This is a genomic window from Klebsiella sp. 54 (assembly GCF_018223875.1).
Taxonomy (GTDB): domain Bacteria; phylum Pseudomonadota; class Gammaproteobacteria; order Enterobacterales; family Enterobacteriaceae; genus Klebsiella; species Klebsiella quasipneumoniae.
Genome location: NZ_JAGRRA010000002.1, coordinates 56388 through 112588 on the forward strand (window position 1 = coordinate 56388; position 56201 = coordinate 112588).

The following is a 56201-nucleotide window of genomic DNA, read 5'->3' on the forward strand; positions in this document are numbered from 1 at the left end:
ACCGACCGAAAGCCAGTAATTTCCCGTTCCGGCATAGACCACAGACCCCATGATCAGGAAAATCCAGTAGTTAAAAATATCGATATTCACCGTTTTGGTTAATTTCAACAGAAGCATAGCCAAGTTGATGACGATAAAGCCCACCACGACGGGCAGCATCAGCGGCGAACCCCAGCCAATGGTCGATGCGGTAGGCCAACCGGTATCAACGACCGTTAACTGCAGGCCGATACGCTCAACCATCGCCTGCGATGCGGGGCCCAGATTTGTCAGCAGCAGGCCAATCACCAGCCCCACCCCTTCAAAACCAATGCCTACCAGCATTCCTGCTTTAAATGCCGTACCGATTTTAACGCCAAAGCAAAGCGCGATAATAAAGAATATTACTGGCATCATTACTGATGCCCCCAGACTAATAATGCTGTTGATAATATCCATAATGATTCCTTAAAAGGCGGGCGAATTGGGCACGAGTTAACCCGTGCCCATTGGGCCCTGTTAATACCTTTAATGGTTCTTTTAGTATTTAACTGAGTTTCTTTAAAAGGATCTCAGCGAAGAGTTTGGGCGAATTACTGAATGCGTCAATGGTACTCCCGGCAATATGCGGCGTAATGGTCACGTTATTCAGTGTATAGAATGCACTGTCGTCAGGGAGTGGCTCGTCATCAAAGGTATCAAGCGCGGCGCCCATGATTTGCCCGGATCTGAGCGCATCAATCATCTCTTTTTCATTGATTAACCCGGAGCGTGCCGTGTTAACAATGATGGCACTGCGCTTCATTAGCGCGAAATGGTGTGCGTTAATCAGATTTTCGGTTTCCGGCGTCAGGCGAGCATGTAACGAGATAACGTCGGCGCGTTGTACCAGTTCGTCCAGAGAATCGACTTTCTCATAACGTTCATGGTCTGCAACGTACTTATCGTAAAAGATAATCTCCGTGCCAAAGCCACTGAGAAATCCCGCGACCAGTTGGGCAATATGACCGAGGCCAACCAGCCCCACGACTTTTCCGCCAAGCTCCGGGATCGCCTGATGGTTCGGACTGTCTTTACGCCAGTATTTGTCACGCAGGGCATCGTGTGAACGGGCGATATTGCGCATTTCCGCCAGGATCATGCCGACCGTGAATTCGGCGACGCTGCGAGCGTTACGCCCCGGTGTGTTTATCACCTCAACGCCCCGGGCGTTCGCCACCTGAAGATTCACGTTTTCCACGCCACCGCGGAGCACGCCTACATATTTCAGCTTTGGTAGTTTATCGAACACCGCAGTATTGACGGGGGCAAACTGAGTGATCAGGATGTCAATATCATCCGTTCCCTGAAGCAGCGCTTCCGGTAAGGCCACCGCTTCTGCTCCTTCCTGTTCAACCCGCAGATTATCTTCCTGAAGTTTCTCAACGGAGTCATGTGACCACTCGCGTATTTCTACTTCAATTCCCTTATCCCTGAGCGCTTTCAGTCCTGATTCCATCATCGCTGCATTGATAAACAGATCGGCAATTGCCAGACATTTCATAATGATTCTCCCTAGATTAACGCATCAACATACCGCCGGTAACGTCCAGAGTTGCTCCCGTCATATAGCTGGTCTTAGGAGAAACCATGAAGACTCCGATGTCGGCAATTTCTTGCGGCTGGGCCACGCGGCCCACCGGAATACGACTGACGTAATAGTCAGGGTTTTGCTCAATGTTCTTACGGATCATCGCAGTATCCATGATCCCGACGGCGATATTGTTCACATTGATTTTTTGTTTGGCGACTTCCCGCGCCAGAGAGATAGCAAAGGCGACCAGGCCGGCCTTACTTGCCGCGTAGTGCGCATGTCCCGTCGTGGAGCCGTGGAACGCGGCCTGCGAGGTAATATTCAGAATGCTGCCCATCTGGTCATGCTGCAGGCAGTGATTTACAAACAGCTGGCTGAGATGGAAGATGGCTTTCAGATTGACATTCATCACCAGATCCCAGTCCTGCGGGCTGATCTCGGTGACGTAGCCGCTCAGCCAGATCCCGGCGTTATTCACCAGAATGTCGGCTTTGCCCAGTCTGTCGATACAGGTGGCAAACAGATTTTCCCGGCTCTGCTCGTCAGAGAGATCGGTTTTGACCGCGATGATCTCTACGTTCGCGCTGGCCTTCACCGTTTCGATCAGCCGTTCGGGATGCTCTTCCTCACGCATATAGGTAAAGCAGATATTGACGCCTTCTTTGGCGAGAGAAAGAACAAACTCTTTCCCCAGGCCGGTTGCGCCGCCTGTCACGATGGCCGTACGATTCGTTAAATTCAGATCCATTTTTTCCTCACTTAGTGCGCGATGTAGTTGCTGCAGCTTTTCCACGGCGACTGCATTTCTGATAACAGGTTTTTATAAAGCTGGTATTTGGTCTGGTAGACCCGGTGGTTTTCCGGATTAGGGGAGACGGTGCGTGAGACATGGACCATGTCGTTTGAGGCCGCAAATACCTCCGCAAACCAGCCCACCATGACGGCGGCGGTCATCGCGGTACCCAGGGTCCCGTGCTCTTTGACGTCAACGATTTCCAGCGTGGCCTGGAATATATCGGCGAATATCTGCAGCCAGACCGGGGAGTTCGTGACGCCGCCAGCAATACGAATAGTGCGGCTTAACTTCGGGTTAATATTGCGTAAACGCTCGGTGTGGTAGAGATGGCTGAAGGCCACGCCCTCATATATCGCCCGCAGAAAATGGGCTTTTTTATGAAAGCTATTTACACCGATAAAGCCGGCCGAGGCGTCGGGAATGGTGTTAGAGCCAAACACGAACGGAAAGAACAGCAGGTGACTTTCATCCGGCGTCGTTGATGAAACCAGCTTATTGCACAGGTCATAGACCGACGATCCTTGTTCGGCGGAGGTTTTCCGATCGCTCTCCATAAAGTTGTTAATAAACCACTCCAGGTTGCTCGCGGAGGTGGGGCTGGCCTCGGTGATGAGCCATTTACCTTCAATGGGATAAATGGAGGTCATAAACAGATCTTTATCAATAACCGGGTGGTCGGTAACGTATTCGTTTATGCTCCAGGTGCCGGTGACGATCGCCATCTTATCGAGACTGTTAATCCCCGAGGCAATGGAAGAGGCCGAGATATCAAACACCCCGCCAGAAACCGGCGTACCTGCGCATAAACCGGTCAGACGGGCCACGTCGTCAGTGATTTTTCCGCAGCATTCTGTTGAGCGTTTGATGGGGGGCAATTTGTCCCGCAGTTCATCAAGTCCCCACCATGCCAGTAGTTCATCGTCATACTGGCAGTCACGTACGTTGATCAGGTTGGTCCCTGAGATATCGGTCAGCTCAAGAAAAGCCTCTCCGGTCAGGTAAAAACGGATCAGGTCCTTGACCATAAAAATATAACGCGCTTTTTGCAGCGTCTCGGGCTCGAACTCCTTCAGCCATGCCAGCAGGGCGACAGGTTGTCCGGCCCAGATGGACTGCATTGTTTTTGGCAAAATGTCGGTAAGGAATTCTGGCGAGCGTTGCCATCTCTCAACGTACTCTTTTGCCCGGCTATCGGTGGATATAATGCCGTTACGCACCGGGTGACCTTCTTCGTCGACCAGATACAGACCGTTACCATGACCGGTGACGGCCACTCCTTTTATCTGGCTGGCGTCGATACCTGATTGCGCAATCGCTTTTTTAATCACTTCGACATTAGCGGCCCACAGCTCATCGATACTGCGCTCTGTGTGGAATTCCCGGGGTGTCAGCATCTGCGTGGATTTTGAGGCGATGGCGAGCACCTGTCCTTTACGGTCATAGATGGCTGCCTTGGTGACGGTTCCACCATTGTCGATGCCCATGACGTATTCATCTTTCATTCGCGTGGACTCCTTATTGGTTACCATAAGCCGGGCTCGCTGGTGGTTATCCCTTTAAATCCGGCATGGAATATTTTATCTACAAGGTATTTGCGCTTAACAAAGCCTCCGGCGATGAATACCACATCAAAGCCTTTCAAATTTCGGCTAATCAACTCCAGACACTGGCAGGCATATTCAGCAGGTAAGATTTCAATTGCGTCCGGTGGACTGTGTTTAACAATATCGAGCGACTGATCAAGCGATCGCGAATCGATAAGTAAAACCCGATATACGGTCAGCAATCCCTCCTTTTTGGCGTAGCGTAGCGCGGAGAGATTGGAAGAAATAACACCATCAACCTTGTAATAATTTTTCAGCAGATTGATCCCCGCCTGATCCGGTTTAAAGCCGCCCAGTAATTCAAGGTGAACGAGGACCTTCTTACCGCTTTGATGGCATTTGCCAATCAGCGACTGCAGATTGCCGATATTCGCTTCGGATAGCAGTACATATTCTGACTGGCAGGATAATGCTTTCTCAAAGTATTTATACTTCCTGATGGAAGGGATGATGGTGTTATTTGAAATCATATTAATTTCCGATGTTATTTAGCCATGTAGAGGCTGTATGCATCTTCCGCTGTTGCGTTTTCATGGATGATGGCATTCAGGCCTGCTACCACTTTCGCCGGCTGCGGATCCTGGGTAATGTTTCGTCCTACAGCCACGCCTTTCGCACCCATCTGCATACAGTGCTGAACAAATTTGAAGTAACCGTCGATGCCGGTTTTTGGCCCTCCTAAGGCAAGCACCGGCACGCCAGCAGCTTCAACGATCAGTCGGTCCTCTGGTGAACCGGTAAAACGCGTTTTGATGACGTCCGCGCCCAGCTCCACCGCTGCGCGGGCCGATGCAGCGATGATGGCCGGATTGTTAGAATCATCGCTGGTGACGGGATAACCATACGGGAGCGATTCGACAATCAGCGGTACGTTCCAGCGATCCGCTGCCTGCGCGAGTTGCATCGCCATAATGTGGGTTTTTTCTTCATTGAAGGCGCCGGGGAAGGTCATGCAGACCACGCCCTCGGCAGCGACTTTAAGCGCATCTTCGACGGAAAAAACGGGGGTAGTATCGGGAACGGTATTGTCAAAGATACTGACCGTGCTGTCGACGCGTAAGACAACGGGAACGCTGTTTAATGCTTCCCGATAATTCTTCAACATGCCGTACGTGACGAGCGCACAATCCAGGCCGTGTTCCACCAGAGCAGGGAGCTGATTTATCGTATTATCAATACCATTTGTTTTCGTGGAAAAATAGTAGCCATCCAGCGCTAAGGTCACGGATTTACCATCTTTTGCGAATATTCTTGCGAGACGACGTTCTTTAGACATTTATTTACTCCTGAGATAAAAAAACAAAAAAAAGCCCTCAGAGACTCGCGTCTCTGAGGGCTTTCTGTTCACATACCCTTTTGATAATGGTTCGGGATTCCAAAGCATTATCAATGCAATTTTTTAGCAAAGTGAGAAAGGTTTAACTTTTTTAAATTAAATCTGTTCTCTTGCGTGATTAAATAACTAACACACGCGATAACTTATTGTCCAGTTGGTATCGTTGAAATGAGAGATTCATCACATCAATATGTTGTATTCCATGAGAAGTGCCGGGTTAAATACAGAAACAGAACCTTTAAAAACCAGGCAATAATGCATCCGGTCAAGGGTGAGAACGCCAGGCGTTTATTTCATCCGCATGAAGATCGCATCCATGCATGCCTATGCCTGCAGGTCGTCATCTACAACGCGCATTTATTCCTGTCCGGATGGCGTACAAAAACGCTATAGCAATGTTGTCGGCATGGCGATCTGTCCCTACTGATTTCATCCTGCCGCCCGGGCAAATTACTCATCCGCTTTGTGCGCCCAGGCAGGCATCGCCGTCAGATAACGTTTTGCCCGTTTCCGTGATTCCGCTACGCCCACCTTTTGCCAGGAGTCGAGAAAAGCCGCCAGACCGGATACGGCCTCTTCCCAGGATTTCAGATTACCGTCGCTGTCGCTGCAATACGCGCAATATTTATCGCTGGCCCCTTGCGCATCAGGTGCGGACATCGGCATTCCGCAGGCCTGGCAAAAACTTTCGTGCTGTGTCATAGATCGCCCCTCCTGTCGTTTGGTTGTCTACTAAACATACAGAATTTACGCATGGCGCTTAGCGTTTCAGATCAATAGATCCTGCCGTAACCGTTGTTGGGGATCTTCTGCCGGGGAGTGCGGGAGGGATAACGGGAACTTACTCCGTATCGCTCAGCTATCGCCTCCCTTATTTTTTATTGATGCAACGGTTGGTCGCAGGCCGCGAGTATGGATTCATGCATCGCTTCGGAAAGTGTCGGATGCGCAAAGATCATCGACAGGAGACTTTCGTCTGTGGCCTCCAGGTGACGGGCGATGCCAAAGCCCTGGATCTGTTCCGTGACCTGTGCGCCAACCATATGCGCGCCCAGCAACTCGCCGGTTTCAGCATCGAAAATCGTCTTCACAAAACCCTCTGTCTCGCCGCTGGCCAGCGCCTTACCATTGCTCTGATAAGAGAACTTACCGATCCTGACGGGCCGTCCCCTGGCCAGAGCCGTCGATTCCGTCAGGCCCAGACTGGCAACCTGAGGCCGGGCATAAGTGCAACCGGGCACATAGTCGCGATCAAGCGGATGGGCGCCTTCGATACCGGCCAGTGTCTCAACGCAGATCACGCCTTCGTGGCTGGCCTTGTGCGCCAGACACGGCGGGCCGGCTACATCGCCGATGGCATAAAGCCCGAATACGTTAGTGCGACAAGCCGCGTCCGTCTTGATAAAACCGCGGTCTAACTCAACGCCCAGCGTTTCCAGCCCCAGATCTTCAATATTCGGCTGTACGCCGACCGCCAGCAGCACACGTTCGACATCCTGGGAATATTCGCCGCCGGTGTTTTTCAGTGTGCAGCGCACCCCGGTATCGGTGAGCTGTACTTGCGTCACCAGGGTCTGGGTATGGACCTGAATACCGCGTTTTTCGAATGACTTACGCACTGCTGCAGACACCTCGGCATCTTCCACTGGCAAAATCTGCGAAGCTAGCTCGACCAGCGTCACTTTACAGCCCAGATCGTTATAAAGGCTGGCGAACTCGACGCCAATCGCCCCTGAACCGATGATTAAGAGCGATTTGGGTAATAGCTTAGGCCGCAGCGCCTCGAAATAGGTCCAGATATATTCGCCATCTGGCGTGATGGCTGGTAATGCGCGTGGCCGGGCGCCGGTTGCCAGGATCACGTGATCGGCCCGGTAATCGCGCGCTTCACCGCGTGCATCCTCGACCGTGATTTGCCCCTTGCCGCGCAGCCGCGCTGTGCCATCAATGACCTGCACGCCATTTTTCTTCAACAGGTACGCAACCCCTGCGGTGAGCTGTTGCGATACGGTACGGCTAAACTGCACCAGTTTTTGCAGATCGACGTTCACCTCGCCCACGCTGATGCCCAGCTGACTGGCATGGGTGATAGTGTGCGCAACCTCAGCGCCATGCAGCAGCGCCTTGGTTGGAATGCATCCCCAGTTCAGGCAGATGCCGCCCAGATGCTGTTTTTCCACTAATGCGGTACGAAACCCTAGCTGACCGGCACGGATGGCGGCAACGTATCCCCCAGGACCACCGCCGATGATCAGCACATCGTATTTATCGTGCATAGCTCGTCTCTTGGATAAACATCAAGGTCGGGGTTTCAATCAGTCGCTTGAGTTCCCGGAGAAAAGCCGCACCTGCCGCGCCATCGATGACCCGGTGATCGCAGGATAGCGATACCGTCATTTGGTGGCGCGCGACGATTTGCCCGTCGCGTACTACCGCCCGGAGCTCGCCGGCGCCAATGGCGAGGATTGCGCTTTGCGGTGGATTGATGATGGCGTCAAACTGCCGGACGCCGAGCATTCCCAGATTTGACACGCTAAAGGTCCCGCCCTGGAACTCTTCCGGCTTCAGCGTGCCCGCTTTGGCTCTGGTCACCAGCGAGTGAATTTCGTTCGATATGTCGCTAATCGATTTCCGGTTCGCCGAGCGAACAATAGGGGTAATTAGCCCGGCAGGCAGCGCAACGGCCACCGAAATGTCGGCATCCGCAAAGCGGCGGATACTTTGTGTCGCTTCATCAAACTGGATGTTGACGTCAGGCACGGCCACCAGAGCCAGGGCGCAGGCCTTCACCAACAGGTCATTAACCGAAATCTTGACGCCGGGTACTTCGCGGTTAATGTCCTGACGTAACGCTAACAGTCGTTCCAGATCGAGATCGACGTTCAAACGGAAATGGGGAGACTGTTGCTTGGACGTTTGCAGGCGAGAAGCGATAGCCCGCCGCATACCGGACATCGGGATGCTCTCAAAGGGTGCCGGGGCACTCTCCTGCACAGGGCTGGTCTGCGGTTGCTCGTCGAGTAACAACGCCGCGGCCAGCACATCATCGCGACTCACCCGACCGCGTGAACCGCTGCTTCGGCAGTCATGTAAGTTGATACCCAGTTTGCCGGCCAGACGGCGCGCCAGCGGGGTAGCCGATACCTGGCTATCATCGGCATGCGAGCGGGGCGCTTTGCTGCGACGAACGGGGGGCGTCGGAGAGGCCAGACGACCGCCGGCGGCAATGATCGCGCTTTCCAGATCAGAAACAGAGATACGCTCCCCGCGCCCGCTGCCGCGGACTTTTTTCAGGTCGACACCCCAGCGGGCAGACAGTCTTAACGCATGGGGCGTGGCATTAACCTGAGTCACATCGGTCACGCCTTGCAGACTGACGGGGATATCGGTCTGCCCAACAGGGGGCTCGGGGCTGTTGGATGGCGGGGAAACAATGGAAGCTGGCTTAGCGCCTGCCTGTGCCGCTACGCCCGGCGCGGCAGACTCCGGGCCAGGGGTTGCGGGTTTCGCCGAAGCCAGGCTGGCAGCAAATTCGTCCAGTTCAGCATCGCTGACCGACGCGTCAGCCGCCAGGGCCAGCACGGCGCCTACCTGAAGCGTCTCACCCTCGCGGGCGATTATCCGACGTAACGTACCGGCAAAGGGTGCCTCCAGCACATTAACGATTTTACTGGTTTCAATCTCACAGATTTCCTGCCCTGGGGTGAAGCTGTCACCCTCCTGGATTGCCCACCGAGCGAGCAAGCCTTCCTCCATGGAAAGCCCCCACTTTGGCATTTCAAGCGTCTTGATTTCGCTCATCGGTTAATCCTCCAGCACTTGACGAACGGCGGCTTCGATACGTTCTACGCCAGGGATCCAGAGTTTTTCGAGAGCAGGGGAGAACGGGACCGGCGTGTGTGGCGGCGTCACCAGCAGAACGGGCGCTTTGAGGAAATGGAATGCCTGGGACGCAATCAGCGCCGCGACATCATGAGCAAAACCGAAGCGTGCCGCGGATTCGTCGACAATCACGACCCGCCCTGTGGAAGCCACCGATTCCAGAATCCCTTCCTCATCCAGCGGCGAAATGGTTCGCGGGTCGACTACCTCGACCGAGATCCCCTCTTTGGCCAGATTGTCCGCCACCTGGTTGGCTTTATGCACCATTGCCGACAGCGCAATGATGGTGACGTCCTCTCCTTCGCGGGTATAGTTGGCTACACCTAGCGGGATGGTATAGCTCTCGTCCGGTACCTCGCCCTTGAGGTCGTACAGCATTTTATGCTCGCAGAATACCACCGGGTCGTCGTCGCGAATGGACTGGATTAACAGACCCTTGACGTCATAAGGCGTCGAGGGCACCACCACCTTCAGCCCTGGCGTGGTGGCAAAGATATTATAGGGTGACTGTGAATGCTGGGCCGCGGCGGAAAACCCCGCGCCGATCATACCTCGCATCACCAGCGGGGCCCTGGCTTTGCCACCAAACATGTAGCGGAACTTAGCCGCCTGGTTGTACAGCGCATCGTGACTCACGCCAAAAAAATCCATGAACATCAATTCCGCGACCGGCCGCAGACCCGTCGCTGCGGCGCCGGCCGCCATACCGATAATGGCCGACTCGGTAATGGGCGTGTCGATCACCCGATCGGAGCCGAACTGCGTCCACAGCCCTTTAGTGACCCCAAGCACACCGCCAAAGGCTTCTATCTTCGCCTCTTCGGGCGCATTTCCGCCATGACCGCCACGTAAGTCTTCACCGATGAGCACCACGCGTTCATCGCGTTTCATTTCCTGGGCCAGGGCTTCCTTGACCGCTTCACGATAAGTTTTAATCGCCATAGTTATCACCCTCAGTATGAGACGTACACGTCTGTCAGCAGGTCTTCCGGAGCCGGATAGGCAGCGGCGCGGGCCTTCAATACCGCATCGTTGACCAGGGCTTCTACTTCCTCGTCAATCGCCGTTAGTTCTTCCTGGGTGATATGCTGCTTGACCTTAGCGGTAAAAATCTCCAGCGGATCATGTTGTTCACGCAGGCGTTGCACTTCACCTTCCGCGCGGTATAGCGCGGGATCGCCCTCAAAATGACCATGCCAGCGGAAGGCTTTGGCCTCAATGACGCTTGGGCCACCGCCTTCTCGCGCACGCTTGACCGCCTCTGAGGTTGCCTCATAAACGGCAAAGAAATCGGTGCCATCGACGGTCACTGCCGGCAGGCCGAAGCCAGCGGCGCGTCGGGCGATATCACGCCCACCCACGGCGTAGTCGTGACCGGTCCCTTCGCCGTAACCGTTGTTCTCGAAAATAAAGACGGCTGGAAGCTGGAGCACGACGGCCATATTGATGGCTTCAAAGACCAGGCCCTGATTAGAACCCCCATCGCCCGTAAAAGAGACACCGACGTTGCCGGTTTTTAGCGTCTTTGCCGTTAGCGCGGCGCCGATGGCCAGGGGAGGGGCTCCCCCAACGATAGCGTTCGCTCCCAGCATTCCTTTCGACAGATCGGCAATGTGCATCGACCCGCCCTTACCGCGACATAACCCGCTGTCCTTACCGAATATTTCGGCCATCATGCCGTGAATGTCACAACCTTTAGCAATACAGTGGCCATGTCCACGGTGTGTTGAACCAATGAAATCTGCGCTCGTTAAATTTTCGCAGACCCCCACCGCGATGGCTTCCTCGCCGGTGTAAAGGTGAATGAAGCCCGGAATATCACCGCTGGTATTTTCCTGATGCAACCGCTCTTCAAAGGTCCTGATCTCCCGCATCTTGCGGTAAGCCTGCAATAACGCCTGTTTGCTGAGCATCGTTTAATTCTCCTCAATAAAGGTCACCCAGGCGGGGCCAACAGACAGGGCGGATAACCCTGGCCACACCCATGCAATGAATCTACGAGCGGTTAAAGGGAGTGCGAAGCCACCTTCATGGGGGGGGAGGTGGGGGTTTTCATGCTTGAGGTCAAACTTTCTAAATTTTGTGTAGTAATAAAGTTTGGCTGTCCCATGCCATTCCGGGGGCTGGCGTACAATTGAAAAAAAACAAAGCGAGTAGATAACCACGGATGAAGCCATCGGATTTAGAAAGTCGCCAATCACCCTCACTGGTCTCCGGGCCATTGCGGCTGACGCGAGGCTTGCCGCTAATCCTGACCAAATTCGTCCCGCCTCGCTCCTCGATACAATTGCTGGAGCGCCCCCGGCTGCTTCAGCTTCTCAGTCCCGTTCAGCAGTGCCGGCTGGGCGTCGTCTGCGCCGGCGCTGGATTTGGCAAAACCACGCTGTTGGCGCAATGGCATCAGCAGATGGTCGCCCAGGGCGAACGTATCGCCTGGCTGAGCCTCGATGAGGATGATGATGACGTATGGCAGTTTATTCCTTATCTGCTGCAAGCATTGCGTCCACTCTATGCTGACTGGGACGCCGATTTCTGGCGTGACATGGAAGAACAGAAGCTCTCCAGCTCCGAGCAACTGCTGGCCGGGCTCATTAACCAGCTACACTACTGCCCGCATGACGTGTACCTGATTATCGACGACTTCCACGTGATTAACGATCGTGGGGTCTATGAAGCGCTGGGGTATTTAATCAAGCATGCGCCTGCCGCCTTGCATCTGATCATTGGCAGCCGTTTCCACCCGAATCTTGCGCTGAGCCAGCTGCAGGCCCAGGACCAACTGGTGGAGATCTATGATCGAGACCTGCAATTCACGCTCGAAGAAACAAAACACTATTTTAGCCGCACGGTTGCGCTACCCCTCAGCAACCACCATGCACAGCGGCTACAGTCCGTGACAGAGGGCTGGATTGCAGGGATGAAGATCGCTTCATTGTCGGCAGAATTACAAAATAATCCCGAGCATCTGTTGCGCAATATGCATGGAGGAACACGATCCATTGCCCGCTATCTGAAAGAGGTGGTACTGGATCCGCTGCCGGAAGAGGTTCTCGATTTCCTGGTGAAAACGTCCTTCCTCAGTCGGTTAAATGCCGAACTATGCAATGCAGTGACTGGACGAGATGACAGTCAAGCAATGCTGGCATGGATTGAGCGACACAACCTTTTTTTGTCAGCCCTTGACGAACAAGGCTACTGGTTCCGCTACCATCCTCTGTTGCAGGAAAATCTTCGGACTATGCTGCAGCAGAACAACGCTATTGATCGCAAACAGCTACATGAATTAGCCAGTCATTGGTTCGTCGAACAGAAGCTGTGGTCTGAGGCGGTACGCCATGCGCTCAGCGCAGGCAAGCCGGTGCATAGCCCCGTGCAGGATGGCGCAAGCGCTCAGTCACTGGCGGAAGAAGGGGATATCGATACCCTGATCTCATGGATGCATCATTTACCGCCCAGCACCGATCCTTCGCGCATTGACCTGCAAATTAACCTGGCCTGGGCACTGGCGCATTATTTCCACTTTGATGAGTCGAGGCAGCTGCTTGATAACCTCGATCAGATGGTACTTCATCATCGTGAGGATTTAACCCGCAGCACCTGGTGTAAATTGCGCGTTGTGCGGGCAATTTGCGAAGCCTTTGCGGAAAACATCCCGGAGAGTCTGGCTATTGTTCAGCCGTTGCTGGCCGAAGTGCCCTGCGGTGACACCTGGGTTGATGGTCTGATATGCAATATTCTCAGCTATTGCCATGTTGTTAACCAGCGCTATCACGACGCGCTGGAGGTTCAACAGCATATGCCCTCTCCGGAAAGTCCTTTAGATAATCTGTTTGTCTCGGTTTATCGCGCGTTTATCATTGCCCAATGCCATCTTTGTCAGGGCGATCTGGGAAAAGCCGGGTGGTATGCAGAGAAAACGTTGCGTCAGGCTGAATGTTATACCGGTACCCAGTCGACCAGTGGCGCGACGCTGGCGCCGCTGCTGGCGGAGATAGCCTATGAATGTCAGAGGGGTGACTCGCCCGATCATCTGTTAGCCGACCGGCTCGAATTCATCGACCGATTCAGTCCACCCGACGCGCTGAGTCGTTGCTATACCTATCTCGCGCGTCAGGCTCTGGATGGCGATATGCCGTATGAGGCCGAGCGATTGCTGGAGCATGCGCAGCGTCTTGCGGTGTCTCGCGGCTGGCAACGGCTCCAGGCCATGATGTTAGCCGAGCAGGTGAGGGTGCGACTGCAGCGCGGCAATTTCACAGGCGCAGAGCAACTGCAGCGACAGCTTGAACAAATGTCCGCCAGCTTCAGAATGGATGCCGAACATCCCTGCCAACGCGCTATCGTTATGTCTGCATCCCTTAGCCGCAGCCGGCTTCTTCTCGCCAGAGGCCTGGCGCCGCAAGCCTGTATTCTCCTGGCTGAGATGGTCTCCGATCAGGAAAGCCGGGGGGACAGGTTAACCGCAGCGCGTCTGCGTACGCTCTGGTCATTGGCCTTGTGGCACAGCGGCAAAACTGCGGCAGCGCGCACGACATTTCAGCCAGTCGTGCAGCTGGCTGAACAACAGCATCTCAAAGGCCCCTTTCTTGACGCTGGCGATACATTGCAACCTTTGCTTATCGGTATGAACGATTCCTCTTCGGCTTGCACAGTGGAAAGGGGAGTGCAGGGACCCTGGGCAGACAAGCGCGCGCCTGCAGACAGAACACCGTTTAATAGTGGAAGCCCCGATATTCATGGGGAGCTCAGCGAGCGAGAGTTGCAGATATTACAGCTGATCGCTGAAGGTCAGATGAACAAAGAAATCGCTCGCTCCCTCGCTATTTCTGCCGAGACGGTCAAATGGCACATCAAAAACATCTACGCGAAGCTTAAAGTGAATAGCCGCACTCAAGCGATGAGCCGGGCGCTGGAGATGAAATTACTGGATTAACGGTTTGAACAGGGGGGGCTGGGCGCAGAATATTATTCAAACGAGCCACTTTCTTAACGGGCTATGAGCCATGGATAAGTGAGGTACTTGTAAGTCCATGGGGAGCTCTCTGAACAGTGATGGCAGTTTTGATGCCCAGGCTCAGCGATATGAACATTGGTTTTAAGGAGGCGACGCCAGGGGAAAGTCATCCCAGAGAGGCTTTAGGGGAGTGTTTTCTGTAACGTTTTGATTGAAGTGGTGCCGATAATAGGAGTCGAACCTACGACCTTCGCATTACGAATGCGCTGCTCTACCAACTGAGCTATATCGGCCCTGCAAGAGGTGTTCACGAGCGTGAATCACGAGGCAAAAGGTTAGAACTTAGCGGGCGATGCGTCAATAGTCAGTGGAATCAACTGCCTATTTTTGCATCGCCCGTTCTCATTTACGCACGAATGGTATCGTCGCCGAAACCAATCCACTTATAGGTGGTTAACGCTTCCAGTCCCATCGGGCCGCGGGCGTGCAGCTTCTGAGTGCTGACCGCCACCTCCGCGCCGAGGCCGAACTGGCCGCCGTCGGTGAAGCGCGTGGAGGCGTTCACATAGACCGCGGAAGAGTCCACTTCATTGATAAAGCGGTTGGCGTTACGCAGGGTGCGGGTCAGGATGGCGTCGGAGTGCTGGGTGCCATGTTCGCGGATATGGGCGATAGCCTCATCCATATCAGCCACCACTTTGACGTTCAGATCCAGCGACAGATACTCGTCGTCATACTGCTCCGCCTTCACCGGCTCGACCTTCGCCGGGCCGTTCTGCAGCGCGGGCAGGGCGGAAGGGGCGGCATGCAGGGTGACACCGCTCTCGGCCATCTGCTTGCTCAACGCCGGCAGGAAGGTGTCGGCGATGTTGCGGTGCACCAGCAGCGTTTCCACGGTATTGCAGGTGCTCGGCCGCTGGGTTTTGGCGTTGACGATGATCTTCAGCGCGGGGGCGATCTCGGCGGTTTCATCAACGAAGATATGGCATACGCCAATCCCGCCGGTGATCACCGGGATCGTGGATTGCTCGCGGCACAGCTTGTGCAGGCCCGCGCCGCCGCGGGGGATCAGCATATCGATGTATTTATCCATCTTCAGCATTTCGCCCACCAGCGCGCGATCCGGGCTCTCAATGGCCTGTACCGCGGCGGCCGGCAGGCCGCACTCCTGCAGCGCCTGCTGGATCACCTTCACCGTGGCGGCGTTGGTGCGCCAGGTCTCTTTCCCGCCGCGCAGGATCGCCGCGTTGCCGGTTTTCAGGCACAGGGAGGCGACGTCGACCGTCACGTTGGGACGCGCTTCATAAATCACGCCGATCACCCCCAGCGGGACGCGGCGACGCTCAATACGCAGACCGCTGTCCAGCAGCCCGCCGTCGATCACCTGGCCGACCGGGTCGGCCAGATTGCACACCTGGCGCACATCGCTGGCGATGCCGCTCAGACGCGCCGGGGTCAGCGCGAGGCGATCGAGCATCGCTTCACTCAGGCCATTGGCGCGAGCTTCGGCTAAATCTTCCGCGTTGGCGCGCAGAATATCGTCGGTCTGCGCTTCCAGATAATCGGCGATCTTTTCCAGTACCTGATTCTTTTCCCGGCTGGAGAGTAACGCCAGCTGCCAAGAGGCCGCTTTGGCGGCAATGCCCATTTGTTCCAGCATTTTCAGCTCCTTAACGGATGATCATATCATCGCGGTGGACGGCCACCGGGCCGTATTCGTAGCCCAGAATGGCATCGATTTGCTGCGAGTGCTGGCCGGCGATAAGGCGCAGCGCATCGCTGTTGTAGCGGCTGACGCCGTGAGCGATGTCGCGTCCTTCGCTATTGCGGATGCGGATCACTTCGCCGCGGGAGAAGTTGCCGCTGACGATTTTGATGCCTTTTGGCAACAGCGAGCTGCCTCTTTCGAGGATCGCCTGAGTCGCGCCCGCATCGACGGTGAGTTCACCGGCCGGCGGCGCGCCGAAGATCCAGCGTTTACGGTTCTCCAGCGGAGATTCCTGGGCGTGGAAGCAGGTGCCTACCGGCAGGCCTTCCATCGCGTGGCCGATGACGTCCGGGCGGTTGCCGGCGGCGATGATGGTATCAATCCCCGCGCGGCAGGCGACGTCCGCGGCCTGCAGCTTGGTGCCCATGCCGCCGGTGCCGAGTCCGGAGACGCTGTCGCCGGCGATGGCGCGCAGCGCGTCGTCGATGCCGTAGACGTCTTTAATCAGCTCCGCCTGCGGGTTGCTGCGCGGGTCGGCGGTGAACAGGCCAGGCTGGTCGGTTAACAGCAGCAGCTTATCCGCCCCGGCGAGGATCGCGGCCAGCGCGGAGAGATTGTCGTTATCGCCCACTTTGATTTCAGCAGTGGCGACGGCGTCGTTTTCGTTAATGACCGGGACGATGCTGTTATCCAGCAGGGCGCGCAGGGTGTCGCGGGCGTTGAGGAACCGTTCTCTGTCTTCCATGTCGGCGCGGGTCAGCAGCATCTGGCCAACGTGAATGCCATAGATAGAAAACAGCTGTTCCCACAGCTGGATAAGACGGCTTTGTCCCACCGCCGCCAGCAGCTGCTTGGAGGCGATGGTGGCGGGCAGTTCCGGGTAACCAAGGTGCTCGCGCCCGGCGGCAATGGCCCCGGAGGTCACGATGACAATACGGTGTCCCATGGCGTGCAGCTGTGCGCACTGGCGCACGAGCTCGACGATATGGGCGCGGTTCAGGCGACGGGACCCGCCTGTTAAAACACTGGTGCCCAGTTTTACCACCAGCGTCTGGCTTTCACTCATGATTCTCTGCCGTTCAAAAGGAATATCGATATCGAGCTGATGTTGTAGCAGGAGTCGGCCCGCTTGCCAACACCCGGGGCGGCGGGCGCGCCATTTTATTGCGCGGGATCGGGCATTCTGGAGAGGGAATGTGACAAAAATATGTCAGATACATTTAAATACCCTTTTTTATAAAAAGTTCCATCTTGTCATAAATATTTAATATCCCGGCGTTAAAAAACCTCCAGTTTTTGATGGGCGAGCGCCCGCAATTGAATAGCGCGTATAAATAAATCACCAGGACTGAATAATGAAAAAGAGTACTCTGGCATTAATGATGATGGGCTTTGTGGCTTCAACAGCGACGCAGGCAGCGGAAGTTTATAATAAGAACGCGAACAAGCTGGATGTGTACGGCAAGATCAAAGCCATGCACTACTTCAGCGATTATGACAGCAAAGATGGCGATCAGACTTACGTGCGTTTCGGTATTAAAGGCGAAACGCAGATTAACGAAGACCTGACCGGCTATGGCCGTTGGGAATCTGAATTCTCGGGTAACAAAACCGAGAGCGACTCCAGCCAGAAGACTCGTCTGGCGTTCGCTGGGGTGAAGCTGAAGAACTACGGTTCTTTCGACTACGGCCGTAACCTTGGCGCCCTGTACGACGTGGAAGCCTGGACCGATATGTTCCCGGAATTCGGCGGCGATTCCTCTGCCCAGACCGATAACTTTATGACCAAGCGCGCCAGCGGCCTGGCGACCTACCGCAACACCGACTTCTTCGGTCTGGTGGATGGCCTGGATCTGACCCTGCAGTACCAGGGTAAAAACGAAGGCCGTGAAGCGAAGAAACAGAACGGCGACGGCGTCGGCACCTCGTTAAGCTATGACTTCGGCGGCAGCGACTTCGCCGTCAGCGCAGCCTACACCAGCTCCGACCGTACCAACGATCAGAACCTGCTGGCCCGCGGCCAGGGTTCGAAAGCGGAAGCCTGGGCGACCGGCCTGAAATATGACGCCAACAATATCTACCTGGCGACCATGTACTCTGAAACCCGCAAAATGACCCCGATCAGCGGCGGCTTTGCCAACAAAGCGCAGAACTTTGAAGCGGTGGCCCAGTATCAGTTTGACTTCGGTCTGCGTCCGTCCCTCGGCTATGTGCTGTCGAAAGGGAAGGATATCGAAGGGGTGGGGAGCGAAGATCTGGTTAACTACATTGACGTGGGCCTGACCTACTACTTCAACAAAAACATGAACGCCTTCGTGGATTACAAAATCAACCAGCTGAAAAGCGATAACAAACTCGGCATCAACGATGACGACATCGTCGCGCTGGGCATGACCTACCAGTTCTGATCAACTTCAGAACCACCCGCCGCAGCCCAGGCTGCGGCTTTTTTTTTTAGCGGCGATTCTTCGCCAGATGCAGGGTGTCGCTGTTCATGGTGATCTGCGCGTTATACTCCTTCGGCAGACGACGCGCCTGATAGAACGCGGATTCCCAGTAAGGGTTGTCCAGCGAAGAGCGCATCACGCCCTGGCTGCTCGAGGCGTGAAGGAAATTATGATCGGTATCGTAAAAGCCAACGTGCATCCCGGCCCGGGTGCGGAAGAACACCAGATCGCCGGGACGTAAATCCCGCTTATTGACCCGCACGCCCATGTGCAGCAGCTCGCGGGTGGTGATCCGCTCCATCGGCAGGTTAAAGCGATCCTTCAGCGTGCGCCAGACGAAACCCGAGCAGTCGACGCCGCTTTGTTCAGTACCGCCCCATTCATAGGGGGTTCCCTGCCAGGTGTGCATCTGATCATGCAGGGCCGCCACCACCGGGATCAGATCGTCCGATCCGCTATCAATGGTCATATCCGCATGAGATTTTGTGTTCTTTGCCTGTTTCGGTGAGGAGGAGCATCCTGCCAACAGCAAAAAAGGAATTAACAAGAGAGCATGCTTCAGTTTTGGCTTCATATCGTTATTTTCGAAGTAGCAAGCAGACTGCTTTGTTTTATAGCCGATTAAAAAGAACGGCTAAATAAGCTGATGCCGCCTTTACGTTTATTTACGATTAAAAATAAACAACGATGGGATGGATCAGCCATAAAGGGCAGTTGTCACTCCGCAACAGTCTGTGCCAGGATTCTGTCATCAACATCTCACGAGGCATTCCATGACGCATAACGCCATCGCCACCGAGACTTTACCCGGCGCCGCTTTCGACGCGGGGTGGATGACGTCTGCGCCTCATCATTGCTTCGCCACGCTCTGCCCACCGCCTCCCCCTCCAGACCGGGTTGTTTTCGGCGCTTAACGCCGTCTTTCCAGGCGCTTACCTGCCGGTATGACGCTTGATACCTTGTGTTTGACGTTCGGGAGCATGCTATGCACGTTCGCTATTCTCTGCTCGCCTCGCAGGCGACAACGGCCACCTTTGTGCTGCTGTGGGGCAGCGCGGCCATTTTCACCCGCTGGGGACTGGACAATGCCTCGCCGATGGCGCTGCTGGTCTTTCGTTTTCTGATTGCCCTGGTCGCGCTGGCGCCGCTGGCCATCGTCCGTCGGCGCTGGCTGCCCGCGCCGGGCACCCGCCTGCAGACCGCGGCCACCGGCCTGATGCTGATTGGTGGCTATTCGGTCTGTTACTTCGAGGCGATGGCCAACGGCGTGACGCCGGGACTTATCGCCACCATGATGGGGATCCAGCCCATCCTCACGCTTTGCGTGGTGGAGCGCCGCCTGCAGGGGCGGCGGCTGCTGGGGCTGCTGCTTGCCCTGGCGGGGCTGGTGCTGCTGGTATGGCGCAGCCTGGCGGCGTCGCCAATGGCGATGGCGGGGATCCTGTTTGCGCTGGCGGCTTTGCTGCTGATGACTTTTGGCGCGCTGTGGCAAAAGCGCAGCCGTCAGTCGCCGGCGGATGTCCTGCCGCTGCAGTACGCCGTTAGTCTGGGGCTGTGCCTGTTGATCGCCCCGGTCAGCGGCTTCCGGTTTACCGTTAACGTCGGGTTGATTATTCCGGTGTTGTTTCTCGGGCTGCTGATTTCGGTGGTCGCCCAGCTGCTGCTGTATCGTCTGCTGAGCGCGGGAAATATCGTCAATGTCACCAGCCTCTTTTATCTGGTGCCGGCGATCACGGCGCTGCTGGATTATCTGCTGCTGGGCAACCGGCTGCCGGCGGCGGCGATGATCGGTATGGTGGCGATCGTCGGCGGGATCGTGCTGGTGTTCCGCACCGGTAGGGGCCGCGCCGGCTGATGGCGAGCCGGGCGCTGCGGCGTCCGGTTCATTTTCCTGTCATCTTTTTTACGCATGCTCCCGGCAGCTTATTTTGACCAGTAAGGGAAAGTACCATGGGCAACACGCTGACGATTTTTGATCTCGATAACACCCTGATACAGGGCGATAGCAGTACGGTCTGGAGCCAGTTTATGGTTCGTGAAGGGCTGGCGACGCAGAAGGGGTATCTTGCCCGCGAGGCGCGGCTGATGGCGGATTATGACCGGGGAGAGATGAATATCGCCGATTATGTGGCCCTGATCCAGGCGCCGCTGGCCGGAATACCGAAATCGGACGTTGATGCGCTGGTGGCCCGCTGCGTGCGCGAGGCGATCCTGCCCCGGGTCTATCCGCAGGCGTGGGAGCTCATTCGTCGTCTGCGGGCCGAGGGGGAGCAGATGCTGATTATCTCCGCCTCGGTTAGCCTGCTGGTGCAGGCGGTGGCCGCCGCGCTGGAGATCGATCAGGCGCTGGGCATTGACGTGGCGATGGTCGACGGCGGCTACAGCGGTGAAATCGACGGGATCCCCAGCTATCAGCAGGGGAAGGTGGCGCGTCTGGCGCAGTGGCGCGAGGCGCATCCGCAGTATGACGGCGAGGTGACGTTCTATACCGATTCCATTAACGATCTGCCGCTGTGCCTGCATGCGGATCGCGTGCGGCTGGTCAATCCCTGTCCGCAGCTGCAGGCGGCCGGTGCCGGATACGGCTGGCCGGTGCTGAGCTGGCGGCTGGAATAGCGGAGCGGATAAATGTTTCTTCGGGTTCAGTCGTTCCAGGCCGGATAAGCTCTGTAGGCCGGGTAAGGCGTAGCCGCCACCCGGCATAAAAGCAGCTCCGTACCCGCTGTCATCGCCCGGTGGCGCTGCGCTTACCGGGCCTACGATGTGTCAGCCAGTGAGAGGACCCCGCAGGCCGGGTAAGGCGTAGCCGCCACCCGGCATAAAAGCAGCTCCGTACCCGCTGTCATCGCCCGGCGGCGCTGCGCTTGCGCGGGCCTACGGGGTGTGAACCTGTGAGAGGATCCTGTAGGCCGGGTAAGGCGCAGCCGCCACCCGGCACAAAGGTGCGCTAGCGTTCGTCCTGATACAGCGGCACCACGGCGCCGCCGATATAGCGACGGCGCAGCCAGGCGGAGAGGGTGTCCATGATCATCACCACCGCCACCAGCAGCAGGGTGATAAACATCACCACATCCCAGTTCCACAGGCGCATATTCTCGGCATAGATAAGCCCAATACCGCCGGCGCCGACGAAGCCCAGCACCGCCGCGGAGCGGGTGTTGGATTCAATCTGATACAGGCTCAACGCGAGGAAGGTCGGGAACGACTGGGTAAAAATGCCAAAGCGATGCTTTTGCAGGCCGTTCGCGCCCACGGCGGTCAGTCCGCGCCCGGGGGAGCGGTCCACCGCTTCGTGTCCTTCCGCGTACAGCCGTCCCAGCAGGCCGGTGTCCTGCATGATGATCGCCAGCACCCCGGCCAGCGGCCCGAGGCCTACCGCGCGCACGAAAATCAGCCCCCAGATAGCCATGTCGATCCCGCGCAGCACATCAAACAGGCGGCGCATCAGCAGGGCGAGGGTCCCCAGCACCACGCCGCGCATGATGTTGCGGGCGGCGAAGAAGGAGAGCAGCAGCGCCAGCACCGTGGCGGTGAGCGTCCCGGCGAAGACGATAGCCAGAGTGATGCCGATTTGCGTGAAGTAATAGCCGAACGGCCAGTTCCAGAAGTCGTGCCAGACGAACATCCGCGCCAGATAGCGGCCAATCTGCTGTAGGCCGGTGGTCAGCTGTTCGCCGCTGATGCCGAACTGCAGAAAAAACCAGACGTAATAGAGCAGGCAGGCCAGCGCCACCAGTCCGACGTAGCGCAGGTAGCGCCCCTGGACCTGATAGAGCTGCTTATGCTGCCGCCGGCTGGCGGCGAGATCCGGTTGCATGTACCAGACGCTCATTTCTTACCCTCCAGTACCCACAGGCGCAGACGACCGGACAGCATGTCCAGCGCCGACACCACCAGAATGATCAGCAGCAGGGTGATGCTCACCTGATCGTAGCGGTCGAGCTTGATGTTGGTCATCAGCTCCTGGCCGATGCCGCCCGCGCCCACCAGCCCGAGAATGGTCGACGAGCGGAAGTTGATTTCAAGCCGCATAAAGCCATAGGAGAGAAACAGCGGTTTCACCTGAGGCCACAGGGCGAAGCGAATTTTCTGCAGCGGGGATGCGCCGCAGGCCGCCAGGCCGCGTACCGGTTTGTTTTGCGCGCTTTCCACCGCCTCGTAGAACAGTTTGGTCAGGCTGCCGACGGTATGCAGCATGAGCGCCAGAAAGCCCGGAATCGCGCCGATGCCGAACGCCATCACAAAGATCACCGCCCACGCCAGCTCGGGCATGGTGCGCAAAAACGCCACCAGCACGCGAATGGCAAAGCGCACCGGCGCCGGGGACCAGGCGTTATTGGCGGCAAGAAACGCGAAAACCGTGGCAATGGCGACGGCCACCAGGGTTGAGGCCAGCGCCAGCTGCAGAGTTTCCCAGATCAGCGGCAGCTGGATCGGCAGGCGATAGCCCCACCAGGCCAGCGAGCCTTTGGTCTGCACGTCGGCGAACAGGTTGCCGGCGCTCAGGGGCGGAATGGTCTCTGCCATATAGTCAAAGAAATGGGGCAGCGAGTGCCAGATAGTCAGCAGATTAAATTCCGCGGCGCTGCCGGCGGCAAAATAGAGCGCCAGCAGCAGCAGCGACCAGCAGACGGCATCGCGCTTTTGCCGCGAGCGTACCTGCTGGTAATAGCGTTCAAATTCGGTGTGGGTCGTCTTCATGCGTCGGGGATCTTCAACGTAGCGCCGCCGCTTACCCTGGGACAAGCAGGCGGCGTTGAGGCAGGATTAACGCGCGCTCACCAGCTCGCGTTTCATATCAATAATCTGCTGGAAGTCAGCCACGCTGCCCGGGCCGATGTGCTGAGTACCGCCCATCGCTTTGATAAAGCAGGCGTGATCCTCAGTATCCAGTTTTTTCACCGCCGCCACGACCTTCGCTTTAAAGTCCGCTGGCAGCGCATTGCTCACCAGGATCGGGCCGTTCGGGATCAGCGGCGATTGCCAGATAATGCGGATCTGCTTCATCAGATCCGGATGATCCATGCGAATCAGGCGGTTGAACGCGCCGGTGGTGTAGCCGGTGTTGTAATCGCCCACCATTGAGGCCCAGGTGACCGCGCCCGCGAACTGGCCATTCAGCACGCCGAGGATGTCCTGCTCGTGGCCACCGGAGAAGGTGACGCTGGAGAAGGTGTTGTTGTATTTGTTGTCGGCGTTACCGCCAAATTTTTCTTTAAACGCATGGTTAGGGATCAGATACCCGGAAGTGGAGTCCGGGTCGGCGAAGCCGAAGGCTTTGCCTTTTAAATCGTCCAGCGTTTTATACGGGGAGTCAGCTTTGACAATCACCACCGAGTGGTAGCCGCGAGACTGATCTTTGTCGTCCACGGCGATACCGACGATATCCACCGCTTTGGGGTTATTAAGATAAACCGAGGCGTAAGAGGAGGGAGACATGCTCAGCACCACGTCGACTTTCCCTCCCAGCAGACCCTGGATCACCCCGGAATAGTCGGAAGAGTTGCGCAGTTTGGTGTCCACGTTCAGCTCTTTATCGAGGAAGGCCTTCACGCACTGGTTATCGCCGATTTGCTGGGTGGCGTTCTGGCCGCCGAGAATGCCCAGATTCAGCTCTTTCGGCTGCGCCGCCGCTGCCTGCCATGCCATCATCATGCCCGCGACCATTGCGGATAAACGAACTGCGCCAGTCATAGATTTTTTCATTATGTTGCCCGTGTGAGTGAAATTAATGCAATTGGCTAACTTCATCGCCGTACAGCATCTGCAGCACATCCTGCGTCAGCCGGGAGGGGTGATCGTCAAAAATAAGCTGACCGCTGGCGACGCCGATAACCCGGGTGCAGTAGGTCTTAACCAGCTCTACCGAATGCAGGTTTACCATCACGCTGATGCCCTGCTCGCTAATTTCGCGCAACACATCCATGATGCGCTGGGTGTTTTTCGGATCCAGCGAGGCGACAGGCTCGTCGGCCAGCAGGATCCCGGGGTTTTGCATCAGCGCCCGGCAGATCGCCACCCGCTGCATCTGCCCGCCGGAGAGGTTCTCCGCCCGCTGCAGCGCGTGCGGCAACATGTTCATCCACTCGAGCAGCGCAATGGCGCGCGCCCGGTCGGCTTCAGGAAAGATTTTAAACAGCGATTTCAGGGTTGAGGTCTGGCTGAGGCGGCCCAGCAGGACGTTGGTGAGCACATCGAGACGGGGCACCAGGCAGAAGTCCTGAAAAATCATCCCGCAGTGGCTGCGCCAGGCATTGAGCGCGCGCCCTTTCAGCCGGGAGACATCGTGCGGGGTACCGACTTCCGGGTAACTAAGAATTTCGCCGCCGCTGGCGCTGTGGGTGCCGTTGAGGACATGCAGGAGCGTCGATTTACCGGCGCCGGAGCGGCCTATGATGCCAACCATTTCGCCAGCGTGCAGATCAAAACTGATGCCGTCCAGCACCTTGTGCTGGACTTGATAAGCTTTACTCAGATTACGCACGCTTAAGACCTTCCGCTGCCGGCCGGCATTGAGTTCGGTGAACGGCTGGAAATCAGTTTCGGCCACCGCGGCAAGAGAGCTGTTCATAAGAGTGTCCAGGTTCGTCATTAACTGGCCACTATTAATAGGTCTTTATGTGAAATTTCGATGACGGTATTGCGAACAAACCGTGAACAGGCGGGAAAGGGCGGCGGTGAGCGGTTCACCGTGCGCGGTACGCTGGCGAAGCGCCGAAAAGCGGCTATGCTTTCGGGAACGCGGAGACTGGCGTCCCCGTGCGGCAGGAACCCATCGGCAAAACTCGTTTTATCTTGCTAATGAGGTCTGTTTAATCGAATAGATAATGCTTCTGCCTTTGTTTAGCATTCATCATTCCGCAAAATTAACATATATATAACTATTTTGTGCGGCATGTTAATCTATTTATGAGTCTTATGCATTGGTGAATCATCCTGGTTATTGCTGATTTTTAGACTTATATTCTTTATTTTTGAATAAATTTGGTTTATTTGACAACTGCATTCTGCCCTTCATTAAGAATATTCCTAACATAATAGGGTGAAGATCCTGGGTAATATAAAATTCTGCTAAGAATTGAGGGTTATATTGCTAATAACCTTATGAAAATAAATACCTTTTTCTTTCGCTCAAAAATGAGATATTTTCAGTTTTTGTAAATATTGACCTGGGCGCGAAATTCATTGCCTTCCCGCATGTTGACACTCCATAGGAAAAAACTTAAATTCAACGCCAAGCAGAAAATAATTATAGTTTAACCCCGCTTATTCAATACTGATAAGTAATGCGTGTCTTATTTAATGGCGATTTACTAAAGGAATCGAATACGCCAGTAAACTTTATAGGCCTGGCAAGCAGTGACGTTTTAAAAATGATTACTTCAAGGACTATGAGGTTAAAAACTATATGGAATATAAAAGCTGTTCCGATAAGTATATTTGGTCTGCCGATGACTCCTACTTCTATAAAGGATTGTCCGAACTGATTGTAGATATCGACGAATTAATTTATCTGTCGCTAGAGAAAATCAGAAAAGATTTCGTGTTTATCAATCTCAATACGGCTTCGTTAAACGAGTTTATCAGGCGCGACAGCGAATGGCTATCCGCGGTAAAGGGGAAACAGGTCGTATTAATTGCGGCCAGGAAGTCAGAAGCCTTAGCGAATTACTGGTATTACAATAGCGATATTCGCGGCGTGGTATATGTTGGCCTGAGTCGCGATATTCGAAAAGAGCTGGCCTATGTGATTAATGGCAGGTTTCTCCGTAAAGATATTAAGAAAGATAAAATTACAGACCGGGAAATGAAAATTATCCGCATGACCGCCCAGGGCATGCAGCCGAAATCGATCGCCAGAATTGAAAATTGTAGCGTGAAGACAGTATATACCCATCGGCGCAATGCCGAGGCCAAGCTGTATTCCAAAATATACAAATTAGTTCAGTAACACCCAGGCAAGTTAATTTTTGAATGGTTCACCGGGACATCATGTCCTTAATTCAACTCAGGAAGAAAAAGCGATGAAAAAAAAGGTTCTGGCAATAGCTCTGGTAACGGCGTTTACCGGTATGGGCGTGGCGCAGGCTGCTGACGTAACGGCTCAGGCTGTAGCGACCTGGTCTGCGACCGCCAAAAAAGACACCACCAGCAAGCTGGTGGTCACCCCGCTCGGCAGCCTGGCGTTCCAGTATGCCGAAGGCGTGAAAGGTTTTAACTCACAGAAAGGTCTGTTTGACGTGGCGATTGAGGGTGACGCAACGGCGACCGCCTTTAAGCTGACCTCGCGTCTTATCACCAACACCTTAACCCAGCTGGATACCTCCGGCTCCACGCTGAGCGTGGGCGTGGATTATAACGGCGCAGCGGTGGAAAAAACCGGTGATACCGTGATGATCGATACCGCCAACAACATTCTGGGCGGCAACCTCAGCGCGCTGGCTAACGGCTACAACGCCAGCGGCCGTACCACCGCGCAGGATGGTTTCACCTTCTCGATCATCAGCGGCACCACCGACGGCACCACCGCCGTGACCGATTACAGCACCCTGCCGGAAGGGATCTGGAGCGGCGACGTCAGCGTACAGTTCGACGCCACCTGGACCAGCTGATCCTTGTGATGCGCCAGCAGGGGGGCTCCCCCTGCTTTTTTCACGGACGGAATTGTTATGAAAAAGCACCTTCTGGCCCTCGGGCTGCTGCTTGCCGGAGTATCGCCGGCGCAGGCGCTGGATGTCGGCGATATCTCATCGTTTATGAACAGCGGCAGCAGCACGCTGAGCAAAACGATCAAGAACAGCACCGACAGCGGCCGCCTGATCAATATCCATCTCGAAAGGCTCTCTTCCCCGCTGGACGACGGACAGGTTATCCCGATGGATAAACCGGATGAGGTGCTGCTCACTCCCGCCAGCCTGCTGCTACCCGCCCAGGCCAGCGATGTGATCCGCTTCTTCTACAAAGGCCCGGCGGATAACAAAGAGCGCTACTACCGCATTGTCTGGTTCGACCAGGCGCTCAGCGATGCCCAGCGCGATAACGCCACCCGCAGCGCGGTGGCCACCGCTTCCGCTCGCATCGGCACCATCCTGGTGGTGGCGCCCCGGCAGGTGAACTACCGCTTTCAGTATGCCAACGGCTCCCTGACCAACACCGGGAATGCGACGCTGCGGATCCTCGCCTACGGCCCCTGCCTGAAGGCCGCCGACGGTAAGGAGTGCAAAGAGAACTACTACCTGATGCCGGGTAAATCACGCCGTTTTACGCGCGTGGACACGGCGGATAAAAAAGGACGGGTTGCGCTTTGGCAGGGTGAGCAGTTTGTTCCCGTGAAATAGACAGCTGTGCAGATGGATAACGACGATGCCTCTACAACGGATTTCCCCAGGACTGAAAACGCGGCTTGCCTTCGGCATGTTTTTTTTGTTCATTCAGCCCGACGCCAGTGCGGCGGCCCCAGGCGCGCAGCAGATTGGCGGGGTGATTATTCCGCAGGCCTTCAGCCAGGCGCTGCAGGACGGCATGAGCGTTCCTCTTTATATTCATCTTGCCGGCAGCCAGGACACCCGGGACGATCAGCGGATCGGCAGCGCCTTTATCTGGCTGGACGGCGGCCAGCTGCGCGTTCGGCAGATCCGGCTGGAAGACAATGAGGGTAACGCCAGCGTCAGCGAACAGACCCGACAGCAGCTGATCGGCCTCGCCAACGCCCCGTTCAGCGAGGCGCTCACCATTACTCTGACCGAGAGCGCGCAGCTGGATCTCAGCCTGCGCCAGCTGCTGCTGCAGCTGGTGGTCAAGCGCGAGGCGCTGGGCACCGTGCTGCGCTCGCGCAGCGAAGACATCGGCCAGTCCAGCGTCAACGTCCTGAGCAGCAACCTGAGCTATAACCTCGGCGTCTATAACAACCAGATGCGCAACGGCGGAAGCAACACCTCCAGCTACCTGTCGCTGAACAACGTCACGGCGCTGCGTGAGCATCACGTGGTGCTCGACGGCTCGCTGTACGGCATCGGCAGTGGTCAGCAGGACAGTGAATTATATAAAGCCATGTATGAACGCGATTTCGCCGGCCACCGCTTTGCCGGCGGGATGCTTGACACCTGGAACCTGCAGTCTCTGGGACCGATGACCGCTATTTCGGCGGGCAAGATTTACGGCCTTTCCTGGGGGAACCAGGCCAGCTCCACCGTCTTCGACAACAGCCAGTCCGCCACGCCGGTGATTGCCTTTTTACCGGCGGCGGGCGAGGTGCATCTCACCCGCGACGGCCGGTTGCTGAGCGTCCAGAACTTCGCCATGGGCAACCATGAAGTGGATACCCGCGGCCTGCCGTACGGTATTTACGACGTGGAAGTGGAGGTGATCGTCAACGGGCGGGTGGTCAGCAAACGCACCCAGCGGGTCAATAAGCTGTTCAGCCGGGGACGCGGCGCCGGCGCGCCGCTGGCGTGGCAGGTATGGGGCGGCAGTTTTCATATGGATCGCTGGTCGGAGAGCGGAAAAAAGACCCGGCCAGCGAAAGAGAGCTGGCTGGCGGGCCTCTCGGCCTCCGGGTCGCTCAGCACCCTGAGCTGGGCGGCAACGGGCTATGGCTACGACAACCAGGCGGTGGGAGAAACTCGCCTGACGCTGCCGCTGGGCGAGGCGATCAACGTTAACCTGCAAAACATGCTGGCCAGCGACAGCTCGTGGAGCAGCGTCGGCAGCATCAGCGCCACGTTGCCGGGGGGCTTTAGTTCAGTGTGGGTCAACCAGGAGAGAACCCGCATTGGCGATCAATTGCGGCGCAGCGATGCCGATAACCGGGCGATCGGCGGCACCCTCAACCTGAACGCGCTGTGGTCGAAGCTGGGGACGTTCAGCGTGAGCTACAACGATGATCGCCGCTACAACAGCCATTACTACACCGCGGATTACTATCAGACGGTCTACAGCGGCGCCTTTGGCTCGCTTGGCCTGCGGGCGGGGATCCAGCGCTATAACAATGGCGACAGCAGCGCCAACACCGGGAAATATATCGCCCTCGATCTGTCGCTGCCGCTGGGCAACTGGTTCAGCGCCGGGATGACCCATCAGAACGGCTACACCATGGCTAACCTCTCAGCGCGTAAACAGTTTGATGAAGGCACCATTCGCACCATCGGCGCCAATCTGTCGCGGGCCATCTCCGGCGATACCGGGGATGACAAAACCCTCAGCGGCGGGGCGTATGCCCAGTTCGACGCCCGCTACGCCAGCGGCACGCTGAACGTCAACAGCGCAGCGGACGGCTACGTCAACACCAACCTCACCGCCAGCGGCAGCGTCGGCTGGCAGGGCAAAAATATCGCCGCCAGCGGACGAACCGACGGCAACGCCGGGGTGATCTTCAACACCGGGCTGGAGGACGATGGTCAAATCAGCGCCAGGGTCAACGGGCGGATCTTCCCGCTCAGCGGTAAGCGTAACTATCTGCCGCTCTCGCCTTATGGCCGCTATGAGGTGGAGCTGCAGAACAGCAAAAACTCGCTCGACAGTTACGACATCGTCAGCGGGCGCAAGAGTCATCTGACTCTCTATCCCGGCAACGTGGCGGTGATTGAGCCAGAGGTGAAGCAGATGGTCACCGTCTCCGGTCGTATTCGGGCGGAAGACGGCACGCTGCTGGCGAATGCGCGGATTAACAACCATATCGGCCGTACCCGCACCGATGAAAACGGCGAGTTTGTTATGGATGTGGATAAGAAATACCCCACGATCGATTTCAGCTACGGCGGCAATAAAACCTGCGAAGTGGCGCTGGAGCTCAGCCAGGCGCGCGGCGCCGTGTGGGTGGGGGATGTGGTTTGCAGCGGCCTCTCGTCGTGGGCGGCGGTGCAGCAGACAGGAGAAGAGAATGAAAGTTAACCCATTAATCGCCCTGGCGATCCTCGCGCTGCTCTGGCCGGCGGCTGCGCTCAGGGCGGCGGTGACCAAGACCACCTGGTCGGATGCGCCGGCGCGCGAGTTTGTGTTTGTGGAAAACAACTCCGACGACAACTTTTTCGTCACTCCCGGCGGGGCGCTGGATCCGCGCATGACCGGCGCCAACCGCTGGACCGGCTTAAAATACACCGGCTCCGGGACCATCTATCAGCAGAGTCTCGGCTATATCGATAACGGCTACAACACCGGGCTCAATGCCAACTGGAAGTTTGATATGTGGCTGGAAAACTCGCCGGTTTCGCACCCCTTAACCGGCCTGCGCTGCATCAACTGGTACGCCGGGTGCGATATGGCCACCAGCCTGATCCTGCCGCAGACCACTGACGCCAGCGGGTTCTATGGCGCGACGGTGACCAGCGGCGGCGCGAAGTGGATGCACGGTATGATGTCGGACGCGTTTTATCAGTATCTGCAACAGATGCCGGTCGGCGGCAGCTTCACGATGACCATCAATGCCTGTCAGACCTCGGTGAACTACGACGCCAGCAGCGGCGCGCGCTGTAAGGATCAGGCTTCCGGCAACTGGTATGTGCGCAACGTCACCCACACCAAAGCCGCGAACCTGCGGTTGATTAACACCCACTCGCTGGCGGAGGTGTTTATCAACAGCGATGGCGTGCCAACCCTTGGGGAAGGGAACGCCGACTGCCGGACGCAGACCATCGGCAGCCGTTCAGGATTAAGCTGTAAGATGGTCAATTATACCTTGCAGACCAATGGGTTAAGCAATACGTCGATCCATATTTTCCCGGCGATCGCCAACTCGTCGCTGGCCTCGGCCGTCGGGGCGTATGATATGCAGTTCAGCCTCAACGGCAGCTCATGGAAGCCGGTGAGCAATACCGCCTATTACTACACCTTCAATGAGATGAAGAGCTCAGATGCGATCTATGTGTTCTTCTCCAGTAACTTCTTTAAGCAGATGGTGAATCTCGGGATCAGCGATATCAATACCAAGGATCTGTTCAACTTTCGCTTCCAGAACACCACCTCGCCGGAGTCAGGCTGGTATGAGTTTTCCACCTCCAATACGCTGATTATCAAGCCCCGTGATTTCAGCATCAGCATTATCTCTGACGAATATACCTCGGCGCCGTCGCGGGAGGGGTATGTCGGCAGCGGTGAACCGGCGCTCGATTTCGGCTACATCGTCACCACCAGCGGTAAAACGGCCGCCGACGAAGTGCTGATCAAAGTGACCGGACCGGCGCAGGTGATTGGTGGGCGCTCCTACTGTCTCTTCAGCTCCGATGACGGTACGGCGAAAGTGCCGTTCCCGGCGACGCTCTCTTTTATCACCCGCAGCGGCGCGACGCAGACCTACGACGCCGGGTGCGATGACAGCTGGCGGGATATGACCGATGCGCTGTGGCTGACCACGCCGTGGACCGATATCTCCGGCGAAGTGGGGCAGATGGATAAGACCACGGTGAAATTTTCGATTCCGATGGATAACGCCATTTCGCTGCGGACGGTAGACGATAACGGCTGGTTTGGCGAAGTCAGCGCTTCAGGAGAGATTCATGTCCAGGCGACGTGGCGCAACATTAACTAAGGCCCTGCTGACGCTGAGCTGCCTGCTGGCGGCGCCGCTGGCGCAGGCGATCTCGGTCGGCAATCTGACCTTTTCCCTGCCGGCTGAAGCGGATTTCGCCAGCAAACGGGTGGTCAATAACAATAAAAGCGCGCGGCTGTACCGGATCACCGTCAGCGCCATCGACCGCCCTGGCGGCAGCGAAGTGCGCTCCCGGCCGGTGGATGGCGAACTGCTGTTCGCCCCCCGCCAGCTGGCGCTGCAGGCCGGGGAAAGCGAATATTTCAAATTTTATTATCATGGGCCGCGGGATAACCGCGAGCGCTACTATCGGGTCTCGTTTCGTGAAATTCCCACCCGTAACCTGACGAGGCGCAGCCCGACCGGCGGCGAAGTCAGCATGGAGCCGGTGGTGGTGATGGATACCATTCTGGTGGTGCGCCCGCGCGAGGTGCAGTTTAAATGGTCTTTCGATAAGGCGGCCGGGACGGTGAGCAACACCGGCAATACCTGGTTTAAGCTGCTGATTAAACCCGGGTGCGATTCGACCGAAGAGGAGGGCGACGCGTGGTATCTGCGTCCCGGGGACGTGGTTCGCCAGCCGGCATTGCGCCAGCCGGGGAACCACTATCTGGTCTATAACGACAAATTTATTAAGATCAGCGATACCTGTCCGCTGAAGCCCCGCCCCGCGGAGTGAGCCTTATCCGGCGGTCGCGCGGCGGGTAAAGCGCCGGCTGGCCAGCAGGCTCAGACCGCAGCACAGCAGGTAGTACACCGCGCCGGTGAAGACGAAGATCGCCAGGGGATAGATTTGCACCCGGTTGTTGACCTGGCCGGCCACGGTGGTCAGCTCCGGGACGTTGACGATAAACGCCAGCGAAGTGTCCTTCAGCAGGCCGATAAAGATCCCCACCAGCGACGGCTGAACGTTGCGCAGCGCCTGCGGGAGCAGCACCAGGCGCAGCGTTTGCCCGGGGGCGAACCCCTGGGTCAGCGCCGCCTCATACTGTCCTTTCGGCAGCGACTGCAGCCCGGCCAGCACCGAATGCATCACCGAGGCGGCGGTAAACCACGCCAGCGCCAGGGTCACGGTCACCGCGCCGGGCAGATCGCCGCCGGTCAGCATCGGCAGCAGATACCACAGCCAGAAGATGACAAATATCAGCGGGATGCCGCGGATAATTTCCGCCCAAAGGAACAGCAGACGTCGCGTCAGCCCGCCGTAGCGCCAGGCCAGCCCCGCCAGCGCAATGCCTCCCGGCAGCGCCAGCAGCGTGGCGCCGATGGCCATCAGCAGGGTCAGCGCCACGCCGCCGGGCAGGCCCTCCGCCAGCCGGCCCCACAGCAGGTAATCAAGATTATCGGCGATCACCGCCAGATTAGCGTTCATGTTGGGCGCTCCGTTGCAGTTTTCTTCCCGGGCCGAGACGCGTTAGCGCCACGCCCATCGCCACCCCCAGCGCCAGATACAGCGCGGTGCCAACGGCAAACGCCTCCAGGGCGTGCGCGTTATAGCTCTCAATCTGCCGCACCTGATAAGTCAGTTCCGCAAAGCCGATGCCGCTGGCCAGCGATGAGAGTTTCATCAGGTTGAGATACTGGCCGACAATCGGCTGCCAGGCGTTGGCCAGTCCCTGCGGCAGGAGGATAAAGCGCAGCTCCTGCCACGGGGTAAAGCCCTGCGACAGCGCGGCTTCCCGCTGCCCGTGGCTGACGGCGCGCAGTCCGGAGGCGATCTCTTCCACCAGAAAGGCGGAGGTAAAGACCCCCAGCCCCCACATCGAGCAGAGGAACTCCGGCGTCAGCCACCAGACATTGCCCGGCAGAATGGACCAGGTGTGCTCGTCGTTTACCACGTCTTTCACCGCCAGCGGCAGCAGGTTCCAGGCGGCAAAGTACCAGAACAGCAGCTGGACCAGCAGCGGAGTATTGCGAAACAGCGAGACCCACGCGGCGACCAGCCCGCGCCCCACGCGGCCGCCGCCGAGACGCAGGGCCAGCAGCAGGACCGCCAGCGCAGTGGCGAGCAGGATCCCGGCGACGCTGACCCAGACGGTGGTGAGAAAACCAGAGATAATCCATTGCAACGGCTGTCCGCTCAGGACGCCGTGCCAGTCAAGCATCGGCGTCACTCGAGGCTCTCCTGGTGCAGCGGATCCAGCACCTTCTGCAGAAAACGCCGCGCGCGGGCATGCTGCGGATGGGCGAAAAACTCAGCCGGCGGGGCGACCTCGAGAATGTCGCCGCCGTCGATAAACACCACCCTGTCGGCAATTTCGCGGGCAAACTGCATCTCGTGGGTCACCACCAGCATGGTGATCCCACTGTGGGCGAGGTTTTTCATCACCTGCAGCACTTCGCCGATCATCTCCGGGTCGAGGGCCGAGGTGGGCTCGTCGAACAGGATAATCTGCGGCGAGGAGGCCAGAGCGCGGGCGATGGCCACCCGCTGCTGCTGGCCGCCGGAGAGCTGCGCCGGCATCTGCTGCGCTTTCTCCTCCAGCCCGACCTGGCGCAGCAGCGCAAGCGCCCGCTCCTGAGCCGCGCTTTTTCCCCAGCCGTGGACGCGCTCCAGCGCCAGCGTGATGTTCTCCTGCGCCGTCAGGTGGGCGTAAAGGTTGAACTGCTGGAAGACAAAGCCGACGCGGCTGCGCAGCTGGCGCAAGGCGCTGCCGCTCAGCCGGCTGGTGGGTTTACCGTCGATCAGGATCTCGCCGCCGCTTAAGGATTCGAGCTGGTTGATCAAGCGGATCAGCGTCGATTTTCCCGATCCGGAAGGACCGAGGATCGCCACCACTTCGCCGGGCTCGACCTGCAGGTTGATGGCGTTAAGCACCTGATGATCGCCGTAGCGCTTGGCCACCTCACGAAACGTTATGCTGGCGCGCTGCAGACGTGAAAAATCCGCGGCCGGGGCCGCGGAGTGGGAGAATAAACCCGAGAACATATTATTTCGCTTCTATGGTAAAGGCGCGCGGCTGCGGCGTTTTAGTGGCAGGGCCAAACCAGACATCGTAAATTTTCGCGGCTTCACCGGTTTTCTCCAGCTTCACCAGCTCATCGTTGACGGCTTTCAGCAGGGCCGGTTCGCCTTTCTTCACGCCCACGCCAATCTCTTCTTTGCTGAGCAGATCGGGCAGAATTTTAAACTTGGCTTTATCCGGCGCTTCCGCCAACAGACCGGCAAGGATAGTGCTGTCCTGGGTGATGGCCTGGACGTTGCCGTTGCGCAGGGCGGTCAGGGCCAGCGGAATATCGTCATAGGAGAGGACGCGAGCCTGCGGGAAACGCTGGTGCAGGGCCTGTTCGCCGGTGGTGCCTTTCACCGCGCCGATGCGCGCTTTGCTGTATTCATCAAGCTTATCCGGAGAACCGGCCGGCACGAGGAACTGCTGGCCGGTGACGAAATACGGCGTTGAGAAATCAATAACCTGGGCCCGCTCCGGGGTGATGGTAATGTCGGCGACGATCAGGTCGGCTTTGCCGGACTGCAGCAGCGGAATACGGTTGGCCGGGTTAGTGGCCACCAGCTCGAGTTTGACGCCGAGCGCTTTCGCCAGCGCCTGGGCAAAGTCGACGTCGTAGCCGACGATATGGTGGGTTTTGGCGTCTACGGAGCCGAACGGCGGGTTGGCGTCAAAGGTGGCGACTTTCACGACGCCAGCGGCTTTGATGTCAGCCAGCTGGTCGGCCTGCGCCTGCGAGGCGAGCAGCAGCATACCCAGCGCCAGTGCGATTTTTGTGGTTTTGTTGCGCATAGTTTTTCCCCTGAATCCCTGTTTTGTTTTGTGGACATCACGCTCCCATAAATTGCCCATCGGCGGCAAAGAAGAAAAAATTCTTATCTATAACCAAAAAGAACTTAACAAACCTGTGGGTATTCTTTATGCGCCGCTGGCGTTTTCCCGGTGCGACAACGACCGCCGAACGGTTCCCTCTCCCTCAGGGAGAGGGTTAGGGTGAGGGGAAAAGGACCGGGAGTAATATGCGCCAGCCAGGATTGCAAATTCGGAATTAATATTTCCCGCGCCCGGCCAACTGTGGTTGAAATAGACCCAGGCGATACGCTTCCCGACAGAGGAGAAAACGAAAGTGGCATTGTGGCAACGGTTAACGGGCTGGCTGGCTTTTTTGTCCAACGGTGAAGCCGGACAGCAAGATACCCAACGCGTCATGGAGGCGATCCTGCCGGTGGCCAGCCTTTACGGCGTGGACATTGGCAACGTGGAAACCCGGTGGTTCCGTCATGATAAGACATACTGAGCGACGCAGGACGCGAGAAGCCTACTGGAACGAGGTGTGCTTTGTGTAGCAAGAGACTGCCTGAGGTTGCGGCCTCGCAGGAGGCGCCGCCGCAGCCCAGGCAGTTTTGACCATGCCTATCCCCCCAGATACATCCGCTTAATTTCCGGATTAGTCAGCATCTCCCGCGCCGCGCCTGACAAGGTGATCCTGCCATTCTCCAGGACATACGCCCGATCGGCGATCGCCAGCGCGGCCGTCGCATTCTGCTCCACCAGCAGCACCGTCATATTCTCTTCGCGCAGTTGCTTAATGATGCCGAACAGCTCGCCGACAATTTTCGGCGCCAGCCCGAGGCTCGGTTCATCCAGCATCAATAACACCGGCTCGCTCATCAGCGCCCGGGCGATGGCCAGCATCTGCTGCTCGCCGCCGCTCATGGTGCCAGCCATCTGATGGCGCCGCTCCTTGAGCCGTGGAAAGAGGGCGTACATGCGATCGCGCAGGCGGGTGTAGCCGGCGAGATTATTGTAAGCGCCCATGCGCAGGTTCTCTTCGATGGTCAGGTTGGTAAAGACCCGGCGTCCCTCCGGCACCAGCGCAAGCCCGCGGCGCACGATCTGGTGGGTCTGGCTGCGCGAGATATCGTCGTTAAGGAAGCTGACGCGCCCGCTGGAGCGCACCAGGTTGACGATCCCATTGAGGGTGGAGGTTTTACCGGCGCCATTGCTACCGATCAGGGTGACGATCTCCCGGTCATAGACGTCGATATCGACGCCCTTCAGCCCCTGGATCACGCCGTAAAAAACCTTCAGTTCCCGGGCGTTAAGCATAATTGGCTTCTCCCAGATAAGCGGAAATGACGTCCGGATGCTGGATCGCCTCGGCCATCAGGCCGCTGAACAATGGCTTACCATACTCCAGGACCATCACCCGTTCGCACAGGCGGTTGACGAAGGGCATATCGTGCTCGATTAACAGGACGCTGAGCTGATAGTCATGGCGCATGCGGAAGATCAGCTCCGCCAGATCCTCGGTCTCCTTTGGGTTCATCCCGGCAGCCGGCTCATCGAGCAGCAGCAGCTTCGGCGCGGTGGCCAGCGCGCGGGCGATCTCCACTTTGCGCTGGTTGCCATAGCTCAGGTTCGTGGCCTGCATATGGGCGAAGTGGGCGATGCCGATATCCTCCAGAATGGCCATCGCTTTGGCCTTCGCCGCCCGCTCGGCCGGAAAGTAGCGGCCAATGTGCAGGGCCGCCTCCAGCAACGAATAGCGGCTGGCCCGGTCGAGCCCGACCATCACATTCTCCAGCACCGTCATAGAGTTAAACAGCCGGATATTCTGGAAGGTGCGGGCGATCCCGGCGTTCACCACCTGGTTGGGCTTCAGCCCCTTCAGCGAGGCGCCCGCGAGGGTGACGCTGCCGCTGGTGGGCTTATAGTTGGCGGTGATGATGTTAAACAGGGTGGTCTTACCCGCGCCGTTCGGGCCGATAAGGCCAAAGATCTCCGCCTCGTCAACATGGAAGCTGACGTTGTCGATGGCCCGCAGGCCGCCAAACTGCATGGTGACGTCCTGCACCTGCAGGATGATTTTATTTTCCGCCATAGCCGCCGCTCCTTCTTCCGGTCTGCCAAATCTCTTTTTTCCCCAGCAGCCCTTCGCGGGCGAAGAGCATGATAATCAGCAGCAGCAGGGAGAAGACCACCATTCTCAGGCCCGGATAGGCGCCGAGATCGTGACCGAAGAACTGCAGCGGCTGGTCGAGAAAGCGCAGCCACTCGCCGCTGCCGACCACCAGCACGGTGCCGAGCAGGGCGCCGGTGGTGCTGCCGAGTCCGCCGAGGACGATAATAATCAGCAGCTGGAAGGTGAGCATAAAGTCGAACAGCCCCGGGGAGATGGTGGTCAGCAGGGAAGCCAGCAGACCGCCGCCGATCCCTTCGAAGAAGGCGCTGGTAGCGAAGGCGCAGGTTTTAATGCGGAAGGTGTTGACCCCCATGGCGATCGCCGCATCTTCGTCGTCGCGAATAGCTTTCATCATCCGACCATACTTCGACCACACCAGCTGGAGGATCATGCCGGTGGCCAGCAGGGCGAACAGCCCGCACCAGAACAGAAGATGCGGCTGCTGCGGAATATCGTTCAGCCCGATGGCGCCGTTGGTGATTTGCGGGTTGTTAATGGCGAGGATCTTGATGATAAACCCGAAGCCGAGGGTGACGATGGCCAGGTAGTCGCCCCGCACCCGGAAGACCGGTACGGCGAGGCACACCGCCAGCGCCGCCGCGCACAGGCCGCTTATCAGCAGGGCGGGGAGGAAACCCGCGTGCAGGCTGAGGATCCACGGGCTGGGGGCGGCCATTTCAAACATGTCTACCTTGCTGTCGCTGGAGAGGATCAGCAGGGCGGTGACGTAGGCGCCCACCGCCACGAAGCCGTTCGGCTCCAGCGACAGCTGGCCGGTCACGCCGTTGATCAGGTTGTAGCTGACCGCGAGGATCATAAAGATAAAAATGGTGCTGATGACGCGAACAATGTAGTCATTGAAAACCACGTTGATTCCGGCCAGCAGCGCGATACAGATGACAATAATGGCCAGGTTGCGCAGCTGCGCCCCGGCGGTCGTCGTCGCGTTGAGCATCAGAAACGGCTCCTTTCCAGACGTTCGTCGCCCATAATGCCGACCGGGCGGAACAAGAGGACCAGAATCAAGAACAGGAAGGCGAAAGCATCTTTATAGCCGCCCAGTTCGGGGAAGATCGCCACCGCGACCACTTCGGTAAAACCGAGGATAAAGCCGCCCAGCACCGCGCCGGTGACGCTACCGATCCCGCCGAGCACGGCGGCGGCAAAGGCCTTCAGGCCGATAAGCACGCCCATCAGGGGATCGATCGTTGGGTAGCTGATGGAGTAGAACACGCCGCCGAGCGCCGCGAGGCTACTGCCGAGGGCGAAGACCAGGGAGATGATCCGGTTGGCGTCAATGCCCATCAGGCGCACGGTGTTGACGTCAAAGGCCACCGCGCGGATCGCCATCCCATAGCGGGTGCGGTACAGCAGCCAGAGGATCGCCAGCAGCAGCAGGACGGTGATCAGCGGCACAATCCACGCCACGTTGGTAATGATGACGCTGCCAAAGGCCCGGGTCTGGTTGAAAAAGTCCGGGGCGGAGAAGAAGCGCGAGCTGCCGCCGAACAGCACGTTAAACAGGTTTTCGAGGAAGAAGCTGACGCCGATGGCGGTGATCAGCATGGAGATTTTCGAGGCCTGACGCAGCGGACGATAGGCAACCCGGTCAATCAGCATACCAAACAGGCCGCACAGCCCGAGGGTCAGGAAAACGGCTACCCCGAAGGGTAGCCCAACCGAAGAAAATAAAAACAGCGTACTAAACGCGCCGACCATCATCACGTCCGCATGGGCGAAGTTGATCAGCCGCAGCACGCCATAAACCATCGTATAACCGATGGCAATCAGGGCGTACATGCCCCCAAGACTCATTCCATTGACCACTTGCTGGAGAAAAATGGCGCCGTCCATTTTGTAGCCTCGTCACAACTTAAGGGTTAACCACGGTACGAAACGCCAGCTTGCCATCTTTCACTTCGTTGATGACCGCGCTGCGAATGGCATCGCCGTTCTGTAAGGTCAGCGTGCCGGTCACGCCCTGGAAATCTTTGGTGGCGCGGATTTTTTCATTTACGCAGACCCGATCGTGGGGATCGCTGCACTGGTTCATGGCGTTGACGATGACGTTATAGGCATCCGCCGCCATTGCGCCCCAGGTATGGGTCGGCTGCTGGTATTTGGCTTCCCAGGCTTTGATGAAGGTTTCCCCCGCCGGGGTCTGCTCTTTGGCGTTCGGCGAGTAATAATCGGTGGTCATATAGCCGTTGACCGCGTCTTTACCGACATCGAAGAAGACCTGATCCGCGGCCAGTCCATCGCCGCCCACCACCGGTTTGTTGAGCCCCAGCTGTTTAGACTGCACGGCAATCAGCGCCCCTTCGGTGTAGTAGATCGGCATGTAAATCATGTCGACATTCTTCGCCTTGACGCTCGCCAGCTGGGCTTTAAAGTCCTTGCTGCCGCCCGGGGCCTGGACCTCGATGGGAATGGTGCCGCCGTTTTTCAGGAACTGGGTGCGGAACGCTTTCGCCAGGCCGACGGAGTAATCGTTGCTGCTGTCAAACACGATGGCGGCGGTTTTGGCTTTCAGATCGCGGGAGGCCAGATTGGCCCCGACCACCCCCTGGAAGCTGTCCGAGAAGCAGACCCGGCTGACGTAGGGATGGTTGCGGGTGACGCGGTCGTTGGTGGCGGTGGAGGAGACCAGCGGCGTTTTGCTGTCATCGGCGATCTTGGTCATCGCCAGGGTGTTGGAGGAGGTGACTTCCCCGATAACGGCATCCACTTTATCGCTGGAGACCAGGCGCTGCATGGCGTTGGCCGCTTCGACTTTGTCGCTTTTATCATCGATAACGATAAGCTTGATGGTATCGCCATTTTTTAACGTCGGGGTGATGGCCTGAATAATGTCCAGCCCTTTCTGCGACGGCTGGCCATAGCCGCTGAGGGCGCCGCTCAGGGGTAATACCACCCCGATTTTAATTTCCGCTGCCTGCGCGCTGCTGGCGCCGACCAGCGCGGCAACCAGCGTGGCCATTAAAGACGCTTTCCCGGAAAACGATTTCATGGGTATTTCTCCGTCGGTCGATTATTTATCTTTAACCATCAATGACTGCATAACATTGAGGAATAATGCGCCAGCTTATCCGGCGAATTATTGGCTGTTATGTTGAATAGATAACGAGATATATACCCTAAATAATTCGAGTCGCATGAAGGCGGCAAGTGAGCGAGTCCCCAGGCGCTTACAGAAGTAAGTGACTGACAGCCAACGCACATGCAACTTGAAGTATGACGGGTATTTTTAATGCGCTGAATTACCTTACAACGTCCGTTTCGTTTTTACTCATGCAATATTCTTATTACCTGCAGGCAAGGGCATAAGGCTGGCGACCACACGGTTTTTGATACGGTGAACGCATTTTGCCGGGTGGCGACAGGCGCCTTACCCGGCCTGAAAACAGGCAATATACCGGTTAAACGGTTTTCGTCGGCCCGCGCAAGCGAAGCGCCGCCGGGAAATTTCAGCGTGCACCCGAATATAATATTCAGGTGCGCCCGGTAATATTAACAATGTATTCTGCTGCTCACGTGACTTATTATTTTAAAGGGGGCAATGGTTTTATTTTCCCATGCAGCGCCGGATTATCGCTTTCATCTTTCAGGCGCACTCCGGTAAGCCGTCGTAAAAAAGCCTGCTCCAGCAGCCAGGCCAGTTTAAAGGCGGCGGCGTCATGGCTCAGCCCTTCCGGGCGAATATTGGAGATACAGTTGCGCTCCGACTCCAGCCGCTGCCGATGCGGCTGCCAGGTGAGGTAGACGCCGAGGCTGTCCGGTGAGGAGAGACCCGGTCGTTCGCCAATCAAGATCGCCACCGCGCGGGCTTTCAGGGTTTCGCCAATATCATCCCCCAGCGCCACCCGTGACTGATGCGCCAGCACCACCGGCGCCAGGCCGATACCCAGCGTCTGCAGATAGGGCAGCAGGGCGCGGATCAACGGCACCGCCTGGCGCTCTACCGCCCATGAAGAGAGGCCGTCGCCGATCACCAGCAGCAGGTCGGCGGGGCGGACGCCGCTGGCGGCGAGGTCGGCGCGGCTTTCGTCGGCAAGCTGCCTTCCGAGATCCGGACGCCGCAGATAGGTGTGACGGTCCGGCGCGGCGCTGTGCACCGTCAGAGCGTCGAGGCCGAGCGCCGCTAGCGGCGCCACCAGCTGCTGGCTGGCGAACGGCTGATGAATGGCGTCCCGCGCTCTGGCGTGGGCCAGACCAAAGTTGAGGACTTCGCGGGTCGGCAGGCTGGCGCCGCTGCGCCCCAGGGCGATCCGCGCATCGGTAAATTCACGCAGCGGGTTCCAGGCGTCGGGACGGTTCATACGGGGGCTCCTTGCGGCAGGACGGACAGCAGCGGATGGCGGGCGTCGGTGAGCCGCAGCGCGCCGTGCGGATCGATAATTTGCATCTTCGCCAGCCAGTCGGCGAACTCCGGGGCATGCTTTAAGCCCAGCAGGCGACGGGCGTACAGTGCGTCATGGAACGAGGTGCTCTGGTAATTGAGCATGATATCGTCCGCCCCGGGCACGCCGATCAGGAAGGTGAGCCCGGCGGCGCACAGCAGGGTCAGCAGGGTGTCCATATCATCCTGATCCGCTTCCGCGTGGTTGGTATAGCAGACGTCGCAGCCGATCGGCAGGCCCATCAGCTTGCCGCAGAAGTGATCTTCCAGCCCGGCGCGAATAATCTGCTTGCCGTCGTAGAGATACTCCGGACCGATAAAGCCGACCACCGTATTGACCAGCAGCGGTTCAAAGTGGCGGGCGACGGCGTAGGCCCGCGCCTCGCAGGTCTGTTGGTCGACGCCGTGGTGGGCGTTGGCCGACAGGCAGCTCCCCTGCCCGGTCTCAAAATACATCACATTGTTGCCGAGGGTACCGCGACCGAGGCTGAGGGCCGCTTCGCGGGCCTCCTGCAGCATGGCAAGATTGATGCCGAAGCCGCTGTTGGCCGCTTCGGTTCCTGCCACCGACTGAAACACCAGATCCACCGGCGCGCCGCGCTCAATCAGCTGCAGCGTATTGGTGACGTGGGTCAAAATGCAGGACTGGGTGGGAATGGCGAAGCGCTGGATAATATCGTCCAGCATCACGTTCAACTGCGCCAGCACCGGTAAGCTGTCGCTGGCCGGGTTGATGCCGATCACCGCGTCCCCGGCGCCGTACAGCAGCCCGTCGAGCATACTGGCGGCAATGCCTTTCAGGTCATCGGTGGGATGGTTGGGCTGCAGGCGCACGCTGAGGTGGCCGGGCAGGCCGATGGTGTTGCGAAAGCGCGTCACCACCTGACATTTGCTGGCGGCGAGGATCAGATCCTGATTGCGCATCAGCTTGCTTACCGCCGCCGCCATCTCCGGGGTGATAGCGCGGGCGACCCGCTGCAGCGTGGCGGTATCGGTGGCATCGTCCAGCAGCCAGTCGCGGAAATCGCCGACCGTCAGGTGACGCAGGGCGGCAAAGCCCTGCGCATCGTGGGTGTCGAGGATCAGGCGGGTCACTTCGTCCTGCTCGTAAGGGATAAGCGGATTGTCGAGGATGTCGGTCAGCGGCACCTCGGCGAGGGTCATTTTCGCCGCCATCCGCTCTTCGGCTGAGTGGGCGATAACCCCCGCCAGGGCGTCGCCGGAGCGGGCCGGCGACGCTTTCGCCATCAGCGTTTTCAGACTATCAAAGCGCCATACCTGGCCCGATAGCGTGGTTTTATACATGCCGCCTCCTCAGGAGACCGTTCGCAGTTGAGGATCCACTGGCGCCCGTTCACGGGCCGCTGCGGTTTTGCGGAACCACAGGTAGCCGCCGAGCATCATCGCCGCGAAAATCAGCGCCAGCAGCAGGTTATACCAAACCATCGCCACCAGGCAGAGCACCGCCATGCCGAGGGCAAAGGCCGGCGCCAGCGGGTAGAGCGGCGCGCGGAACGGACGGATCAGCTTCGGCTCGCTACGGCGCAGTTTGAACAGCGCCGCCATGGAAGTGATATACATAACAATAGCCCCAAATACCGACATGGTGACGATGCAGGCGGTTAGCGGCATGCCGCTGATGGTGATCAGCGAGTCGGAGAAAATCGCGGCGATGCCCACCACGCCGCCGGCGAGGATCGCCAGATGCGGAGTGCGGGTGCGGCGATTGAGGGTGGCCAGACCGGCGGGCAGATAGCCGGCGCGGGCGAGGGAGTAGATCTGCCGCGAGTAGCCCATAATGATGCCGTGGAAGGAGGCGACGAGGCCAAACAGCCCCAGCCACACCAGCATATGCAGCCAGCCGCTGCCGTTGCCCACGACCGTCTTCATCGCCTGGGGCAGCGGATCGTTAATATTGGACAGCGCGCGCCAGTCGCCGACGCCGCCGGCGAAGACCATCACCCCAATCGCCAGCACCGTCAGCGTCAGAATGCCGCCGCCCAGGGCGCGGGGAATGGTGCGCTGCGGATCTTTGGCCTCTTCGGCGGCCATGGAAGCCCCCTCAATGGCGAGGAAGAACCAGATAGCGAACGGAATGGCGGCGAACATCCCCGGCAGCGCCAGGCCGCTAAAGCTTTCCGCGCCCGCCCAGCCGTTAGTGATGAAATGGCTCCAGGAGAAGCCGGGGGCGACTACGCCCATAAACACCAGCAGCTCGAAGATGGCCAGCAGGGTGACGATCAGCTCGAAGGTGGCGGCGATGCCGACGCCGAGGATATTGAGCGTCATAAAGATCACGTAGGCGCCGCAGGCGACCCATTTCGGATCCAGCGCCGGAAACTGCACGTTGAGGTAGGCGCCGATGGCCATGGCGATGGCCGGCGGGGCGAAGACGAATTCAATCAGAGTGGCAAAACCGGCGATAAAGCCGCCGGTGGGCCCGAAGGCGCGGTAGGCATAGGCGAAAGGGCCGCCAGCGTGCGGGATGGCGGTGGTCAGCTCGGTAAAGCTGAAAATAAAGGCGCAGTACATGGCGGCGACCGCGAGGGCGACGACCATAAACCCCATCGTGCCCGCCTGCGACCAGCCGTAGCTCCAGCCGAAGTACTCCCCGGATATCACCAGTCCGACGGCGATCCCCCATAAACGAAAACTGCCGAGCGTTCTTTTTAAGGTGGTGGTGTGCTCTGTCATACGTGTTGCCTCGCCAGATAGAAAGGTTCTGAACGACAGGCTGCAAAGAGAGTGCCAGAACGTTGTCCGTCGCGATGAGGCGCCAGTTCGGGGAGCGCCCGTCGGCGCTGCGCAAAAATGGGGCAGGCTGCACGCTGTCGGCGCGCGACCTGGTGCAGCGGCTTTGCTTTTTCAGCGGCGGCACGGTATAACACTTCTTCTTTTGGATGTTTAGATGTCTATACGTTTATACGCATCATGACCCGGGCAAGCGGGTTGGCGTGAGAAAATAAAATGCAAAGCACAACACAACAACAAGGTGGGCAACTGAAGCGCACCATGAAAACGCGTCATCTGATCATGCTGTCGCTCGGCGGCGTGATTGGCACCGGCCTGTTCTTTAATACCGGCTATATCATCTCCACCACCGGCGCGGCCGGGACGCTGCTGGCGTATCTGATTGGCGCCCTGGTGGTCTGGCTGGTGATGCAGTGCCTCGGCGAACTGTCGGTAGCGATGCCGGAGACCGGCGCTTTCCACGTTTACGCGGCGCGTTACCTTGGCCCGGCGACGGGCTATACCGTGGCGTGGCTCTACTGGCTGACGTGGACGGTGGCGCTGGGTTCGAGCTTTACCGCCGCTGGCTTCTGTATGCAGTACTGGTTCCCGCAGGTGCCGGTCTGGATCTGGTGCGTGGTGTTCTGCGCGGTGATCTTCGGCCTTAACATCATTTCGACCCGCTTCTTCGCCGAAGGCGAGTTCTGGTTCTCGCTGGTGAAAGTGATCACCATCATCGCGTTTATTATTCTCGGCGGCGCGGCCATTTTCGGCATCATTCCGATGCAGGATGGCTCCCCGGCGCCGGGCCTGCGCAATATCACCGCCGAAGGCTGGTTCCCGCACGGCGGCCTGCCGATCCTGATGACCATGGTGGCGGTGAACTTCGCCTTCTCCGGGACGGAGCTTATCGGCATTGCCGCCGGGGAGACGGAAAACCCGCATAAGGTTATTCCGGTTGCCATCCGCACCACCATCGCCCGGCTGATTATTTTCTTTATCGGCACCGTATTTGTGCTGGCGGCGCTGATCCCGATGCAGCAGGCGGGGGTGGAGAAAAGCCCCTTCGTGCTGGTGTTTGAAAAGGTGGGTATCCCTTACGCGGCGGATATTTTCAACTTCGTGATCCTGACGGCGATCCTCTCGGCGGCCAACTCCGGCCTGTACGCTTCCGGGCGGATGCTCTGGTCGCTGTCGAACGAGAAGACGCTGCCGGCCTGCTTTGCCAAAGTCAATAAACGGGGCGTGCCGGTGACCGCGCTGTCGGTGAGTATGCTGGGCGGCGTGCTGGCGCTGTTCTCCAGCGTGGTGGCGCCCGACACGGTGTTTGTGGCGCTGTCGGCGATCTCCGGTTTTGCGGTGGTGGCGGTGTGGTTGAGCATCTGCGCCTCGCACTTTATGTTCCGCCGCCGCCATCTGCAGCAGGGTAAGGCGCTGAGCGACCTGCAATATCGCGCCCCCTGGTATCCAGTGGTGCCGATTCTGGGCTTTGTGCTGTGCCTGGTGGCCTGCGTGGGCCTTGCTTTTGACCCGAGCCAGAGAATTGCGCTGTGGTGCGGGATCCCCTTTGTGGCCCTGTGCTATGGTGCCTGGTATCTTACTCGTTCACGGAAAATGACTCAGGAGCCCCAACATGTCGCAGACTAATCCGTTTACCGCCCTGCTTGCCGCCCAGCCTTTCGTGCTGCTGGACGGCGCTATGGCCACCGAGCTGGAGGCACGCGGCTGCGATCTGGCTGACAGCCTGTGGTCGGCGAAAGTGCTGCTGGAGAACCCGCAGCTGATCCGCGATGTGCATCTCGACTACTTTCGCGCCGGGGCGCAGGTGGCGATCACCGCCAGCTATCAGGCCACCCCGGCGGGTTTTGCCGCACGCGGGCTGGATGACGCGCAGTCCCGGGCGCTGATCGGCAAAAGCGTCGAGCTGGCGCGCAAAGCGCGCGAGGCGTACCTCGCCGAGAACCCGCAGGCCGGCACGCTGCTGGTCGCCGGTTCGGTGGGGCCGTATGGCGCGTTTCTTGCCGACGGCTCGGAGTATCGCGGCGATTATCAGCGCAGCGCGGCAGAGTTCCAGGCCTTCCACCGGCCGCGCGTCGAAGCGCTGCTGGATGCGGGCGCCGACCTGCTGGCCTGTGAAACCCTGCCGTCATTCGCCGAGATCCAGGCCCTGGCGGCCCTGCTGCAGGAGTATCCCCGCGCTCGCGCCTGGTACTCCTTCACACTGCGCGACGCCGAACATCTCAGCGACGGCACGCCGCTGCGCGAGGTGATGGCCGCCCTGGCGGATAACCCGCAGGTGGTGGCGGTGGGGATCAACTGTATCGCGCTGGAAAATACGCCCGCGGCGCTGGCGCATTTGCACAGCCTGACGGCGCTGCCGCTGGTGGTCTATCCTAACTCCGGCGAGCATTATGATGCGGTGAGCAAGACCTGGCATCATCATGGCGAAGCCTGCGCCAGCCTGGCGGATTATCTGCCGCAGTGGCTGGCGGCCGGGGCGAAGCTGATCGGCGGCTGCTGCCGCACCACGCCGAAGGATATTGCTGAGCTTAACGCGAAGCGCTGAGTTTTTTGCCGGGTGGCGCTGCGCTTACCCGGCCTACACCTTGCGCGATCCGTAGGGCGGGCAAGGCGCAGCCGCCACCCGGCGCCAACCATCTGCCACCAACCAATCGCTCAAAATCAACTATCCTTTCCCGCTTTTGTTCTAAAAACGATTCGCTATTAGCCAGAATTTTTAATTACTTCATCTCCATCCTGATGCCGGAAATACTGCACCTATAACAACTCAGGGGAAGCAGACATTATGGCATTCACATCGCGAATTACTCTTCTGGCGGCGCTGGCCGTCGCCGCCTTCCAGGCGCAGGCGGTCAACGTTACCGTGGCGTATCAAACCTCCGCTGAGCCGGCGAAAGTCGCCCAGGCGGACAACACCTTCGCCAAAACCAGCGGGGCGACCGTCGACTGGCGGAAATTTGACAGCGGCGCCAGCGTGGTGCGGGCTCTGGCCTCCGGCGATGTGCAGATCGGCAATATCGGCTCCAGCCCGCTGGCGGTGGCCGCCAGCCAGCAGGTGCCGATTGAAGTGTTCCTGCTTGCCTCAAAGCTCGGCAACTCCGAAGCGCTGGTGGTGAAGAAAAGCATCACCAAACCGGAAGATCTGATCGGCAAGCGCATCGCCGTGCCGTTTATCTCCACCACCCACTATAGCCTGCTGTCGGCGCTCAAACACTGGGGCATCAAGCCGGGCCAGGTGCAGATTATTAACCTGCAGCCGCCGGCGATTATCGCCGCCTGGCAGCGCGGGGATATCGATGGCGCTTACGTCTGGGCGCCAGCGGTTAATGAACTGGAAAAAGAGGGCAAGGTGCTGACCGATTCCGCGCAGGTTGGGGAGTGGGGCGCGCCGACCCTCGACGTCTGGGTGGTCCGTAAGGACTTCGCCGAGCAGCATCCGGAGATTGTCAAAGCGTTCGCTAAAAGCGCCATCGACGCCCAGCAGCCCTACATCGCCAACCCGGAGGCATGGCTGAAACAGCCGGACAACATCAGCAAGCTGGCGCGCCTGAGCGGGGTGCCGGAAGCCGATGTCCCGGGGCTGGTGAAGGGCAATACCTATCTCACCGCCGCTGAGCAGGCGCAGGCGCTGAACGGGCCGGTCAATCAGGCCATCGTGGATACCGCGCGCTTCCTGAAAGAGCAGGGCAAAGTGCCTGCGGCGGGAACCGATTATCGTCAGTACGTGACTGACCGCTTTGTGAAGTAAAGGAGGCGGCGATGCTGCAAATCTCGCATCTTTCCGCCGACTACGGCGGTAAACCGGCGCTGGCGGATATCAACCTGACGCTGGAGAGTGGGGAGCTGTTGGTGGTGCTGGGGCCCTCGGGCTGCGGTAAAACTACCCTGCTGAACCTGATTGCCGGATTCGTGCCCTATCAGCACGGCAGCATCACTCTCGAAGGTCAGCGGGTGACCGGGCCGGGCGCAGAGCGCGGCGTGGTCTTCCAGAATGAAGGTCTGCTGCCGTGGCGCAATGTGCAGGATAACGTGGCGCTGGGTCTGCAGCTGGCGGGCGTGGATAAAGCGCAGCGCCGGCAAGCGGCGGCGCAGATGCTGAAGAAGGTGGGTCTCGAAGGGGCGGAAAAACGCTTTATCTGGCAGCTGTCCGGCGGTCAACGCCAGCGGGTGGGCATCGCCCGGGCGCTGGCGGCGAATCCGCAGCTGTTGCTGCTGGATGAGCCCTTCGGCGCGCTTGACGCCTTTACCCGCGAGCAGATGCAGACATTGCTGCTGAAACTGTGGCATGAGACCGGCAAACAGGTGCTGCTGATCACTCATGACATTGAAGAGGCCATCTTTATGGCCACCGAGCTGGTGCTGCTGTCGCCGGGGCCGGGACGGGTGGTGGAGCGGCTGCCGCTTGATTTCAGCCGTCGCTTTGTCGCGGGCGAATCCTGCCGCAGCATCAAATCCGACCCGCGGTTTATTGAACAGCGGGAATACATTTTGAGCCGGGTGTTTGACCAACGGGAGGCTTTCTCATGAGCGTGGTACTGAACGACAAACCGCGTCAGACGACGCTGAAATGGCGCTGGCCGCTCTCCCGTCAGCTTACCCTCAGCGTGGCGACCCTGGCGGTGCTGCTGGCCGTCTGGTGGGCGGTCGCGGCGCTGCAGCTGATTAGCCCGCTGTTTCTGCCGCCGCCAGGACAGGTGTTGCAGAAGCTTATCACCATCGCCGGGCCGCAGGGCTTTATGGATGCGACGCTCTGGCAGCACCTGGCGGCGAGCCTGACGCGGATCGTTATCGCGCTGCTGGCGGCGGTGCTGATCGGCGTACCGGTGGGGATCGCCATGGGGCTCAACTCAACGGTGCGCGGGATCCTCGATCCGCTGATCGAGCTTTATCGTCCGGTGCCGCCGCTGGCCTACTTACCGCTGATGGTGATCTGGTTTGGCATTGGTGAAACGTCAAAGATCCTGCTGATCTACCTGGCGATTTTCGCCCCGGTAGCGATGTCGGCGCTGGCGGGGGTGAAAAGCGCGCAGCAGGTGCGGATTCGCGCCGCCCGTTCGCTGGGCGCCAGCCGGGCGCAGGTGCTGTGGCTGGTGATCCTGCCCGGCGCGCTGCCGGAGATCCTCACCGGGCTGCGCATTGGTCTCGGGGTGGGCTGGTCAACGCTGGTGGCCGCTGAGCTGATCGCCGCCACCCGTGGGTTAGGGTTTATGGTGCAGTCCGCCGGCGAGTTTCTCGCCACCGATGTGGTGCTGGCGGGGATCGCAGTCATTGCCATTATCGCCTTTTTACTGGAACTGGGGCTGCGCGCGCTGCAGCGCCGCCTGACGCCCTGGCATGGAGAAGTACAATGAGTGAACGTCTGAGCATTACCCCGCTGGGGCCGTATATTGGCGCGCTGGTGACCGGGGCGGATTTAACCCGTCCGCTGAGCGACAACCAGTTTGAGCAGCTGTATCACGCGGTGCTGCGTCATCAGGTGGTATTCCTGCGCGAACAGAATATCACCCCGGCGCAACAGCGCGACCTGGCGCTGCGGTTTGGCGACCTGCATATTCATCCGGTCTACCCTCACGCCCCTGGCGTGGAAGAGATTATCGTCCTCGATACCCACAACGATAATCCGCCGGATAATGACAACTGGCATACCGATGTCACCTTTATCGACACGCCGCCCGCCGGCGCCATTCTGGCGGCGAAAGAGCTGCCGGCGACCGGCGGGGATACTCTGTGGACCAGCGGCATTGCCGCCTGGGAAGCGCTGTCAGAACCCTTCCGGCAGCTGCTGAGCGGCCTGCATGCGGAACACGATTTCCGTAAATCGTTCCAGGAGTATAAGTACAACCACACGGAAGCCGAGCATCGGCGCTGGCAGGAGGCGGTGGCGAAGCATCCACCCCTGCTGCACCCGGTGGTGCGTACCCACCCGGTGACCGGCAAGCAGGCGCTGTTCGTTAATGAAGGCTTTACCACGCGGATTGTCGACGTGACCGAGAAAGAGAGCGCGGCGCTGCTGAGCTTCCTGTTTGCCCATATCACCAAACCGGAGTTTCAGGTGCGCTGGCGCTGGCAGCCGAACGATGTCGCTATCTGGGATAACCGGGTGACGCAGCATTACGCCAATGCCGACTATCTGCCGCAGCGGCGCATTATGCACCGGGCGACGATTCTCGGCGATAAGCCGTATTTCCGGGCGTCGTAGCCGCGGTTAATGTTGCCTGCAGAACTACCCCTGCCATCCGCCACCCTGGCCGGATGGCAGGATAAACCGGCTATCCGGCCTGCAAAGCTAAATGCGCGCCAATATAGCGCTGATAGCGGTTCGCTTTCAGATAGGTCAAATCCACCAGCACCAGACCATCCACGCAGTTATTGAAATCCGGATCGCTGCCGAAATCGATAAACTGCACGCCGCCCGGCTCGCACACTTCCGAGTACTGCTTATACAGCGGCGGGATCGCGCAGCCGAGGTTGCCGAGCAGGGACTTCAGCCGGGCCAGGTCGTCGTTGTAATCCTCCCCGCCAAACTGCGCCAGCACGTCGGGCAGCGAGGCCGGATAAGGGCGACGGGACTCCGCCAGCGGGTGCGTCGCCGGGAACCACAGCCGGTAGAACGCCACCAGCAGATCGCGAGCGGCGGGCGGCAGCCCACCAGAAATCGATACCGGGCCAAACAGATAGCGATAGTGCGGGTAGCGCGCTAGATAAGCGCCGATGCCGGACCACAGGTAGTCCAGCCCGCGTCGACCCCAGTAGCGCGGCTGGATAAAGCTGCGCCCCAGCTCAATGCCGTGCTGCAGGATGTCGTCCATTCGCCCGTCGTAGTGGAACAGACTGGAGCTGTAGATCCCCTCCAGGCCGCGCTTTGCCAGCTGTATGGCCGTCGGCATAAAGCGGTAAGCGCCGACGATCTCGAGGTCTTCTTCATCCCACAGGATCAGATGCAAATAGTCGTCATCATACCCGTCGATATCCCGCCGTTTGCCGCTGCCTTCGCCAACCGCGCGGAAGGCGATTTCCCGCAGGCGTCCCAGCTCGCGCAGCAGCGGCGCCTCCTCCTGACCGTTGCGCTGCCAGAGGTAAATCACTTTGCCATCGGCGGTGCGGCCCAGGCATTCGGCCTTGTGCAGTTCGCGTTTGAGCCGCGCCCGATCTTCCGGGCGGGCGATGGCGCTTTCAGTTTTGAACTGCCCAGGCAGCCCTTTGCGCAGCTGTTCAAGGTGCTGATAGCAGCGGCCGGTAAGTTCGCGAGCGCTGGACTGGGCATCGAACCAGCTCGACCAGGGGATCTGCTGGCCGATACGCACCGGCAGGCTGCTGTTGCGCCGGCGAAACATCTGCTGCATCAGCAGGAGCAGCGGCAGGTTGTCGGAGACTAGGGTGCTGGCGTAAAACAGGGCGCTGTTGTGGGCATGAATCCACGCCGGCAGCAGCGGGGCGCGATATTTCGCCGCCAGCTTAATAAAGCCCGAGTGCCATTTTTTATCGCGAATGCCGCGACGGGTAAGGCGAGAGACTTCCCCCGCCGGGAAGAAGATCAGTACCCCACCGGCCTGTAGCTGCTGGTCCATCTGCTGCAGCGCCGTTTTAGCGGTGCGGCCATGAATATTATCCACCGGGATAAACAGCGAGCTCAGAGGCTCAAGGTGGGTGAGCATGCGGTTGGTGACCACTTTGACGTCGCGTCGCACGCGGGATACCGCATACAGGAGCGCCAGGCCGTCGAGGGTGCCGGTGGGGTGGTTAGCGATAATGACCAGCGGGCCATATTCGGGGATTTGTTCGAGATCGTGCGCCGGGATGGCGCAGCGGATATTGAGGTATTCCAGCACCTGTTCGACCGTATCAAGCCCCTTCAGGTGGCGGTGACGGTCGGCAAATTGTTGAAACTCTTCCTCATAAAATAGCTTTTTTAACAGTTTCTTTTGCCAGGGGGCGGGCCTCGCCTGAGGCCACAGGTCATCGAGTACGTTGTCGAGACTAAACATAGTGGCTCCTCCTCCGTCCTGCCCAGACAGTAGAAGGTGGAGATGTCGTTCAGATTACAGTTGGGTGAAGATTCGGTCGCAGCAAGCGAGGTTTCCCGGATAGCGGCTAACGCCTCATCCGGGCTACGGTTGGCGCCGATTTGTAGCCCCGGTAAGCGTCAGCGCCACCGGGGAGAGGGAGGCTTAACGGAGGATGTTTTTCTCGGCCAGGTCGAGGGCGAAATAGCTGAAGATCAGATCGGCGCCCGCGCGTTTGATAGCGCCGAGGCTTTCCAGAACCACTTTCTCTTCATCGATAGCGCCCGCCTGGGCGGCGAATTTGATCATCGCGTACTCCCCGCTGACCTGGTACGCGCCGAGCGGCAGATCGCTGCGTTCGCGGATATCGCGCAGAATATCCAGGTAGGCGCCCGCCGGTTTCACCATCAGGCAGTCGGCGCCCTGGGCTTCATCGAGCAGCGACTCGCGAATAGCTTCCCGGCGGTTCATCGGGCTCATCTGATAGGTTTTACGATCGCCCTTCAGCGCGGTACCGGCCGCTTCGCGGAACGGGCCGTAGAAGGAAGAGGCGAACTTGGTCGAATAGGACATGATCGCCGTATTGGTGAAGCCTGCTGCGTCCAGCGAGCGGCGAATCGCCTGCACCTGACCATCCATCGCGGCGGAAGGGGCGATGAAATCCGCGCCGGCGGCGGCAGCGACAACGGCCTGTTTGCCGAGGTTTTCCAGGGTCGCATCGTTATCCACCCCGTGGTCGCACAGCACGCCACAGTGGCCGTGGGAGGTGTATTCGCAGAAGCAGGTATCGGACATGACGATCATCTCCGGCACCGTGGACTTACAGATCCGCGACATACGCGCCACCAGACCATTTTCATTCCAGGTATCGCTGCCGGTGGCATCGGTGTGATGAGAAATACCAAAGGTCATCACCGAGCGAATGCCGGCATTGGCGATGCGTTCGATCTCGCGCGCCAGATATTTTTCCGGAATGCGCATCACCCCGGGCATGGCCTCGATCGCTTTGTAATCATCAATTTCTTCTTCAACAAAGATCGGCAACACCAGGTCGTTCAAACTCAGTGTTGTCTCTTCAAACAGGGCGCGCAGCGCAGCGGATTGACGCAGGCGGCGGGGGCGAGTGATTAAATCTGTCATGGTTTGCCTGATTTTGTGAAATGAAAGAGGGTAGTGTAACTGAAATGGCAGCGGGATGTTTCGCCAAAACGATCGTTATGTCGCATCGGCGAAACCTCCCCCGGGCTTACTGACTGGCCGTCTGCATGTTGGGCTGCATGCCGCTCAGCTCGCTGACCAGATCGTTGATGCCATCGCTCATATTGTTGAAACGGGTTAACGGCGAGCGGGTCACTACCACAAAAGCGCCGACGTTAGCCTGCGGATTCATCGCCATATAGGTGATAAACCCGCCGCCGCCGCCGGTTTTCTGAATAATCCCCGGATGGCCATTCTTCGGCTTCATATACACCCAGCCAAGCCCTAGCGCGTCGGCGCGGCCAGGCACGTCCATACCGATCACCCGAGTCAGCTGGTTACGCTGATAAATCAGCGTCTGCATCCGGTCGGCCTGCTGGCTGCGGGTATAGAAATCGGATGACAGGAACTGCTGCATCCAGCGCATCATATCCCCCGGCGTCGAGTAGACGCCGCCGCTGCCGATCGCCGCCAGAGTGTTGTTACACGGGCTGGCGCCTTTCTCCGGGATCATCAGCCGCTGGCACTGATCCGGCGATGGGGTAAAAGTAGTGTCCTTCATCCCCAGCGGCCGGGTGATCTGCTCTTCAAACAGCTGCGGATAAGGTTTGCCGGCGGCGGTGGAGAGCGCGTCCGCCAGTAAATCGAAGGCCAGATTGGAGTAGGCCGCTTGCGAGCCGGGCGCGGTCTTCAGGGTGGCGGTTGAGAGCCAGTTCCAGCGCTGCTGGCGGGTTGGCCAGACAAACACCGGACGATGAGCGGCGCCGCCAGGCTGTTCGCGCGGCAGGGCGCTGGTATGGGTCGCGAGATTCACCAGAGTGATTGGTTTTCCCTGCCAGTCAGGCACTCGGGCGCCCGGCGGAGCGTATTTGCTCAGCGGATCGTTGAGTTTCACCACCCCCTGGTCGAGCAGCTTCACCAGCATCTCGCTGGTCATCAGTTTGCTGAGGGAGGCGATACGGATCACCGAGTCGAGCTGCGGGTGCTGATTATTCCCCGGGCGGGTTTCGCCAAAGCTGCGAAACACACGCTGATTGCCATCGATCACCACCAGCGCCATGCCGGTGGCGCCGCTGCCGTAGTAGATATGATTGGCGTAACGATCGACCACATCCGAGGCGAAAACCGGGTCAACGGTAGGCTGTGCGGCCTGCACCGAGGTCCACGACGCCGCGCACAGCGCAGCAAAAATGAGCAAACTACGTTTCAACGGAGATCATCCATTAAATAAATAAAAAAGAAGAGGGTATTTATACTACGAAGTGGCGCAGAACAAAGCGGGATTCACGACATTCCTGCAGGAAAAAGGTAACGGTGCGTAAAAAAGACTTTTTTACGCTTTCGGATACCGGCTTTTTTCGCCGGCGCGTATGATGACCGTTTGGCTGAAGGTTTGCGGGAGAAAACAATGGCGGCTCAACGGGTAGTGATGGTCGTGGATATGCAAAACGGCGTGTTCGCCACGCCGCGTCTGGCGCGCGAGCGCTGCGTCGCGCAAATTAATCGTCTGGTGCGCGCGGCGGATAAAGTGATTTTTATTCAGCATGATGAGGCCGGCGGCCTCGAAGCCGGCAGCGAAGGCTTCGCCCTGCTCCCTGAGCTGGAACAGCCGGCCGGCGCGCTGTATGTCACCAAAACCGCCTGCGACGCCTTCTACCACACCTCGCTGGAGCAGGTGCTGCGGGAACACGACATTCACCAGTTCGTCATCTGCGGTTGCGCCACCGACTACTGCCTCGACACCACCATTAAAAACGGCGCCAGCCGCGGGTACGGCATTGTTATCGCGGAAGATGCCCACACCACCGCCAACCGCCCCGCCGCGCAGGCCGCGACGCTGATCGCCCACTACAATGAGGTGTGGCGTACGCTGACCGTTCCTGGCAATCCTTTACAGGTGAAACCCACAGAAACAATTCTGCACGCCTGGCAGCAGAACTAAGCTGTTGATATCCGGTCTTATCATCCGTCTGCCCCGCGAGAGCGCTTTCACGCGGCGGCCGACGTATGCGTCGTATACAGCAATAGCAGAACGATAAGAAGTTAGCAGGAGACAATGATGTTTAAATCTTTTTTCCCCAAACCGGGGCCGTTTTTTATTTCTGCCTTTATCTGGTCGCTGCTGGCGGTGATCTTT

General features: G+C 58.4%; 54 protein-coding genes and 1 tRNA gene (2 of these 55 cut by a window edge). 21 read left to right on the plus strand and 34 right to left on the minus strand.

The window, feature by feature from the left end; all coding sequences use genetic code 11:
* The 11 genes from KHQ24_RS01950 to KHQ24_RS02000 all read right to left on the minus strand — a co-directional run.
* Nucleotides 1-438 carry the 5' portion of a PTS galactitol transporter subunit IIC gene (locus tag KHQ24_RS01950; protein ID WP_004204671.1) on the minus strand. 825 nt of this gene lie to the left of the window's left edge, so the window shows 438 of its 1263 coding nt (coding positions 1-438); it begins with the start codon at nt 436-438; its stop codon lies beyond the left edge, outside the window.
* Nucleotides 439-526: 88 nt separating this feature from the next.
* Nucleotides 527-1522 carry a 2-hydroxyacid dehydrogenase gene (locus KHQ24_RS01955; protein WP_053810735.1) on the minus strand — a complete coding sequence of 332 codons (996 nt, stop codon included), beginning with the start codon at nt 1520-1522 and terminating at the stop codon, nt 527-529.
* Between the two features lie 16 nt (nt 1523-1538).
* Nucleotides 1539-2300 (minus strand): SDR family NAD(P)-dependent oxidoreductase, encoded by a 762-nt coding sequence (locus KHQ24_RS01960; RefSeq protein ID WP_004204674.1) that lies wholly within the window; start codon nt 2298-2300, stop codon nt 1539-1541.
* An 11-nt stretch (nt 2301-2311) separates the two neighbouring features.
* Nucleotides 2312-3850 carry an FGGY-family carbohydrate kinase gene (locus tag KHQ24_RS01965; protein WP_040215249.1) on the minus strand — a complete coding sequence of 513 codons (1539 nt, stop codon included), beginning with the start codon at nt 3848-3850 and terminating at the stop codon, nt 2312-2314.
* A gap of 20 nt (nt 3851-3870) precedes the next feature.
* A complete protein-coding gene (locus KHQ24_RS01970) occupies nt 3871-4422 on the minus strand; it encodes a glycerol-3-phosphate responsive antiterminator (protein WP_002889866.1) in 552 nt (183 codons plus the stop codon).
* A 14-nt stretch (nt 4423-4436) separates the two neighbouring features.
* Nucleotides 4437-5228, minus strand: a complete 792-nt coding sequence (locus KHQ24_RS01975; RefSeq protein WP_032455606.1) for a class I fructose-bisphosphate aldolase — start codon at nt 5226-5228, stop codon at nt 4437-4439.
* 510 nt (nt 5229-5738) lie between these two features.
* A complete protein-coding gene (locus KHQ24_RS01980) occupies nt 5739-5990 on the minus strand; it encodes a zinc ribbon domain-containing protein (protein ID WP_004204679.1) in 252 nt (83 codons plus the stop codon).
* A gap of 176 nt (nt 5991-6166) precedes the next feature.
* Entirely contained in the window at nt 6167-7564 is a 1398-nt protein-coding gene (lpdA, locus tag KHQ24_RS01985; RefSeq protein WP_211777106.1) for a dihydrolipoyl dehydrogenase, read from the minus strand.
* Nucleotides 7554-9089, minus strand: a complete 1536-nt coding sequence (locus KHQ24_RS01990; protein ID WP_080841318.1) for a 2-oxo acid dehydrogenase subunit E2 — start codon at nt 9087-9089, stop codon at nt 7554-7556. The genes lpdA and KHQ24_RS01990 overlap by 11 nt, the downstream gene beginning before the upstream one ends.
* Before the next feature lie 3 nt (nt 9090-9092).
* Nucleotides 9093-10112 carry an alpha-ketoacid dehydrogenase subunit beta gene (locus KHQ24_RS01995; RefSeq protein WP_153245298.1) on the minus strand — a complete coding sequence of 340 codons (1020 nt, stop codon included), beginning with the start codon at nt 10110-10112 and terminating at the stop codon, nt 9093-9095.
* A gap of 11 nt (nt 10113-10123) precedes the next feature.
* On the minus strand, nt 10124-11083 hold the full coding sequence (locus KHQ24_RS02000) for a thiamine pyrophosphate-dependent dehydrogenase E1 component subunit alpha (RefSeq protein ID WP_153245297.1): 960 nt from the start codon (nt 11081-11083) through the stop codon (nt 10124-10126).
* A 254-nt stretch (nt 11084-11337) separates the two neighbouring features.
* Between KHQ24_RS02000 and KHQ24_RS02005 the strand changes: the two genes are divergently transcribed.
* Nucleotides 11338-14103, plus strand: coding sequence for a LuxR C-terminal-related transcriptional regulator (locus tag KHQ24_RS02005; protein WP_308063291.1), 2766 nt, complete (start codon nt 11338-11340; stop codon nt 14101-14103).
* 238 nt (nt 14104-14341) lie between these two features.
* Here KHQ24_RS02005 and KHQ24_RS02010 read toward each other — a convergent pair.
* From KHQ24_RS02010 to proB, 3 genes are all read right to left on the minus strand, one after another.
* Nucleotides 14342-14417, minus strand: a tRNA-Thr gene (locus KHQ24_RS02010).
* 113 nt (nt 14418-14530) lie between these two features.
* Nucleotides 14531-15784: a glutamate-5-semialdehyde dehydrogenase gene (proA, locus tag KHQ24_RS02015; protein ID WP_004147253.1), complete on the minus strand. Its 1254-nt coding sequence runs from the start codon at nt 15782-15784 to the stop codon at nt 14531-14533.
* Between the two features lie 10 nt (nt 15785-15794).
* The gene (gene proB, locus KHQ24_RS02020; RefSeq protein ID WP_008805306.1) at nt 15795-16898 is read right to left on the minus strand and encodes a glutamate 5-kinase; all 1104 of its coding nucleotides are present in this window, start codon (nt 16896-16898) and stop codon (nt 15795-15797) included.
* A 289-nt stretch (nt 16899-17187) separates the two neighbouring features.
* Between proB and phoE the strand changes: the two genes are divergently transcribed.
* Nucleotides 17188-18240 carry a phosphoporin PhoE gene (gene phoE, locus KHQ24_RS02025; protein ID WP_004204700.1) on the plus strand — a complete coding sequence of 351 codons (1053 nt, stop codon included), beginning with the start codon at nt 17188-17190 and terminating at the stop codon, nt 18238-18240.
* 46 nt (nt 18241-18286) lie between these two features.
* Here phoE and KHQ24_RS02030 read toward each other — a convergent pair whose 3' ends face one another.
* The gene (locus KHQ24_RS02030; RefSeq protein ID WP_060656921.1) at nt 18287-18853 is read right to left on the minus strand and encodes a C40 family peptidase; all 567 of its coding nucleotides are present in this window, start codon (nt 18851-18853) and stop codon (nt 18287-18289) included.
* Between the two features lie 411 nt (nt 18854-19264).
* Here KHQ24_RS02030 and KHQ24_RS02035 point away from each other — a divergent pair, with 411 nt between their 5' ends.
* Nucleotides 19265-20134 carry a DMT family transporter gene (locus tag KHQ24_RS02035; protein ID WP_062914656.1) on the plus strand — a complete coding sequence of 290 codons (870 nt, stop codon included), beginning with the start codon at nt 19265-19267 and terminating at the stop codon, nt 20132-20134.
* 95 nt (nt 20135-20229) lie between these two features.
* Complete coding sequence (locus KHQ24_RS02040; RefSeq protein ID WP_048323106.1) at nt 20230-20895, plus strand: HAD family hydrolase; 666 nt, start codon at nt 20230-20232, stop codon at nt 20893-20895.
* A gap of 331 nt (nt 20896-21226) precedes the next feature.
* On the opposite strand, the gene phnE (KHQ24_RS02045) is transcribed toward KHQ24_RS02040, so the two are convergent.
* The 4 genes from phnE (KHQ24_RS02045) to phnC form a co-directional block, all read right to left on the minus strand.
* Nucleotides 21227-22111 (minus strand): phosphonate ABC transporter, permease protein PhnE, encoded by an 885-nt coding sequence (gene phnE, locus KHQ24_RS02045; protein WP_211777107.1) that lies wholly within the window; start codon nt 22109-22111, stop codon nt 21227-21229.
* Nucleotides 22108-22980, minus strand: coding sequence for a phosphonate ABC transporter, permease protein PhnE (phnE, locus tag KHQ24_RS02050; protein ID WP_002890001.1), 873 nt, complete (start codon nt 22978-22980; stop codon nt 22108-22110). Before phnE (KHQ24_RS02050) ends, phnE (KHQ24_RS02045) begins: the two co-directional genes overlap by 4 nt.
* Nucleotides 22981-23046: 66 nt before the next feature.
* On the minus strand, nt 23047-23985 hold the full coding sequence (gene phnD / locus KHQ24_RS02055; protein WP_032426081.1) for a phosphonate ABC transporter substrate-binding protein: 939 nt from the start codon (nt 23983-23985) through the stop codon (nt 23047-23049).
* A gap of 22 nt (nt 23986-24007) precedes the next feature.
* Nucleotides 24008-24850 (minus strand): phosphonate ABC transporter ATP-binding protein, encoded by an 843-nt coding sequence (gene phnC, locus KHQ24_RS02060; RefSeq protein ID WP_130972134.1) that lies wholly within the window; start codon nt 24848-24850, stop codon nt 24008-24010.
* Nucleotides 24851-25687: 837 nt separating this feature from the next.
* Between phnC and ecpR the strand changes: the two genes are divergently transcribed.
* The 6 genes from ecpR (at nt 25688) to KHQ24_RS02090 (ending at nt 32480) form a co-directional block, all read left to right on the plus strand.
* Nucleotides 25688-26230 (plus strand): ECP biosynthesis operon DNA-binding transcriptional regulator EcpR, encoded by a 543-nt coding sequence (gene ecpR, locus KHQ24_RS02065; protein ID WP_004144585.1) that lies wholly within the window; start codon nt 25688-25690, stop codon nt 26228-26230.
* Nucleotides 26231-26303: 73 nt separating this feature from the next.
* On the plus strand, nt 26304-26891 hold the full coding sequence (gene ecpA, locus KHQ24_RS02070) for a common pilus major fimbrillin subunit EcpA (RefSeq protein WP_023288545.1): 588 nt from the start codon (nt 26304-26306) through the stop codon (nt 26889-26891).
* A gap of 57 nt (nt 26892-26948) precedes the next feature.
* Nucleotides 26949-27617, plus strand: a complete 669-nt coding sequence (locus KHQ24_RS02075; protein ID WP_017900976.1) for a hypothetical protein — start codon at nt 26949-26951, stop codon at nt 27615-27617.
* 25 nt (nt 27618-27642) lie between these two features.
* Entirely contained in the window at nt 27643-30168 is a 2526-nt protein-coding gene (locus KHQ24_RS02080) for a fimbrial biogenesis outer membrane usher protein (RefSeq protein WP_211777108.1), read from the plus strand.
* Complete coding sequence (gene ecpD / locus KHQ24_RS02085) at nt 30158-31801, plus strand: fimbrial adhesin EcpD (protein ID WP_004204915.1); 1644 nt, start codon at nt 30158-30160, stop codon at nt 31799-31801. Before KHQ24_RS02080 ends, ecpD begins: the two co-directional genes overlap by 11 nt.
* A complete protein-coding gene (locus tag KHQ24_RS02090) occupies nt 31770-32480 on the plus strand; it encodes a fimbria/pilus periplasmic chaperone (protein WP_032436906.1) in 711 nt (236 codons plus the stop codon). The genes ecpD and KHQ24_RS02090 overlap by 32 nt, the downstream gene beginning before the upstream one ends.
* Before the next feature lie 3 nt (nt 32481-32483).
* Here the strand turns inward: KHQ24_RS02090 and KHQ24_RS02095 are convergent, their stop codons facing one another.
* Genes KHQ24_RS02095 through KHQ24_RS02110 form a run of 4 tightly spaced genes read right to left on the minus strand, consistent with a single transcriptional unit; the run spans nt 32484 to nt 35541 of the window.
* The gene (locus KHQ24_RS02095) at nt 32484-33173 is read right to left on the minus strand and encodes an amino acid ABC transporter permease (protein ID WP_211777109.1); all 690 of its coding nucleotides are present in this window, start codon (nt 33171-33173) and stop codon (nt 32484-32486) included.
* On the minus strand, nt 33163-33915 hold the full coding sequence (locus tag KHQ24_RS02100) for an amino acid ABC transporter permease (protein WP_049004152.1): 753 nt from the start codon (nt 33913-33915) through the stop codon (nt 33163-33165). The genes KHQ24_RS02095 and KHQ24_RS02100 overlap by 11 nt, the downstream gene beginning before the upstream one ends.
* Nucleotides 33912-34730, minus strand: a complete 819-nt coding sequence (locus KHQ24_RS02105) for an amino acid ABC transporter ATP-binding protein (protein ID WP_004204909.1) — start codon at nt 34728-34730, stop codon at nt 33912-33914. Before KHQ24_RS02105 ends, KHQ24_RS02100 begins: the two co-directional genes overlap by 4 nt.
* 1 nt (nt 34731) lies before the next feature.
* On the minus strand, nt 34732-35541 hold the full coding sequence (locus tag KHQ24_RS02110; RefSeq protein WP_002890106.1) for an ABC transporter substrate-binding protein: 810 nt from the start codon (nt 35539-35541) through the stop codon (nt 34732-34734).
* 334 nt (nt 35542-35875) lie between these two features.
* Between KHQ24_RS02110 and KHQ24_RS02115 the strand changes: the two genes are divergently transcribed.
* Nucleotides 35876-36046, plus strand: coding sequence for a hypothetical protein (locus KHQ24_RS02115; RefSeq protein WP_002890108.1), 171 nt, complete (start codon nt 35876-35878; stop codon nt 36044-36046).
* Between the two features lie 116 nt (nt 36047-36162).
* Here the strand turns inward: KHQ24_RS02115 and KHQ24_RS02120 are convergent, their stop codons facing one another.
* The 5 genes from KHQ24_RS02120 to KHQ24_RS02140 are packed head-to-tail and all read right to left on the minus strand — an operon-like array spanning nt 36163 to nt 40694.
* On the minus strand, nt 36163-36858 hold the full coding sequence (locus KHQ24_RS02120) for an ABC transporter ATP-binding protein (protein WP_004204908.1): 696 nt from the start codon (nt 36856-36858) through the stop codon (nt 36163-36165).
* Nucleotides 36851-37633 carry an ABC transporter ATP-binding protein gene (locus KHQ24_RS02125; protein ID WP_064794546.1) on the minus strand — a complete coding sequence of 261 codons (783 nt, stop codon included), beginning with the start codon at nt 37631-37633 and terminating at the stop codon, nt 36851-36853. Before KHQ24_RS02125 ends, KHQ24_RS02120 begins: the two co-directional genes overlap by 8 nt.
* Nucleotides 37620-38669 (minus strand): branched-chain amino acid ABC transporter permease, encoded by a 1050-nt coding sequence (locus KHQ24_RS02130; protein ID WP_002890127.1) that lies wholly within the window; start codon nt 38667-38669, stop codon nt 37620-37622. The genes KHQ24_RS02125 and KHQ24_RS02130 overlap by 14 nt, the downstream gene beginning before the upstream one ends.
* Nucleotides 38669-39568, minus strand: coding sequence for a branched-chain amino acid ABC transporter permease (locus KHQ24_RS02135; RefSeq protein WP_002890128.1), 900 nt, complete (start codon nt 39566-39568; stop codon nt 38669-38671). Before KHQ24_RS02135 ends, KHQ24_RS02130 begins: the two co-directional genes overlap by 1 nt.
* Nucleotides 39569-39587: 19 nt before the next feature.
* Nucleotides 39588-40694: an ABC transporter substrate-binding protein gene (locus KHQ24_RS02140; RefSeq protein WP_004147267.1), complete on the minus strand. Its 1107-nt coding sequence runs from the start codon at nt 40692-40694 to the stop codon at nt 39588-39590.
* Here KHQ24_RS02140 and KHQ24_RS02145 point away from each other — a divergent pair.
* Complete coding sequence (locus tag KHQ24_RS02145) at nt 40687-40830, plus strand: hypothetical protein (RefSeq protein ID WP_032426080.1); 144 nt, start codon at nt 40687-40689, stop codon at nt 40828-40830. The two genes, KHQ24_RS02140 and KHQ24_RS02145, sit on opposite strands and share 8 nt — an antisense overlap.
* Before the next feature lie 426 nt (nt 40831-41256).
* Here the strand turns inward: KHQ24_RS02145 and eutC are convergent, their stop codons facing one another.
* From eutC to eat, 3 genes are read right to left on the minus strand one after another with little or no spacing between them, the layout of a single operon-like run.
* Nucleotides 41257-42033: an ethanolamine ammonia-lyase subunit EutC gene (gene eutC / locus KHQ24_RS02150; RefSeq protein WP_004204903.1), complete on the minus strand. Its 777-nt coding sequence runs from the start codon at nt 42031-42033 to the stop codon at nt 41257-41259.
* A complete protein-coding gene (locus KHQ24_RS02155; RefSeq protein WP_023288556.1) occupies nt 42030-43418 on the minus strand; it encodes an ethanolamine ammonia-lyase subunit EutB in 1389 nt (462 codons plus the stop codon). Before KHQ24_RS02155 ends, eutC begins: the two co-directional genes overlap by 4 nt.
* Before the next feature lie 9 nt (nt 43419-43427).
* Nucleotides 43428-44807 (minus strand): ethanolamine permease, encoded by a 1380-nt coding sequence (eat, locus tag KHQ24_RS02160; protein WP_064794545.1) that lies wholly within the window; start codon nt 44805-44807, stop codon nt 43428-43430.
* A gap of 62 nt (nt 44808-44869) precedes the next feature.
* On the opposite strand from eat, the gene KHQ24_RS02165 reads away from it, so the two are divergent.
* From KHQ24_RS02165 to tauD, 7 genes are all read left to right on the plus strand, one after another.
* Complete coding sequence (locus KHQ24_RS02165; protein ID WP_161992934.1) at nt 44870-44998, plus strand: hypothetical protein; 129 nt, start codon at nt 44870-44872, stop codon at nt 44996-44998.
* 82 nt (nt 44999-45080) lie between these two features.
* A complete protein-coding gene (gene mmuP, locus KHQ24_RS02170; RefSeq protein WP_004204899.1) occupies nt 45081-46490 on the plus strand; it encodes an S-methylmethionine permease in 1410 nt (469 codons plus the stop codon).
* Nucleotides 46477-47409, plus strand: a complete 933-nt coding sequence (gene mmuM, locus KHQ24_RS02175; RefSeq protein ID WP_017898951.1) for a homocysteine S-methyltransferase — start codon at nt 46477-46479, stop codon at nt 47407-47409. The genes mmuP and mmuM overlap by 14 nt, the downstream gene beginning before the upstream one ends.
* 240 nt (nt 47410-47649) lie before the next feature.
* Complete coding sequence (tauA, locus tag KHQ24_RS02180) at nt 47650-48612, plus strand: taurine ABC transporter substrate-binding protein (RefSeq protein WP_004204897.1); 963 nt, start codon at nt 47650-47652, stop codon at nt 48610-48612.
* A gap of 11 nt (nt 48613-48623) precedes the next feature.
* Nucleotides 48624-49391, plus strand: a complete 768-nt coding sequence (tauB, locus tag KHQ24_RS02185; protein WP_004178719.1) for a taurine ABC transporter ATP-binding subunit — start codon at nt 48624-48626, stop codon at nt 49389-49391.
* Nucleotides 49388-50215, plus strand: coding sequence for a taurine ABC transporter permease TauC (gene tauC / locus KHQ24_RS02190; RefSeq protein WP_008805332.1), 828 nt, complete (start codon nt 49388-49390; stop codon nt 50213-50215). Before tauB ends, tauC begins: the two co-directional genes overlap by 4 nt.
* Nucleotides 50212-51063 (plus strand): taurine dioxygenase, encoded by an 852-nt coding sequence (tauD, locus tag KHQ24_RS02195; protein WP_017898949.1) that lies wholly within the window; start codon nt 50212-50214, stop codon nt 51061-51063. Before tauC ends, tauD begins: the two co-directional genes overlap by 4 nt.
* A 70-nt stretch (nt 51064-51133) precedes the next feature.
* Here tauD and KHQ24_RS02200 read toward each other — a convergent pair whose 3' ends face one another.
* From KHQ24_RS02200 to ampH, 3 genes are all read right to left on the minus strand, one after another.
* Complete coding sequence (locus KHQ24_RS02200) at nt 51134-52849, minus strand: lysophospholipid acyltransferase family protein (protein ID WP_032455618.1); 1716 nt, start codon at nt 52847-52849, stop codon at nt 51134-51136.
* Nucleotides 52850-53032: 183 nt separating this feature from the next.
* Nucleotides 53033-54007 (minus strand): porphobilinogen synthase, encoded by a 975-nt coding sequence (hemB, locus tag KHQ24_RS02205; protein WP_004204887.1) that lies wholly within the window; start codon nt 54005-54007, stop codon nt 53033-53035.
* Nucleotides 54008-54113: 106 nt separating this feature from the next.
* Nucleotides 54114-55274 carry a D-alanyl-D-alanine-carboxypeptidase/endopeptidase AmpH gene (gene ampH, locus KHQ24_RS02210; RefSeq protein ID WP_049004148.1) on the minus strand — a complete coding sequence of 387 codons (1161 nt, stop codon included), beginning with the start codon at nt 55272-55274 and terminating at the stop codon, nt 54114-54116.
* Between the two features lie 219 nt (nt 55275-55493).
* Here ampH and KHQ24_RS02215 point away from each other — a divergent pair, with 219 nt between their 5' ends.
* Complete coding sequence (locus tag KHQ24_RS02215; RefSeq protein WP_074404029.1) at nt 55494-56006, plus strand: isochorismatase family protein; 513 nt, start codon at nt 55494-55496, stop codon at nt 56004-56006.
* Nucleotides 56007-56123: 117 nt separating this feature from the next.
* A protein-coding gene (sbmA, locus tag KHQ24_RS02220; protein WP_004204884.1) for a peptide antibiotic transporter SbmA crosses the window boundary here: on the plus strand, nt 56124-56201 show its 5' end (the start). It continues 1143 nt past the right edge of the window; only the first 78 of its 1221 coding nucleotides appear in the window; the start codon lies at nt 56124-56126; its stop codon lies beyond the right edge, outside the window.

Bases quoted from the DNA above. Each gene is read 5' to 3' on its own strand.
- KHQ24_RS01955 (WP_053810735.1), bottom strand. From the start codon at position 1,522: ATGAAATGTCTGGCAATTGCCGATCTGTTTATCAATGCAGCGATGATG.
- KHQ24_RS01960 (WP_004204674.1), bottom strand. From the start codon at position 2,300: ATGGATCTGAATTTAACGAATCGTACGGCCATCGTGACAGGCGGCGCA.
- KHQ24_RS01965 (WP_040215249.1), bottom strand. From the start codon at position 3,850: ATGAAAGATGAATACGTCATGGGCATCGACAATGGTGGAACCGTCACC.
- KHQ24_RS01970 (WP_002889866.1), bottom strand. From the start codon at position 4,422: ATGATTTCAAATAACACCATCATCCCTTCCATCAGGAAGTATAAATAC.
- KHQ24_RS01975 (WP_032455606.1), bottom strand. From the start codon at position 5,228: ATGTCTAAAGAACGTCGTCTCGCAAGAATATTCGCAAAAGATGGTAAA.
- KHQ24_RS01980 (WP_004204679.1), bottom strand. From the start codon at position 5,990: ATGACACAGCACGAAAGTTTTTGCCAGGCCTGCGGAATGCCGATGTCC.
- lpdA (WP_211777106.1), bottom strand. From the start codon at position 7,564: ATGCACGATAAATACGATGTGCTGATCATCGGCGGTGGTCCTGGGGGA.
- KHQ24_RS01990 (WP_080841318.1), bottom strand. From the start codon at position 9,089: ATGAGCGAAATCAAGACGCTTGAAATGCCAAAGTGGGGGCTTTCCATG.
- KHQ24_RS01995 (WP_153245298.1), bottom strand. From the start codon at position 10,112: ATGGCGATTAAAACTTATCGTGAAGCGGTCAAGGAAGCCCTGGCCCAG.
- KHQ24_RS02000 (WP_153245297.1), bottom strand. From the start codon at position 11,083: ATGCTCAGCAAACAGGCGTTATTGCAGGCTTACCGCAAGATGCGGGAG.
- KHQ24_RS02005 (WP_308063291.1), top strand. From the start codon at position 11,338: ATGAAGCCATCGGATTTAGAAAGTCGCCAATCACCCTCACTGGTCTCC.
- proA (WP_004147253.1), bottom strand. From the start codon at position 15,784: ATGCTGGAACAAATGGGCATTGCCGCCAAAGCGGCCTCTTGGCAGCTG.
- proB (WP_008805306.1), bottom strand. From the start codon at position 16,898: ATGAGTGAAAGCCAGACGCTGGTGGTAAAACTGGGCACCAGTGTTTTA.
- phoE (WP_004204700.1), top strand. From the start codon at position 17,188: ATGAAAAAGAGTACTCTGGCATTAATGATGATGGGCTTTGTGGCTTCA.
- KHQ24_RS02030 (WP_060656921.1), bottom strand. From the start codon at position 18,853: ATGAAGCCAAAACTGAAGCATGCTCTCTTGTTAATTCCTTTTTTGCTG.
- KHQ24_RS02035 (WP_062914656.1), top strand. From the start codon at position 19,265: ATGCACGTTCGCTATTCTCTGCTCGCCTCGCAGGCGACAACGGCCACC.
- KHQ24_RS02040 (WP_048323106.1), top strand. From the start codon at position 20,230: ATGGGCAACACGCTGACGATTTTTGATCTCGATAACACCCTGATACAG.
- phnE (WP_211777107.1), bottom strand. From the start codon at position 22,111: ATGAGCGTCTGGTACATGCAACCGGATCTCGCCGCCAGCCGGCGGCAG.
- phnE (WP_002890001.1), bottom strand. From the start codon at position 22,980: ATGAAGACGACCCACACCGAATTTGAACGCTATTACCAGCAGGTACGC.
- phnD (WP_032426081.1), bottom strand. From the start codon at position 23,985: ATGAAAAAATCTATGACTGGCGCAGTTCGTTTATCCGCAATGGTCGCG.
- phnC (WP_130972134.1), bottom strand. From the start codon at position 24,850: ATGAACAGCTCTCTTGCCGCGGTGGCCGAAACTGATTTCCAGCCGTTC.
- ecpR (WP_004144585.1), top strand. From the start codon at position 25,688: ATGGAATATAAAAGCTGTTCCGATAAGTATATTTGGTCTGCCGATGAC.
- ecpA (WP_023288545.1), top strand. From the start codon at position 26,304: ATGAAAAAAAAGGTTCTGGCAATAGCTCTGGTAACGGCGTTTACCGGT.
- KHQ24_RS02075 (WP_017900976.1), top strand. From the start codon at position 26,949: ATGAAAAAGCACCTTCTGGCCCTCGGGCTGCTGCTTGCCGGAGTATCG.
- KHQ24_RS02080 (WP_211777108.1), top strand. From the start codon at position 27,643: ATGCCTCTACAACGGATTTCCCCAGGACTGAAAACGCGGCTTGCCTTC.
- ecpD (WP_004204915.1), top strand. From the start codon at position 30,158: ATGAAAGTTAACCCATTAATCGCCCTGGCGATCCTCGCGCTGCTCTGG.
- KHQ24_RS02090 (WP_032436906.1), top strand. From the start codon at position 31,770: ATGTCCAGGCGACGTGGCGCAACATTAACTAAGGCCCTGCTGACGCTG.
- KHQ24_RS02095 (WP_211777109.1), bottom strand. From the start codon at position 33,173: ATGAACGCTAATCTGGCGGTGATCGCCGATAATCTTGATTACCTGCTG.
- KHQ24_RS02105 (WP_004204909.1), bottom strand. From the start codon at position 34,730: ATGTTCTCGGGTTTATTCTCCCACTCCGCGGCCCCGGCCGCGGATTTT.
- KHQ24_RS02110 (WP_002890106.1), bottom strand. From the start codon at position 35,541: ATGCGCAACAAAACCACAAAAATCGCACTGGCGCTGGGTATGCTGCTG.
- KHQ24_RS02120 (WP_004204908.1), bottom strand. From the start codon at position 36,858: ATGCTTAACGCCCGGGAACTGAAGGTTTTTTACGGCGTGATCCAGGGG.
- KHQ24_RS02125 (WP_064794546.1), bottom strand. From the start codon at position 37,633: ATGGCGGAAAATAAAATCATCCTGCAGGTGCAGGACGTCACCATGCAG.
- KHQ24_RS02130 (WP_002890127.1), bottom strand. From the start codon at position 38,669: ATGCTCAACGCGACGACGACCGCCGGGGCGCAGCTGCGCAACCTGGCC.
- KHQ24_RS02135 (WP_002890128.1), bottom strand. From the start codon at position 39,568: ATGGACGGCGCCATTTTTCTCCAGCAAGTGGTCAATGGAATGAGTCTT.
- KHQ24_RS02140 (WP_004147267.1), bottom strand. From the start codon at position 40,694: ATGGCCACGCTGGTTGCCGCGCTGGTCGGCGCCAGCAGCGCGCAGGCA.
- eutC (WP_004204903.1), bottom strand. From the start codon at position 42,033: ATGAACCGTCCCGACGCCTGGAACCCGCTGCGTGAATTTACCGATGCG.
- KHQ24_RS02155 (WP_023288556.1), bottom strand. From the start codon at position 43,418: ATGTATAAAACCACGCTATCGGGCCAGGTATGGCGCTTTGATAGTCTG.
- eat (WP_064794545.1), bottom strand. From the start codon at position 44,807: ATGACAGAGCACACCACCACCTTAAAAAGAACGCTCGGCAGTTTTCGT.
- mmuP (WP_004204899.1), top strand. From the start codon at position 45,081: ATGCAAAGCACAACACAACAACAAGGTGGGCAACTGAAGCGCACCATG.
- mmuM (WP_017898951.1), top strand. From the start codon at position 46,477: ATGTCGCAGACTAATCCGTTTACCGCCCTGCTTGCCGCCCAGCCTTTC.
- tauA (WP_004204897.1), top strand. From the start codon at position 47,650: ATGGCATTCACATCGCGAATTACTCTTCTGGCGGCGCTGGCCGTCGCC.
- tauB (WP_004178719.1), top strand. From the start codon at position 48,624: ATGCTGCAAATCTCGCATCTTTCCGCCGACTACGGCGGTAAACCGGCG.
- tauC (WP_008805332.1), top strand. From the start codon at position 49,388: ATGAGCGTGGTACTGAACGACAAACCGCGTCAGACGACGCTGAAATGG.
- tauD (WP_017898949.1), top strand. From the start codon at position 50,212: ATGAGTGAACGTCTGAGCATTACCCCGCTGGGGCCGTATATTGGCGCG.
- KHQ24_RS02200 (WP_032455618.1), bottom strand. From the start codon at position 52,849: ATGTTTAGTCTCGACAACGTACTCGATGACCTGTGGCCTCAGGCGAGG.
- hemB (WP_004204887.1), bottom strand. From the start codon at position 54,007: ATGACAGATTTAATCACTCGCCCCCGCCGCCTGCGTCAATCCGCTGCG.
- KHQ24_RS02215 (WP_074404029.1), top strand. From the start codon at position 55,494: ATGGTCGTGGATATGCAAAACGGCGTGTTCGCCACGCCGCGTCTGGCG.